Below are 56,744 nucleotides of genomic sequence, written 5' to 3' on the forward strand. Positions count from 1 at the left end.
CAATCAATAGGACAGATCCCGCCAGTTGAGCGGAAAATCCGTCGTCACGAAGTGTGGAATCGTCAGGGACGTGTGTCGTCATGAGGGACGTGGCCCAGTCCCCAGCGGGCCAGGAGACCTAGGACCAGCAATACGGGAAGGACCGTGAATGCACCCAACGAATTGAACGCCCAGACCGTAATCGCGGCGGCACAGAGAACGCTGAAGATCAACAGTGTGAAAGATGTGACAGGCATCCGACTCTCCCTTACAGCCTTAATATGGGCGTTCGAACGCGAAAGAAAAGGACTTTCGCGCTCTTACCCATACTATCGGCTGCTTTTGGCAAAGATTAACCGGAGGCCCGCTGATTATGGCGGCGTGCGACCATTTCTTTGGCTTTTTCAACAGCAACAGCTGCGTCACGGCAGTAGGCGTCTGCGCCAATGGCCTTGCCAAATTCTTCGTTCAGCGGTGCGCCACCGACCAGAACGATATAGTCGTCACGGATGCCCTGTTCCTTCATCTCGTCGATGACGGTTTTCATGTAGGGCATGGTGGTTGTCAGCAGGGCGGACATACCAAGGATATCGGCGTCAAATTCTTTGGCCGCGTCGATAAAGTTTTCGACAGGGTTGTTGATGCCGATGTTCATGACTTCAAAGCCTGCGCCTTCCATCATCATGGTCACAAGGTTCTGACCGATGTCGTGGATGTCGCCTTTAACCGTGCCGATCACCATCCGGCCCACAGTTTCTGCACCGGTTTCCGCCAGAAGCGGTTTCAGGATGGCCATGCCGCCCTTCATAGCGTTCGCAGCCAGCAGAACTTCGGGAACGAACAGGATGCCGTCACGGAAGTCACGACCAACGATGGTCATGCCGCCGACGAGAGCTTCGGTCAGAACGCGATAGGGGGCCCATCCGCGTTCCAGCAGGATGTTCACACCTTCGCAAACCTCGTCCCGCAGACCGTCGTACAGGTCGTCCATCATTTGGGAGACAAGTTCTTCATCGTCGAGTTCGGACAGGATCAGTTCGTCTTCTTCTTCCGACATGGGTTGGGTCCTTTCAGAAAGGTTCAGCGCTTATGCCTGATAAGCAGCTATGTGGCTATTTTGTAAAAAGAACTGGGCTTTTTGCGACATTTGCGATGCGGACTGCGACCAAGCGTATTCTTGACCACAGTTTCGCGACCGGTTGTGATTGCGAGTGTTCCGCTTTTGTTCTAATTTGTCGCGATGACGCGCCATCAGAACAGCATTGCAAGCGAAGCCCTTAAGGGCAGGGCCGCGACCAGCCGTGACAGCGGCCGGTTTGAGCGGTTTACGCGGGCTGATTTCAGCGATGGCTGGGACATCGCCGAAGACGTTATTGTCGAACGGACAACTGTTTCGGACGAGGTTCCACGCAAGGCGATCAACTACGTGCGGTCGCCTGATTTGCCCTTTGATCGCAGCATCAACGTCTATCGCGGTTGCGAACACGGATGCATCTACTGCTTTGCCCGTCCGACGCACGCGTATTTGGGCCTGTCGCCGGGGCTGGACTTCGAAACGCGTCTGATTGCTCGACCGGGGATCGCGCAGGTGTTGGAGCGCGAGTTGCGGGCGCGCAAATACAGCGTCGCCACGATGGCCATGGGCACGAATACCGATCCCTACCAGCCTGTCGAAAAAGACCGCCAGATTACCCGCGATGTCCTGAAAGTTCTGCAGGCTTTCAATCATCCGGTAGGTATTGTGACCAAGGGAACCCTTATTGAGCGTGACATTGATATCTTGTCGAAGATGGCGGCGGAACGCCTTGTTCGTGTTGGTATTTCTGTCACCACGCTGGATCCGCGCTTGTCCCGAAAGATGGAGCCGCGCGCCCCTGCGCCCGCACGCCGTCTGGAAACCATACGCCGTTTGACACGCGCCGGTATTCCCGTGCGCGTCATGGCGTCGCCCATTGTGCCCGCGCTGACCGACCCCGAGCTTGAGGCCATTCTCGAGGCCGCCAAAGACGCCGGAGCGGACGCCGCCAGCTACATCATGCTGCGCCTTCCGCTTGAGGTGTCGCCGCTGTGGCAGGACTGGCTGGATACCCATTATCCCAATCGCGCCACCCGCGTGATGGGGCTGTTGCGCGACATGCACGGCGGCAAGGATTACGAGGCCGCCTGGGGCAAACGCATGCGCGGCGAAGGCAGTTATGCCGATCTGATCGCCCAGCGGTTCGCCCTTGCGACCAAACGCCTTGGACTGGCTGTCAAAACGCCACCGCTGCGAACAGACCTGTTCCGCCCGCCGGCGAGGGCAGGGGACCAGTTGTCTTTGTTCTGATACGGTGACGTTCATTCCAGTGGGCCTTAGCCGCGACGGCGACGGTTGCGTTCGCGCTTGGGTGCGCCACCGTCATCTTCGGTGCCGTCGTTATCGGATGAAAACGGACCGATCTTGGTCGCGATTTCTTCCAGTGTCGGGCGGTCACCACGGGGCGTGTTTTCCAGCGCCTCGCGCATCGCGCGCAGGTGTTCCGGCATGGTGCCACAGCAGCCGCCAATGATGGTCGCGCCAGCATCACGCGCCATGACGGCGTATTCGCCCATCAGTTCCGGCGTGCCGTCATAGTGGATGTGGCCTTCGACATATTTGGGGATGCCTGCGTTGCCCTTGGCAATGATGGGAAGTTCAGGCGCCTGCGCGGAAAAGCCCATAACAGAGCGCAGCAGGTCGGACGCGCCGGTGCCGCAGTTCGCGCCGAATGCCAGCGGACGGTTTTCGATGCTTTGTGCCAGTTCGACCATGCCAGCCGATGTCAGACCCATCATTGTGCGGCCTGCGGTGTCAAAGCTCATGGTGCCACACCACGGCATATCTGCCAGTTTGAACGCCTCGGCAGCGGCGCGGAATTCTTCGGGCGCAGAAATGGTTTCCAGCCACAACACATCAGCGCCGCCTTCTTTCAGACCTTCGGCCTGTTCGTGGAACATCTCGACCGCGTCAGCGTGGGACAACGTGCCAACGGGCAACATGATATCGCCTGTCGGGCCAACGGAACCGGCAACAACGATCTTGCGGCCCGCTTTATCAGCAAGGTTACGACCCAGTTCAGCGGCGGCTTTGTTCAGCTCGCGCACGCGGTCCTGACCGTTGTGCAGTTTCAAACGCGATGCGTTGCCGCCAAATGAATTCGTCAGAAAGATATCGCTGCCCGCATCAATTGCGAATTGATACAGTTTTTCGATGCGATCGGGGTGATCCACGTTCCAGAACTCGGGGGCGTCGCCCGATGTCAGGCCCATGTTGAACAGGTTGGTGCCCGTAGCACCATCCGCCATCAGCCAGTCTCTTTCGGCCAGCAACTCGGCAAGCGCGTTTGTCATTGTCTTCTCCGGAGGGTTAACTTTGCATGCAGCGCCTCTTTGTCACGATGCCTTCCGTGAAGCAAATTCATAATCTTCAAGATGATGATGAAGGCGTTTTGCAATGAATCCGCCAAGCTTTGTACGATCTGTCCGGTTAGTGCGCTTGCGGCAACGTCAGCGTTGCACTAAGAGGGCGCCAAAGACGGACTCAGCCCGCTCTGTTCTATATGAAAGGCCCGCGCCCATGGCTCGCCGTAAAAAGATCTACGAAGGTAAAGCAAAAATTCTGTACGAAGGTCCGGAACCGGGCACGATTGTGCAGTACTTCAAGGATGACGCGACCGCCTTTAACGCCGAGAAGAAGGACGTGATCGAAGGGAAGGGCGTGTTGAACAACCGCCTGTCCGAATTCTTCATGACCGGCCTGAACAATATCGGCGTGCCGACACACTTCCTCAAGCGTCTGAACATGCGTGAACAGCTGGTCCGTTCGTGCGAGATTATTCCGCTGGAAATCATCGTACGCAACTTTGCCGCCGGTTCGCTGTCCAAGCGTCTGGGAATCGACGAAGGCACACCGCTGCCGCGTCCGATTGTCGAGTACTGCTACAAAGACGACAAACTGGGCGATCCGCTGGTCACCGAAGAACACATCGCGGCCTTCGGCTGGGCAAGCCAGCAGGACATGGAAGACATCCTGAGCCTTGCGTTGCGCGTCAACGACTTCATGTCGGGCGTGATGATGGCTGTTGGTATCCGTCTGGTGGATTTCAAAATCGAAATCGGCCGCGTCTATGACGGCGATTTCCAGCGTCTTGTTGTTGCTGACGAAATCAGCCCCGACAGCTGCCGTCTCTGGGATCTGGAAACAGGCCAGAAGCTGGACAAAGACGTGTTCCGCCGTGATCTGGGCAACCTGACAGACGCTTATGCTGAAGTCGCGCGTCGCCTTGGCGTGATGCCCAAGAACTCGCAGCCGATCACCAAGCCGACGCTGATTAACTAATCTACTACGACCACGGGCCTCGGCCCGACCGACCGGAGAATACAGATGAAAGCACGTGTCCATGTCATGCTGAAAGACGGGGTTCTTGATCCGCAGGGCGAAGCTGTGCGCCACGCCCTTGGTGGCCTTGGTTTCGGCGGCGTGTCCGGCGTGCGTCAGGGCAAAGTGATCGAGCTGGATCTGGCCGACGACGCGACAGAAGACACCGTCAAAGAGATGTGTGAAAAGCTTCTGGCGAACACCGTCATCGAAACTTACCAGATCGAATTCGTCTAAGACGTCTAACGCCGAAGGAGCCGGTGCCATGAAAGCAGCTGTTGTCGTCTTTCCGGGGTCGAACTGCGACCGTGATCTTGCTGTTGCGTTCCGCAATGCAGGGCTGGATGTGGAAATGGTCTGGCACAAGGACACCGCGCTGCCGGCAGGTGTCGATATCGTCGGCATTCCGGGCGGTTTTTCCTTTGGCGACTACCTGCGCTGTGGCGCCATCGCGGCCAATTCGCCCATCTGCAACGAAGTTAAGGCCCACGCAGACCGCGGCGGCTTTGTCTTTGGCGTCTGCAACGGCTTTCAGGTGCTGACCGAAACGGGTCTTCTGCCGGGTGCGCTTCTGCGCAATGCAGGTTTGAAATACATCTGCCGCACGGTTCCGCTGCAGGTCGAAACGACTGACAGCGTTTTCACCCAAGCCTATGAAAAAGGCGAACAAATCAACATCCCGATTGCGCACCACGACGGCAACTATATCGCCGACGATGAAACGCTGGCGATGCTGAAGGGCGAGGATCGTGTGGCGTTCACATACCGCGAGAACCCCAACGGGTCTGTCGCGGATATCGCAGGCATCCTGTCTGCCAACCGCCGCGTTCTTGGGATGATGCCGCATCCCGAGCGGGCCGCGGAATCTGAGCATGGAAACGCCGACGGTCAGCGTGTTTTCGCCCAACTGACCGAAACGCTGGCCAGCGCGTGACTTGAGACGTCGCTCGCCCATGCGTATCTTGTGTGAATGAGCGACGCACACCCTGATCAGAACAGCTCCAAACGCACAGGCCCGCTAAGCTGGCGTGTGCGCATGGCTTTGGCCTTTCTGTTCCTGATCGCTGTGGGCACGGTCTGGGTGACAAACCGCCTGCTGACAGATCGCTTTACCGAGACAACCCAGAACCGCGCGGAACTGCGACTGGCGCTTTATAGCGGCAACCTGCTGTCCGAGCTGCGCCGCAATGCCATTGTGCCCCAGCTTCTGGCCCGTGACCCGTCCTTGATCGGGGCGTTAACCAGCAACGATTATTCGCAAAGCTCTCAGCGGCTGATCTCGTACGTGGATGAAATCGGCGCGGCGTCCTTGATGCTTTTGGATAAAGACGGTCGCACCGTTGCCGCGACCGACAGGAACAAGTTGGGCGAAAATCATCGCAATGCTGCATACTTTGTAGAAGCGATCCGCTCAAACGCGACAGTCTTTACGTCGCTCGAGCGCGAGTTCGGCGGCTTCGGCTTTAGCTATTCCCGCCGGATCGAAGACCAGGGTGCCATCATCGGCGTTATTGTGGTCGAGGTTGATCTGGCCAAGTTCGAACGCGCATGGGCGGGTATCTCGGATGCGGTGATGGTTACCAGTTCCGAAGGCCGGATCATTCTAGCGACCGAGCCGCGCTGGCGGGGCAAAAGTGTGGAAGAAGCGCTGCAACAGAACCCTGCGGGCAGCGCCATCGAACGGGCCATTCAAGCCACCACCGATTGGACGACCCTGTCTGCCGATGCCTATGTGATGGGCGAGGCGGTGATGCGCGTCGATGGCCGCATCCCGTTCCGTGGCTGGTCGATGATCAACTTCACCACCTATGCCAGTGTGCGCGAACGTGTGAATGCGGTTCTAGCGTTGGAAATCATGGCCTTCGCGCTGTTGGCGGCTTTGGCGTTTTACGCGCTGTCGCGCAAAACGGCATTGCGTATGGCTCTGTTCCAGCGTGAATCTGCGGAACTGCGCGCCCTGAACGCGCGTTTGCGTCGCGAGATTGCGGAACGTGAGCGTGTGCAGGAAACATTGGCTGTGGCGGAACAGACCCTTGAGCAGAGTTCGAAACTGGCGGCCTTGGGTGAAATGTCGGCAGCGGTCAGTCACGAATTGAACCAGCCACTGGCCGCGATGAAAACCTATCTTGCGGGTGCGCGCCTACTGTTGCGCCGAAACCGTCCTGACGAGGCGCTGACGGCCTTCCACCGCATTGATGATCTGATCGAACGTATGGGCGCGATCACCAAGCAGCTGAAGTCTTATGCCCGCAAAGGTCAGACCAGCCTGTCGCCCGTGGACATGAGCGAAGCTGTGGCATCGGCGCTAAGTATGATGGAGCCGCAGTTGAAAGCGCGTCATGTACGCATCAGCCGCAATATGCCGGACCACCCTGTGCGTGTGATGGGCGACCGGATGCGCATTGAACAGGTTCTGATCAACATGCTGCGCAACGCGCTGGACGCGACCAAAACTGTGCGTTCGCCCGAGATCGAGATTTTGCTGGCCGAAGGCGACACGGTGACGCTTAGCGTGCGCGACAACGGGCACGGCATCGACGACCTCGATGCGCTGTTCGAACCCTTTTACACCACCAAGCAACCGGGCGAGGGAACGGGGCTTGGACTGGCAATTTCCTCAGGCATTGTCACCGATCTTGGTGGCCGCTTGATGGCCCGAAATGCAGAAGGTGGGGGCGCTGTTTTCGAAATGCAGCTGCCTGCGCTCAAAGAAGAAGAAACCACAGCGGCGGAGTAGTGCGCGATGGTAAAAGCAATGAAAATCGCAATCGTCGATGACGAAAAGGATATGCGGCAGTCGATCAGCCAGTGGCTGGCCCTGTCCGGATATGACACCGAAACCTTTGCCAGCGCCGAAGAGGCTTTGGGCACGCTTGGTCCCGATTATCCGGGCATCGTGATTTCCGACATCCGCATGCCGGGGATGGACGGTATCCAGTTCCTGAAAAAACTGATGGGCGCGGATTCCAGCCTGCCGGTCATCATGATCACCGGTCACGGTGACGTTCCCATGGCGGTCGAGGCGATGCGGGTCGGTGCCTATGACTTCCTTGAAAAGCCTTTCAATCCCGACCGGATGTCTGAGCTTGCGCAGAAGGCGACCAATGCGCGGCGTCTGACGCTGGATAACCGGCAACTGCGCCGCGAACTGTCGGACGGCACGCAGATCATGCAAAAGCTGATCGGCCAGTCGCCCAAGATGGAACGCTTGCGCGAAGACATTCTGGATCTTGGCCATGCGGACGGTCACGTTCTGATCGACGGTGAAACGGGCACAGGCAAAACGCTGATCGCTCATGCTCTGCACGCGGTTGGCAGCCGCGCGGGCAAGAACTTTGTCCTGCTGCCTTGCGCCGCGATGGACGAGGCCGCGTTGATGAAGCGGCTGTTCGGCCCGATGGAACCCGAAGACACCCGTTTGCCCGCGATTGAAGAGGCGCGCGGGGGCACGCTGGTTCTGGAAGATATCGAAAGCCTGTCCGATGCGGCGCAGGCCCGTCTGCTGTCGGTGATCAACGATCAGGGTACGCCGCCCGAAACGCGGATCGTGGCGATCTGTAACCTTCAGGACGAAGGTCAGACCTGTGAATCCGCGCTGCGGCCTGATCTGTTTTATCGGCTGGCCGCGTTGCGCATCACCGTACCGCCGCTGCGTCAGCGGGGCGAGGATATCCTGACCCTGTTTGCACGCCTGTCCGAGCAGTACGCCGAAGACTACGGCTGCGAACCGCCGCAGGTCAGCGCGCAAGAGGCCGCGCAACTGCTGCAGGCCCCATGGCCCGGCAACGTGCGTCAGTTGATCCATCTGGCCGAACGCGCGGTCCTGCAATCGCGCCGCGGATCTGGCACGATTTCTTCGCTGTTGATGAACGACCACGAAGACATGAAGCCGGTCATGACGACCGAGGGTAAACCGCTGAAAGAATACGTGGAAGCCTTCGAGCGCATGCTCATCGACAACACGATGCGCCGCCACAAAGGCTCGATCTCTGCGGTGATGGACGAACTCTGCCTGCCGCGCCGGACGTTGAACGAGAAGATGGCGAAGTATTCTCTTCAGCGCGCGGACTACCTGTAAAAGAGAGGCGAGTTGCCCCTCTGCGCTTTCCAGTAAATGGTGGGTGTGAAACCCTTGAAGGGCTCGAAGTACCATGGCTGCTTCGAGCCCTAAATGTTGAATGTTGCGCGATCCTCGGATGGCCGCTTCATTCCTAAACAACGTAACTTCGTTTCTTGCAGAAAGTTGATGGGATGGTGCAAGGTTCGGCAATGAAACGTCAAAAGAAACCACTTTATCGATCCGTAAATACTAAAACCCGCGGCGTTCGACATGGCTCGGGAGCGAAGTCGAAATGGGAGAGAAATACGAAGGTTTCTGAGAACAACAAATCGATGAAGCAATCGATGCATTCAGGGCAAAGGCATGGCTTTGACTATACTCCGCTCTTCAAGTTTTTGCTTTCCAGAGTTGGCGATGATTGGGCCGAAGTTCATAGCGAGGCTGTAGCAAGACTGGATCGTGAAGAGCCAATAACCTGGATGGTCGCCGCTAGCTATTCGGAAGGCAGTCCTTTCTTCCGAGCAGGCGAGAGCTCCTATTTTAGCGGGCTCTATGTGGATGAAGACAACGTTTTGGCTGTCGTTGATCCGGGGCTTACAGCAGATACAATGGAGCCTTTTTGTGCGTGCTGCACCCACACGTTAAACGGAATACGCCTTACAACACCTTACTCAGATAAGACCAACTGAGATATTTTCGGAAATAAGTTCCGGAAGATTTCTTCGGGAGTTGCTGTTCCACATTTCGTCGCGTCGACAACGCGGTAGGGCAGCCCTTTGCACTAACTATCGCTACGACTTGGAAACCGACCGCCCTTAATTTTTTATGCCGATTTCCGGTAGGCCATAATCCAGATCGCCATCAGGCCAAAGGAAATGACCGCGTTCCAGCTGGCCATGGATAGACCCATGAACTGCCACGCGATTTCATCGCAACGGATCAGCGGCGCGCCCATGATCTGGTTCAACAGATCATCTGTGGACAGGCCCTCGATAGAGCCGGATGTGCAGGTAGTCGGACCTTCCCACCAGCCTTTTTCAACGCCTGTGTGATAGATGCCGACCGCGCCCGTCGCAAAGGCGGCAACGGCGCCCAAAGCGATCAGGATACGTGCGCCGATAAAGGCGAATAGGGCGCCAATCGCGATAGCTGCAATATGCGGATAACGCTGCCAGTAGCACAGTTTGCAGGGCGGCAGTTCGCCAATGTACTGAAAGCCCAAAGCGCCCATCATCAGCGCGGCAGATCCTGCGGCAGCCAGTAGAACCAGTTGTTTTTGTGTCATAGAACTCTCAACACCATAAAGCCGCCGATCAGGACGATCAGGAAAGCGGCAAAGACCAGACCCAGTCGTTTTTCCACGAACTCGCGGATGGGCGGGCCATATGCCTTAAGCAAGGCCGCGACGATGAAAAACCGTAGGCTTCTTGCGACGATGGACGACAACAGGAAGGGGATCAACGGGAAGGAGGCCCAGCCTGACATGATCGTGATAACCTTGAACGGGAAGGGGGTCATGCCCGCGATCAGTACCGCCCAAACGCCCCATTCGCTGAACGTGGTATTGAAGGCGTCCATCTTTTCGGCTTTGCCCATAGCCTCAAGCACCGGCTGGCCGACCTGTTCGAAAAAGAAGTGGCCGATGCCGTAGCCCAAAAGCGCACCAGCAACCGAAGCGGCAGTACAAACGCCCGCAATCAGCCAAGCCCGATGCGGCGCGGCCAGAATCATCGGGATCATCATCACATCCGGCGGGATCGGAAAGACCGAGCTTTCGGCGAATGACACGATTGCCAGGATCCACAACGCCGAGGGATGTTCGGCAGCGGCCAGCATTCTATTATAAAGGCGTCTCAGCATCGGTTTCCTCGCAACCTACAGGGCGGGTTGATCACGACGGGACATTAGCGTCAAGAACCTGCATCTTTACCTCTGGACGATGTTGTTTCGGAGTTGTAGAGAGTTCGCCGTGCCCAAGTGGCGGAATGGTAGACGCAGGGGATTCAAAATCCCCCGACTTAACGGTCTTGTCGGTTCGAGTCCGACCTTGGGTACCACTTTCCGCAAAAATCAGAACGCTTATTGATTGCAGCCTTCCGCATGGTGGCCGCTTAAACAGGTTCATTTTTCACGAATTTTCAACAATCGCTCGCCTATCACTGAAATTGGCTTCGATCTTGCAGGGAATTGCTTCTGCAGGGACCGGTCATTTTCGGCCTGCCGCTGCGCAGATCGGGTTAGGGCGATCGCTTGTTATGGGTGGATTTCTGGGGCTGTCACGGTGCGCCCCATAGGCCGCCACCGCGGGTGCATCGCTTCCAACTGAAAACGGGCGCAGGGCGCGTCCTTGTGACAGGGGGGAATTTTATGGGCACGGCATCCGGTGTATTTGCAACCACCACAGGTGAACCCGGCTTGGGATATGGTCTAAACGGTATTTCCGATTGGACGACCCAACAGCCATTTCTGGACGTCATGAAAACCGCGCGGCCATGGACAGGCCACGAAGACGGCCAGTGGGGCGCCATGAGCTATGAGGATATGCAGGCGCTCGGGCTGTTGGATGTGAACGGATACCTGACGGCCATGCCCGACGGCATTACCCGCGTTGAAACCTTTGTGCTGACCGAAATCACCGAAGAGGCAACATATACAGCCGGCCGCTATCGCCTGACTTATGATGGCGAGGGCGAAGTGCAGGTGTTTGGCGGGACCAACGTCGTCGCACAGGACGGTGAAATCTGGTTCGATTACACGCCATCGTCCGAAGGGTTGGTCGCCATTTCCATCAGTTCGACCGATCCGAACGGAACAGGCGATTATCTGCGCGATTTTTCCTTGGTGAAGGAAGAACATATCGACGCGTATGACGCCGGCCAAATGTTCAATCCCTTGTTCATCGCGAACATCGAAAATGCCCATGCGCTCCGGTTCATGGACTGGATGGACACCAATAATTCGGACCTGACTGAATGGGCAGACAGACCGGACGTGGGTGATTTCACCTATGCCAACGGTGTTCCCGTCGAGGTGATGGTGGCCTTGGCCAATGAAACGGGCACCGAGCCGTGGTTCAACATTCCGCACAATGCCGATGACGATTACATCCGTGAATTCGCAAGCTATGTGGCAGAAAACCTCGATCCGGATTTGCGCGCGCATTACGAATTCTCGAACGAGGTCTGGAACTTCATGTTCGATCAGGCGCGGGACTCGGCGCTTGATGCGCAAGAGCGCTTTGGCACCGATCTGGGCGATGGCTGGATGCAGGAATATGGGGCCCGTTCAGCAGAGATGGCAAGCATTCTGGATGAGGTCTATGCAGGGCGCGATGGGGACTATGTCAAAGTCATCGCAACGCACACTGCATGGCCCGGGCTGGAACAATCTGCTCTAGAGGCACCGGCCTATCAGGCACTGTCGGTGGATAACGTCGCGCCTTACACGTTGTTCGATACCTATGCCGTGACCGGATATTTTGGCGGGACCTTGGGGGGATCCAAAGCAGAAGATGTTCTGGACTGGATCGCGGAAAGCCGCGCTTTGGCCGAGCAAGACGCAGATGCCTTGGGCCTGACAGGGCAGGCGCGGGCAGACTACATCGCATCCCATCAGTTCGACCATGCCACTGATCTGGCCCTTCAGGAATTGCGGGATGGCTCGGTGACGGGTGATCCTGAGGGCAGCCTACAAGAACTGGATGCTTTGTTCGCCTACCATAGTCAGGTCGCAGACAGTTACGGTCTGGATATGGTGATATACGAAGGTGGCACGCACATCGTGGGCCTTGGGGAATACACCTCCAATCAGGACCTGACCGCCTTCTTCGTCCATCTCAACTACTCCGAAGAAATGGGTCTTCTTTACGAAGAGCTGCTGGATTCTTGGGTGGAAAACGGTGGGACGCTGTTCAACGCGTTCGTAGACGTGGCGCGACCCTCGCAATTCGGAAGCTGGGGCACATTGCGCCACCTAGAGGACAGCACGCCAAGAGATGACGTTCTGGACACTTTCCAAGACACATATCCCCGTCTGGATCTGGTGGGTGAGCAGCCCGATGATCCGGTGGTTGATGACTTGGATCCTGTTGATCCTGTCCAGGACCCTTTGCCAGAACCAGAACCGGACCCCGAGCCTACGCCGGATCCTGAACCAACGCCCGACCCTGATCCGGTAACCGATCCTGAGCCCGAAACTCCGCCGGAGGAACCTGAAGAAGAGGTGCCGAATGTGCGCGGCATATTTCATGGCAGTGGCGTTGGGCTGTGGCGTGACAGGCTGCTTGGCCTGTTGTCCTCGGATGAAGGCAATCAGACATCGAACCGGACGACTAGTGATCAGGCCGAGAGCAGCGCGGATGAAGAAACGCCGACCGTAGAAGCGACGTCCTCTGGCAGCGGCGGCTTTCTAAGTCTTAGGTTCTTGAGTGGCGGGGCGTCGCGCCCCCGCGTGCGCGAGGTTGAACAAGAGCCGGAAGCGGCGCAAGAAACCAAAACTACGTCGCCGCAGAATGCCGAACAAGAGCAAGCCACAGCCTTTCCCAGAAGCGGGATTTTCAGCCACTTGATGTTCAAAGGCACTGGCGCGGCAAGTTTTGATACAACTGCCGACGAGGACGAGCAGGACGCTGATGACCAGCAGTCTGCAAGAAGTTCCAAGCTGGAATTCGAGGTCTTCAGCTTTTTCTAGGGCGGCAAAGCAACGTGTTTTCGGGGCGGTATCTTTGGTTAGTTGCCGCCCCAAAAGACGACTTTTTTGCGTCATATTTCGTCGAATCTAGGTTTTGATTCGGGTTCATACCTAAGATGTTGTGACCAATTTTTCGAAAATCTGCAGATTACTCATCATTTGTGAACAAACTCTGAACGCTGTTTTTAGCGCTCTCTCGAAAATGTGACGCGCAGCGCCACATTTATACTGTTTCCTAATGCTGAACAAAAAGCCGCTCAATTCTATCTGCGCGGGAAAAAACCACTCGAAACCGCATAATTTACAAACAATCGTTGAATGAATTTCGATACCTCGGACGACAATGCGCGTCTAAGTTATCTTTAGATACTAATCTTTGACACCTTTGAGACAAATTTCCCCTTTGTGTCACGCGCGCTGACACTTAAGAAGAAGTCACGCCCAACTGGGGGGCGAAGACTGCTGGCCACGGGGGCGGCCTTTTATTTCGGATGTCATCCTTTGGATGCGAAGTGTCTGTGGAACGGAATGCCGTTTTCCGCCGCCGGATTTGTGTGCCCTGAACTAGGCGCCAGCCGAACCACTCCGCGAAAAGTTTGACGAGTAAAGGTCGCGATCTTGGGGACAGGGTCCGGTGTTGGAAGTGGTCTGGGCGTGCCTGGATTGATGAGTTGAAGGATCGGTAACGATGGCTGATTTGTTTTTGGACTGGGGTGATCTGTCCACCCAAAACCAGGCACTGACTGACACAGGCGGCGTATCCGCGACGGTTGAAACAGGCGGCGTTGCTGTCGACATCTCCTTCGCAGAAACCGAAGAGGGCGCGAGCGCCAAGTACGTCGATTTCCTCGGCTACGTGGAAGAAGGCGAACCCTTTGATCCCAACTCGAACCTGAAACTGTTCGGTGACGGACAGGCGAGCGTCGACAACGGCACCAACACCTCGGTCACCACACTTGATTTCCGCGCGACAGACGATGCTTACGCAGACAGCGTACAGAACGTTTCCTTCCGTCTGAGCGATGTCGATTTCGCGTCCACAGGCGAAGATTTGAACGGTCTGGAAGGCGAAGGCTTTCAGGACATCGTCACCATTCTGGCCTATGACGCGGATGGCAACGCTGTTCCTGTGACCATCACGTCCAGCGGCGCAGGCACAGTGTCCGGCGACACAGCCACAGGCACGACAACAACCAATCTTGAAGATGCCGACGGCTCTTTCCTTGTGAACATCGCGGGCCCCGTTTCGCGCATCGAAATCCTCTACGACAACGGTGGCCTGTCCGGTCAGGCGATTATGGTCTCTGACGTCCATTTCTCGACTGTCGATCCGGTTGTGGACCTGCCGCCCGTTGCAAACGATGACCTTGGCTTTGGCGACGAAGACACCGCGATTGTTGTGAATGTTCTTGGCAACGACAGCGATCCCGAAGGTCAGCCGCTGACCGTTACATCTGTCACAGACCCGGCGAACGGCACCGTATCGTTCACACCGGAAGGTGAGCTGACATACACGCCGAACCCCGATTTCAACGGCACAGACACAGTCACTTACACAGTCACAGACCCGACCGGTCTGACTGATACAGCAACTGTGACCTTCACTGTTGATCCCATCAACGATGCGCCCGTCGCGGTTGATGACGAACTGATCACAGACGAAGACACTCCGCTGACGATCAATGTTCTGGGCAACGACAGCGATCCGGAAGGTCAGGCGATCACAGTTGTGGATGCGACCGACCCGGCAAACGGCACAATCAGCCTGTCCGCTGACGGTACCCTGACCTACACGCCGAACCCTGATTTCAATGGTACGGACGAGATGACGTACACCATCGCGGATGCAGATGGTGTGACCTCGACTGCGACCGTCTTCATCACCGTAAACCCGACGCCCGATGCGCCGGTGGCGGCAGACGATGAGGTGACCGGCGATGAAGATACGCCGATCGTGGTCAATGTTCTGGAGAACGACGTTGATCCGGATGGCGATCCGCTGACCGTGACAGATGTGACCGAGCCCACAAACGGCACCGTCACCTTCACACCGGAAGGCGAGATCACCTACACGCCCGATCCGGACTTCACCGGTACGGACACTGTGACCTACACAGTGACCGATCCCGATGGTCTGACCGACACAGCGACCGTGACCTTCACCGTCGACCCGACACCGGATGCACCGGTTGCGGCGGACGACGAGCTGGTAACAGACGAAGACACCCCGCTGACGATCAACATCCTAGACAACGACAGCGATCCGGACGGCCAGCCGCTGGAAGTCATCGACGTGACACAGCCTGCGAACGGCACCGTCACCGTGACACCGGAAGGCGAGCTGACCTACACGCCGAACCCGGACTTCAACGGCACCGAGGAAGTGACCTACACCGTCACAGACCCGGACGGCCTGACAGACACTGCGACCGTCTTCATCACCGTAAACCCGACGCCCGACGCGCCGGTGGCGGCAGACGATGAGGTGACCGGCGATGAAGATACGCCGATCGTGGTCAATGTTCTGGACAACGACGTTGATCCGGACGGCGATCCGCTGACCGTGACAGATGTGACCGAGCCCACCAACGGCACCGTCACTTTCACACCGGAAGGCGAGATCACCTACACGCCCGATCCGGACTTCACCGGTACGGACACTGTGACCTACACAGTGACCGATCCCGATGGTCTGACCGACACAGCGACCGTGACCTTCACCGTCGACCCGACACCGGATGCTCCGGTTGCGGCAGACGACGAGCTGGTAACAGACGAAGACACCCCGCTGACGATCAACGTTCTGGGCAATGACTCTGATCTGGACGGCCAGCCGCTGGAAGTCACCGACGTGACACAGCCTGCAAACGGCACCGTCACCGTGACTCCGGAAGGCGAACTGACCTACACGCCGAACCCCGACTTCAACGGCACCGAGGAAGTGACCTACACCGTCACAGACCCCGATGGCCTGACAGACACAGCCACCGTCTTCATCACCGTAAACCCGACGCCGGATGCGCCGGTGGCGGAAGATGACAGCGACACGACCGATTTCAACACTCCGATCACAATCGAAGTGCTGGGCAACGATAGCGATCCGGATGGTGACACGCTGACCGTGACAGGTATCACGCAGCCGACCAACGGTACTGCGACCTTCACACCGGAAGGTGAGATCACCTACACACCGGATATCGGTTTCACAGGTACAGACACGCTGACCTATGACATCACCGACGGCAACGGCGGGACTGACACAGCGACTGTGACCATCTTTGTTGATCCTGCGGATGCTGGTCGTATCGACGTTGACGTGTTCCCAGTCGACCCCGCCGATCAGGCGCTGGATCCGCTGGACGGCTTTGACCAGGATCCGGATGCAACGGACGATCTGGACAGCGTTGTCGGCACAGACGGCAATGATGCGATCTCGACCGGTGATGATGCGGATACCATCATTGCAGGCGACGGCGCTGACACGCTGGAAGGCGGCATCGATGACGACCTGATCGATGGTGGCGCAGGCGATGACCTGATCAACGATGTTCAGGGTTCGGACACCATTCTGGGCGGCGACGGCAACGACACCATCACAGCTGGTATCGATACGTTCTCGGATTACGAAAACGACGATCCGACGTTCCCGCTGACCTTTGGCGGCACCACATTCACAAGCGATCCGAACACAGATGACGGTCGTGACTCGGTTGATGGTGGCGCGGGCGATGATGTGATCTCGACCGGCGACGATGCGGATACGATCGTTGGTGGTCTGGGCAATGACACCGTTGATGGCGGCATTGACGATGACATTATCCAGGGTGGAGCAGGCGCAGACAGCCTGATCGGTGGTCACGGCTCTGACACGATCTTTGGTGAAGCCGGTGATGACATTATCGACGGTTCCAACGTTCCTTCGCTGGAGCTGACCGACGACGTCGATCCGCAGACACAGAACGACCGTGACCTGCTGGATGGCGGCGACGGCAACGACTCGATCACTGGTGGCGATGACGATGACACGCTGCTGGGCGGCGCTGGCAATGACACACTGGACGGTGGCATCGATGACGATGACCTGTTCGGTGGCGACGATGCCGACACACTGATCGGTGGCGAAGGCAACGATACGCTGGATGGCGGTGCCGGTGCGGACAGCATCGAAGGCGGCGCGGATCGTGACGTGTTCCTGGTCAATTCGGCGGAAGAGGGCGCAGGCGACACCATTCAGGGTGGCTTCGAAGGCGATGACTTCGACGTTCTGAACCTGTCCGGCGCGGGCGACCGTGGCGTTGACTGGCGCATCGTCAACCAGACACCGGATGATGATGGCCCGGGCAACCCGTCGAACGGTATCGATGGTACGGTTGAGTTCCTTGATGCGACGACAGGTGCGGTCACAGGTTCGCTGGACTTCTTCAACATCGAACAGATCGTTCCGTGCTTTACGCCGGGTACGCTGATCGCGACACCGCAGGGCGAACGTCTTGTCGAAGAACTTCGTGAAGGCGACCGGATCATCACACGTGACAACGGCATTCAGGAAATTCGCTGGGCGGGTCGCAAAGATCTGACAGGCCACGATCTTGCGCGCAAACCGCACATGCGTCCGATCCTGATCCAGGCGGGTAGCCTTGGCAACAATCTGCCCGAGCACGATCTGTTGGTCAGCCCGAACCACCGTATTCTGGTGAACAACGACAAGACCGCTCTGTATTTTGAGGAAACCGAAGTTCTGGCAGCGGCCAAGCACCTTGTCGGTCTGCCGGGCGTCACTGAAGTGGGCACATTGGGCGTCAGCTACATCCACTTCATGTTCGACCGCCACGAGGTTGTTCTGTCCAATGGCGCATGGAGCGAAAGCTTCCAGCCGGGTGACTACAGCCTCAAGGGCATCGGCAATGCGCAGCGCAATGAAATCCTCGAACTGTTCCCCGAACTGGAACATGCAGATGGTTTGGAAAACTACGCAGCGGCGCGTCGTTCGCTGAAGAAACACGAAGCGCGTCTTCTTGTGAAATAAGGTTATGCAGCAAGTTTGCTTGCTTCCTGGCGGGCAAACGGAAAGGAGCAGCGATCAGCTGCTCCTTTTTTTATTTGTAGGGTGCGGTTAGTTGCTGTGATTTTTGGACAGCCAGTCATCCCACGCTTCGGGGGTGTCCAGATCGGTCAGGGCGTGATTGTCAGGTAGCGCCACCAGCTGAACGTTGGCAGCGGATTTCACGACCGACCGCGCGCCTTCGTCGCCTGACAGGTTCATCAGTGCAGCAAAGCAATCGGGCGGGAAAATGACAGGATGGCCGGGAGTGCCATCCGCTGTTGTCGCGCGCATGATGTGTTGGCCGCCTAACGCCGCAAACCGGTCAATCAGCGCGGTCATGTCGTGGCTATCAATTTCGGGCATATCGGCAGGCATGATCAGAATGCCGCTGGATTGGTCTTTCAGTGCGCCAACGCCGTGAACGATAGACCGCGACATGCCTTTGTCCGCGTCGTGGATTTGGACGGTTTCGATGTCCAATCCGTGTAGGGCCGCAGCACGGTCGGCATTATCCGCCGGAAGAGACACGCAGACCGCGCATCCGGTGGACAAGGCGCGCTCAGCAGTCCGCCTTAATAGCGGAACGCCAGCGATTTCACGCAGCAATTTGTCCTGCCCGCGCATTCGTCGTCCAAAGCCGGCGGCGGGGATCAGGATCGAAACACGTTTTGCCATACGGAATCTAAAACCTTTCAGGCGGGGGTATTTTGTCTTTCAGATAAATATCAGGAATTTCATCTTCTTGCGTTGTCTACATTCGTCGAATTTGGCAACTTCTCATTCTCGATTATGTATATCACGATAGTCGTGTCACGCCGGAGCCTACCGGCCGTCTTTTAGTAAGTTGAGGGTACTATGCGGGCTCCAACCCCTGCCAACCAGTCTGAACGCCTTGCTGCCCTGGCAGGCTACCGTATTCTCGAGACAGAGCGGGAAAAGGATTTCGATGATCTGGTCGAAATTGCCCAGCTGATCTGTGATGTCCCGATTGCTCTGGTCAGTTTGGTCAGCCACGACCAGCAATGGTTCAAGGCGGAAATCGGTTTGTGCGCGTCTTCTACCTCTTTGGATGAAGCCATTTGTGGCTACACCATTCTGGGTACCGATGTTCTGGAAATTCCGGATACGCGACTTGATCCAAGAACGGCGGATAACCCCCTGTGTTCCCGTGAAAAAGAACCGTTACTGTTCTATGCTGGGGCGCCCTTAATTACGCCCGACGGCCACGCATTGGGTGCGTTTTGTGTACTGGATTATAGGCCGCGGAAATTGGACGACGTTCAAAAGGCGACACTGACAAAACTGGCGTCGCAGGCTATGGCGCAGATGGAATTGCGTCGCGCGATGCATGACCAGAATGTCTTGCGCAGTGAAATGGATCATCGCGTTAAGAACTCACTGCAAACTGTTGAAAGCTTTATTCGAATCTATCAGTCTCGAGCGTCTTCTGATGAGGCGAAGGATGCACTGGCAGCCATCGGACGGCGTGTATCCTCGATCTCGCAATTGCATGCGGAGCTGTATAAATCGGACACCGGCGACATTGTTCGGTTGGACGATTATCTGAACCGCGTGGCTGCACATGCCTCTGACGCTGTGCGTAGAGGGATCACGGTGCAGACCGAGTTGCAGGCTGTGAAAGCGGACTCTCGCAAAGCGGCATGCTACGCGATGATCGTGTCCGAGTTTGTGGCCAACGCGAATAAGTATGCGTTCCCCGACGGGCGCGATGGCGTCGTCACCGTGTCTTTGACCGAAACCGACGATGGGGTCATCACGCTGACGTGCCGCGACAACGGTGTGGGCAACGCTGGGCGTACGGAGAGCGCAACGTCAGAAAAATCGAAATCACTGCCGTCGATTGGTTTGCGCCTGATGGAAAGCGCCGCCAGCCAGACGGGCAGCTCATTCGAGGTTCATGCCGACGAAAACGGTTACCGGATCGACGTGGTTAGCCTTTCTGGGCAGCCTCAGGGCTAACGTCCAGCGGGCGCACTTTCAGGTGCGTAATGCGGTTGTTTTCGCGTCCTGCGACCTCGAACCGGAAGCCGTGGAACAGGAACACCTGACCCACGGTCGGAATCATCTGGGCTTCGTGGATAACGACACCGGCCACAGTGTTTGCCTCGTCATCAGGCAGGTTCAAATCCGTCGCGCGGTTAAAGTCGCGCACTGTCATCTGGCCTTCGATCCAGTAGTTGCCGTCATCGGCGACCTGAATGGTGTGGTCGGCATCAGGGTCGAATTCGTCAGTAATTTCGCCAACGATTTCTTCCAGAATATCTTCGAGCGTGATCAGCCCCTGCAGCGCGCCGTATTCATCCACAACCAGCGCAAAGTGCGTGCGGCGGCGCAGGAACTGGCGCATCTGGTCATCCAGCGATGTGGTGTCGGGGATGAAGTACGGCTTCATCGCTACGTCAGTGATCTTAAAGCTTTTCAAGGCTTTCAGGGACGCATCCGCGCCTTCCATCAGATTGTACATCGCACGAAGAAGGTCTTTGGCGTGAATGACACCGATGATGTTTTCCGGATCGTCGCGATAGATCGGCAGGCGCGTATAGCGGCTGGCCAGACACTGTTGAAGGATGTCTGTGGGTTCACTGTCGACGTTGATCATCTCAATCGATGAACGGTGAAGCATGATTTCCTCGACCGTCCGATCGGACAAATCAAGCGCGCCAAGAATACGGTCGCGGTCTTCTTTTTCGACGATGCCTTCGGAATGGCCTAGGTTCAGAGCGCCGGCGATTTCTTCACGCACGGCCAGAATGTGACTGTCAGGGTCGGTTTTCACGCCGAACAGGCTAAGAACGAAGCGGACAAAAACACGCACGGCGCTGACGACGGGCGAAAAGACAAGGATTACGATCTGAATGATCGGCGACACGCGCGCGGCGGCGACTTCGGGGTTGGTGATGGCGTAGGTCTTGGGCAGGACCTCGGCAAAGATCAGAACTAGGAAGGTCATGATCAGGGTCGCAAGGGCCACGCCGCTTTCGCCGAACAGGCGCGTGAAAAGGGCGGTCGCCAAAGACGTGGCCAGAATGTTCACAAGGTTGTTGCCCAAAAGGACCGAGCCGATCAGACGTTCGTTGTCTTCTGTGATGTTCAGCGCGCGTTCGGCACCTTTCGATCCTTTGTCGACAGCAGCACGCAGTTTCCCGCGCGACGCAGCGGTCAGCGCGGTTTCCGAACCTGAAAAGAAGCCCGACAAAACAAGCAGGGCAAAGATGGATGCAGCCGAAATCCAGAAGGCGGTGTCGATCATTGGGTCAACCCGAAGAAAGTAAATGATGTGATCGGTTATGTGGTGCAACGCGCCCCCATTCAAGGGCTGTGCTTAATCCCGTGCCAAAGGGTGATGGTCCAGCACCAGATCGCGCAGGCGTTCTTCAAGCACGTGGGTGTAGATTTCCGTCGTGGCCACATCAGCATGCCCCAGAAATGTCTGGATGGCCCGCAGATCGGCGCCATTGGCCAGAAGATGCGTGGCAAAGGCGTGCCGCAGCGTGTGCGGTGTGACCTTGGACGGGCTGACGCCAGCCTGTAGCGCAAGATCTTTGATCAGCGCGTAGAATCGGTGGCGGGTAAGGTGGCCTTCTTTGCTGCGCGACGCGAATAGAAAACCAGAGGTCGGCTTGCCGTCGGCCCGATTGTCCGCTTCCTGCCGTTCACGGATGGCCAACCATTCCGCCAGCGCGTCGCGTGACGGTGGGCTGAGCGGCACCATACGTTCTTTGCCGCCTTTGCCCTTGATCAACAGCATACGCGGATCGCCCTTGGCCGAAGACAGGGGCAGGGTGACCAGTTCGGTTACTCGCATCCCTGTCGCATATAGAAGCTGCATCAAACAGGTGTTGCGAATGCGGTCCTCTTGGGAACGGCCATATTCCTCGGCCATGTCCAGAAGGCGGTCGACCTCTTCAACACTCAGGGTTTTCGGCAGGCGTTTGTCACGCCCCGGACCCGTGATCTGGATGGCCGGATTTTCCTGACGGAGCCCTTCTTCGAACGCAAAGCGGTACAGCTGTTTGATTGCCGACAAACGGCGCGCCCGCGTTGATTTGGCAAATCCTTGGGTGTCCAGATGGATCAGGTAATTTTCGATGTCCTGACGTGTGGCTGTGTCCAGATCTCGCGCAGTACCTGTCAGAAACTCGGTGAAATCCCCGAGATCGCGGGCATAGGCCATCTGCGTGTTCTGGGATGCATCGCGTTCGGCGACCTGAGCATCAAGAAAGGCGGATATCCAGCGCGTGGACAGGTTCATGACTGGGACGGCCCTGCGATCAGCAGTTGCAGCGCAGCACGGCGTGCGGTGTCTTCCAACCCCAGCGTACGCAATGCGGCCAAACCTTCGGTCAGGTCAGGTCCGTTGCCATCGACGCCGCTTTGGAACAGGGCAATGGCCTGCAAGATGGCTTCGCCAAGCTTGCCTTGTTTAAGCAGGGAAGACACCCGCTCGGATGGTTCCTGCCCGGCAAAGCCCGCGGCGATTTCTGCGGCAAAGCGCCGGTCTGATACTTGCGTTGGTGCGATTCCACGGGCGATCTGAGCTTCGAATGCAAAGGTCGGATCGTTTTCCAAAGCCAAGGCGTATTCTTCGTAAAGCGGTGACAACAGCGCCGCTTGCGCGGAGACCTCGCGGGCTGTGGCCGACATGGGCAGACCCTGCAGCTTGTCCGCATAAAGTTCTGCAAAGGACACGAGCAGACCCGCTTCCTTCATTTTGGGCCAGACATTTACCAGTGCGGTGCCAACCGATTTTGGATCGCGCGTGGTGATCGCACGGTCAAAGCGTTGTAGGGCTTCGACCCGATCCCAAATACCGCCCGAGGCGGCTGGCCTGCGCATGGTGTAGATACCCAACAGCCGGTTCGATGACAGTGTGCCAGCACGGGCCAGACGTTCCGCGGCAACAATCTGCGCGCGCCACCCTTGATCGCCGGACAGTTCCGTCACCGCAAATTTGCGTGGTAGCCGGTAGCTGGGAAGCGGTTCGCCAATCGATTCGTACAGCCGGAACTGCAGAACAGAGGGCTTGGAAGGCGGCGGCATCATGGGCGTGTCTTCACCCATCTCCGGATCTAGAAAGCGTGTCAGCAAATCAGCGTCGCGCTGGTTGATCTGGCCCAATGCCTCTGCGCTGCTTAACGTCAGGCTGGCCTGATGCCATTGTCCTGCACGCGCAAGGCAGAAAATCCTTTGCGATAGGTCCTGTGCCAAAGACGGGTCATTCAGCAGCGTTGTGCAGACCTCGGGCATATCACCCAAAAGCAAGGTAACATCGAACCACAATGGAAACAGTGACTTGGTGTTCGGATCGGCCCGTTCCAGAAGGGCGGCCGCCGCATCGACGGCGCCGTCTTCTATCAACCGTTCAATGCGGGCGACCAGTAGCGCGTCATCCACTTCGGATACAGCGGGCGGGTCGGCCTCGGCCAGCAATAGCGTGCTGACTAATGTGCTGATCGCGGGCACGGTGGCCTCGATGTCCGCCAGCGCGGAAATGACATCCCGTGCGTCTGATGCGGACCAAAGATTTGAGGGCAGGCCGGTTTTGGAACTGGGCAACAACCCGACAGCATCGCGTGTGGTGCTGCTGTCCAGTGTCATCACCTCGACATCTGGCGTTGTCGCAGTGTCGGCGGTGGGGGCTTCTGTCTTGGCCTGTTCGGGGGTGCCGGTGCTGGTGGCGTTCGACCCCGTAACAGCGATGCGCGTCGGCGCGTCGTCTAACCAATCGATGGCGGATAAAGGCTGCTGTGCCGCCAAGGGGGCGGCAGACAAAATCAATGCTGTCAGCGCCTTAACGTGCATCCAATTCTACCGGTTGCCGAATCTCGGTTTGCGGCGGGGCAAAGTCCGCGCCGAAATATTCGCCCACATACGCGTACGCCACCAGGCCAATAAAGCCGATAAGTGCCAAGTAGATCAGCCACTTGATGATACGCCCCATGAGTTCCCCTATGCCTGCCGAGATATTTTTTTCCGTTTATAACTGGCATTTTTGGCAAGTTCACGTCATTCACGCAAGAAATCTTGTAATGAGCAACCGATGGCCGAAATCAGCGTAAATTCGAACCTTCGTCTGAAGAAGACCGTTGTGCTTGTTGGAATGATGGGGGCAGGCAAAACTGCTGTGGGCAAGGCGCTCGCGTCTTTGCTGCACGTGCCGTTCCGTGATTCCGACGCCGAGATCGAAAGCGCGGCCAACATGACCATCGCCGAAATCTTTGAACGCGATGGCGAACCCTTTTTCCGCCAGAAGGAAGGGCAGATCATCGAACGTCTGCTGGAAGGCCCGCCTTGTATCCTGTCGACCGGGGGCGGCGCGTTTCTGAAGCCGGAGAACCGCGCGGCGATTTCGAACAAGGGCGTGGCTGTCTGTCTGAACGCGGATATCGAACTTTTGTGGTCCCGCGTCCGTCACAAGGATTCGCGTCCTTTGCTGCGCACAGAAAACCCGAAACAGACTTTGGCCGCGCTTTTCGAAGCCCGCGTGCCGATCTATCAAATGGCCGATCTTCAGGTGACAACCAACCCGCGCAATTCCATCGAGGATACGGCACGGTCGGTTATCGAAGCACTGAAGACCCGCGAAGACGTTCTTGAGGACAACTGATTATGGTCCAGACTGTTCATGTACCCCTTGCTGGGCGCGAATACGATGTGCGTATCGGGCAGGGCTTGCTGACAAATGCAGGTGCGGAAATCGCCCCTTTGTTGCGCCGTAAACGCGTAGCGATTGTCACCGACGAAAACGTGGCTGCCAAGCATTTGGATGACCTTCAAAGCGCTCTGGAAGTATCTGGGATAACGTCCGTTTTTCATGTTTTGCCTGCGGGCGAGGCGACCAAAAGCTGGCCGCATTTTTCCAACTGTGTCGACTGGCTTCTTGAGGCCAAGGTTGAACGCAATGACGTTGTCGTCGCATTGGGTGGCGGCGTTGTTGGCGATCTTGTTGGCTTCGCCGCGGCGGTTCTGCGTCGTGGTGTGCGCTTTGTACAAATGCCCACGTCGCTTCTGGCGCAAGTGGACAGTTCGGTCGGCGGTAAGACCGGAATCAACTCGACCCACGGCAAAAACCTGATCGGTGCGTTTCATCAGCCGTCTCTGGTTCTGGCGGATATAGACGTTCTGGGCACCCTTCAGCCGCGCGATTTTCTCGCAGGCTATGGCGAAGTTGTGAAATACGGCCTGCTGGGCGACGCGGATTTCTACGACTGGCTAGAAACCAACGGCCCTGCGCTGGCGTCTGGCGACACAGAGGCGCGTACTTATGCAGTCAAACGGTCGGTCGAAATGAAGGCCGAGATTGTGGTGCGTGATGAAACCGAACAAGGCGACCGCGCGCTTCTGAACCTTGGCCATACGTTCTGCCACGCACTTGAAAAAGCCACAGGCTATTCGGACCGTCTGCTGCACGGCGAAGGCGTGGCGATTGGCTGTGCTTTGGCGTTTGATCTGTCCCAGCGTCTGGGCCTGTGTTCTCAGGAACTGCCCAGCCGCATTCACGCGCATCTGAAAGCGATGGGAATGAAGGCTGATCTGGCGGATATTCCCGGCGATTTGCCCGACGCGGATACATTGCTGGACCTGATGGGGCAGGACAAAAAGGTGATCGACGGTCAATTGCGCTTTATCCTTGCGCGCGGGATCGGTCAGGCTTTCGTGACATCGGACGTGCCAAAGGACGTGGTGCGCGGCCTTTTGTCTGATGCCTTGGCCAGCCGGTAATCGGCTAGGCATCCCGCCCATGAAAAAAGTGGTGTTTGATAAAGGCCCGCTGGGGGCGGACAGCTGTTTTTCGCAGCCGTCAAAAGTGATCCGTGCGGATACGCCGGACGATGTGCCGGCGGCCTTCGCGGCGATGGAAAATGCGCGGAGTGAGGGCAAATGGCTGGCCGGTTTTGCCAGCTACGAACTTGGGTACCTGTTTTCCCATAAGCTGCGCGATCTGATGCCTGCGGATCGCCGCGTGCCTTTCATGTGCTTTGGCGTGTTTGAAGAACCCGTTCAACGCCCGATATCGGATACATCGCAATCGACCTTGTCTGATTTGATGCCCGAGTGGGCAGAGGCGCAATATGAACATGCTTTCAAAGGGTTGCGCGATTATATTGCAGCGGGCGATTGCTATCAGGCGAACCTGACCTTTCCGATTGCGGCCAAGGCCACAGGGACGCCAGAGGCACTGTATCACGCCCTGCGCGACAGGCAGGCGGTGCAGTTCGGGGCCTATCTAGAGCTAGAGGATTTCAACATCCTGTCGCGTTCGCCCGAGCTGTTTTTCAAGATCAACGAACACGGCCAGCTGACAACGCGCCCGATGAAGGGCACGGCCCCGCGCGGTGCGACGCCGGAAGAAGATGCTGCACTGGCGCGTGATTTGGCAGCGTCGGAAAAGAACCGCGCCGAGAATCTGATGATCGTGGATCTGCTGCGCAACGATGTGTCACGCATTTCCGAGGTCGGCAGCGTGAAGGTGCCGCGCCTGTTCCATGTCGAGACCTATGAAACCGTTCATCAGATGGTGTCTGATGTGACGGCCCAACTTCTGCCTGATCTGACGGTTTTCGATATCTTCCAAGCGCTGTTTCCCTGTGGGTCGATCACCGGCGCGCCGAAGATCAGGGCGATGCAGATTTTGGCCGAACTCGAAGACACAGCGCGTGATGTATATTGCGGGGCCATCGGTTGGATCGCGCCGGATGCACGTATGGAATTTTCCGTGGCGATCCGGTCATTGATCCACTGGCCTGACGGCCGTGTTCGGTTCAATGTGGGCGGAGGCGTCGTGTACGACAGCACCGCCGGCGGAGAATATGAGGAAGCCCTGTGGAAAGCGCGTTTCGCGGAACTTGCCCCGACGACTTGAACGTCATCGAGACCTGCCTGAGTGCCGCTGACGCAGGGATTGTACTGTGGCCGTTTCACAAGCAGCGGCTGCTGTCGACCTGTGACCGGTTGGGTATTCCGTTGGATATGGGGGCGGTCGAAAGTGCGATTGCAAAGGTTCCCACGGACGTGGACCGTCGCGTCAGGCTGACTGTGGATTTGCAGGGAACGATCGCTGTTGCCTGTCCCGAGGCCGCACCAATTGCCGATAGCTGGACGTTGACGTGGGCGGATGAAACGCTGATGTCGGATGATCCGTGGCGCGGTGTGAAAACCACGGAACGCGGGATTTATGACCGTGCACGGGCCTCTCTGCCCGACGGCATCGACGAAGTTCTTTTCCTCAATGAACGTGGCGAAGTCGTAGAAGGGACGATCACCAATGTCTTTGTGGAACGTGGCGGGATGCTGCTGACGCCACCGCTGTCGTCAGGCGCCTTGCCGGGTGTTTTGCGCGCATCGCTGATTGATGGAGGCAGGGCGCGAGAAAATGTTCTGACACCCGCTGATCTGGAAGGCGCGCAGCTTTTTGTGGGCAACGCCCTGCGTGGATTGATCCCGGCGCACCTGCGCAAATGAAAAACGGGCCCGAAGGCCCGTCGTTCTTAGAATGGAATTTCGTCGTCGATGTCGCGGGCCGGTGCGCGGGCCGGGCCGGAACCCGATCCCATATCGTTGCCGCCGCCATAGCCCATGTCGCGGTCATCTTGGTAACCGCCACCGCTGCCACCGCCGTAGCCGCCACCACCGCCGCCGCCATCACGACCGTCCAGCAGCGTCAGCTGACCGCTGTAGGGGCGCAGAACGACCTCGGTCGAGTAACGATCCTGACCGGACTGGTCCTGCCATTTGCGGGTTTCCAGCTGGCCTTCGATATAGACCTTCGAACCTTTGCGCAGATATTGCTCTGCAATGCGGGCAACAGGCTCCGAGAAGATGGCAACGCTGTGCCATTCGGTGCGCTCACGGCGTTCGCCCGTGTTGCGGTCTTTCCAGTTTTCAGATGTAGCGATGCGCAGGTTACAGACCTTGCCGCCGTTCTGGAATGTCCGCACTTCTGGGTCACGCCCCAGATTGCCGACCAGAATGACCTTGTTTACGGAACCGGCCATAGTGCCCCCTTTGTTTTTATATCCGAATCTGCGGTCGCCCGCCTTTCGCAGAAAGATATACCAGCGGTGCGCCAAGCTAAACCGATTAAGGTAAGCAAACTATTACCAACGCTTTGGACGGGATTTTGTTCAAGGGTTTTCATATGGTCAGGATCGGGTATAGTCGCGCCTGTTGAAACTTGGGTGACACAGATCCATGAATACATCTTTGCAATTATCCTGTATTGTCAGTGCATTATTGATTTGTATGCCGGTTGGCGGCGGTGCCGACGTATTATCGACCAAAGGCTCGACCAATCTGTTTTCCAGCAAGACCCGCGTTTTGGATACGCGGGCTGCCCAGCAGTATAACAATTCGGTTCGCTTGCAGCCTCCGAAGGTCGTGACGCCCACCAAATGGGACACAGGCGCAGATGGCATCAGCCCAAAGTATCGCGGTCGCTATAAGGGCGTCTATCTTGAGATGGCCAAGTCTGCGGCCCGCCGTCACGGCATTCCCGAAGATCTGTTCCTGCGTTTGGTGCAGCAGGAAAGCAACTGGAACCCGAACGCCAAATCGCATGCGGGCGCAATCGGTTTGGCCCAGTTGATGCCGCAGACTGCGCGCAGTCTGGGTGTGAACCCAAAGGATCCGGCGCAGAACCTTGAAGGTGGCGCGCGCTATCTGAAACAGCAGTTCCTGACGTTCAAATCCTGGCGTCTTGCGCTGGCCGCGTACAACGCTGGCCCTGGCGCTGTGATCAAGCACGGTGGTGTGCCGCCGTACCGTGAGACGAAGAACTACGTAAAAGTGATCTGGGGCAGCTAAAAAGCTGTCCTAGCCGGCAAAACCCAACCGATACAGCGGAATGGCGAAATCGGGGTACATTTCGGCCCCGACGACATTCGGTCGTGTGTGCCGGAATAGCGACCGCCAGTAGGGCTGAACGATCACAGCATCGTCCCGCAGCATTTTCTCCAGTTTCTCCATCACGCCCTGACGTGTGGCCGCGTCGGGTAGCGATAGCGCCTCGTCCAGAAGCGCGTCGAACTTAGGATTGCTGTATCCGGATTCATTCCAAGCGGCGGTGCTTCGGTAGGCAAGGTTAAGGGTCTGGATGCCTAATGGGCGGTGGTTCCATTCGGTGATGGACAGGGGAAAGGTTTTCCAGTCTGCCCAGAACCGCGAACCGGGAACATGTGTCAGACGCGCCTTGATGCCCGCGTCGGTCAGTAATGCAACAACAGCTTCGCCCGTGCGTCGTGTCAGGCCGTCGTCGACGGTAAAGACCTCATGCTCGAAATCCGCAAATCCTGCGGAGTCCATCAGTTCCTTGGATTTGGCGGGATCATAGATCACCGGTCCTATGTCGGCATAATCCGGCTGTATTGGCGCGACATGGTGATTGGCCGCGACTTTTCCACGGTTGCCATAGCCGAGCTCAAGGCAGATCGCGTTGTCGATCGCCAATTGCAGCGCGCGGCGGACATCGGCATTGGCATAGGGCATGTCATCGCCGATCTTCGCGGTCTGACTGCCACGCAGGACAACTGTGGCGGCGGTTTCCACCTCGGATCTGGTCCAGCCCAAGGCGTCTGCCTCGGCTATAAAAGGCCCGACGTTTTCATAGAGGATATCAACGCGGTCTTCGCGGATGGCGTCGATCCAGTTTGCGGGGTCGGTGCCCAGATCATGGAATTCGATCGCATCCAGCGTGACAGGTCCCCAGTCGTCCAAATCCTGCCCCCACCATGTGTGGTCCGCATGGCGTTCCAGTCGCGCCATATGCCCGACCTCGATCTGAACGGGGCGAAACGGACCTGTGCCAACGGGATTGTCGATCATTGTCGTGGGGTCAAAGTCTTGCGGGACGACCGCGGCGGGGTAGTCGGCCAAAGACACCATAAGCGCGACATCAGGTTTCGGCAGCGTGATCCGGACCGTCAGATCATCCAAGGCTTGCACCGCGCCTTTTTTCAGTTGGCCACTGTCTGGGTCAACTAGCACCGATAGGCTGGCGGCCATGACATTCCCGGGCACAGAACGATCACACCAGTAAGCGAAGTTGTTCAGGACATCGGCGCTGTTGAACGCATCGCCGTTGTTCCAGGTGACGTTCGGGCGAATGTGTAGGGTGTATTCGGTCGCGGTGTCGTTCACATCCCAATGGCTGAGCAGCATGCCACGTAGCGTTCCGTCGCGCTGATATTCGACCAGATACTCAAGCCAGCCCCGGGTCAGGTTTGCGATTTCCGACCAGTCCGCGGTGCGCGGGTCTTTGGGGGCGCGTACCTCTTGCTGGATGCGAAGCGTGCCACCCATCCGTCGGGCCTGTGACGCCGGAACGGGCAAGCCGGTAGCGGCAAGCGCGGCGGCAGAGGACACACCCAAAGCCGTGGCGCGCGTCAGGAATTCACGGCGATCCATAGACCCGTTTCGGAAATCGGCCTGACAGGCACGGGCAAGGGGATGCCGCATCGTCATGACAACGCAGTCACATTTGCCGGCTTCTTAAGCGCGGCCTTGCGATAGGCGGTGGGCGACATTCGAAGGTGCGACTGGATAAAGCGTGTGAAATAGGCGGCGCTGCCGAAACCCAGTGATTTGGCAATTTCCTGCACTTCGATCTTGGGCTGGGCCAGCATGCGGCGGGCTTCGTACAGCTTCCGTTCGACCAACATATCGGCGGCGGTCTTGCCACAGGTTGACCGGCACACCCGCGTCAGATGGGTCGGGGTGACATCCAATGCCTCGGCATAATCCGCCATGACCATGTCTGTGGTGTAGTTCTGAACCACCTTCGTCGCGTAGCGTTTCACAAGGCGCTGGGCTGCGGTTTCCTTTGGGGCATCCAGTGCGCCATTCGCCTCTTGCCGTGCAATCCAGACCGAGATCAGACGCATGTGGGCTTCCAGAGCTTTATAGAGGAAGGGACGCGCCAAAGAGATTTCGCGCTGCATGGCCTCGATCTCTCCGGTGAGTTCCGCTTGGCCCAGAGAATCCCGAATGCGCAAATGTTTCGCGCCTTTGTTATTTGGATCCAGCAAACCGGTCGGGCATTGCACCACCTGAGCAAGAGACTGGGGGCCAAGTTCCAGCGACATCAATGTGCCAGAGGGTAGAACCATAGCGTTGTGCGCCCCGATGCCGCGACGCACGCCATTCACGGTGACGCGGCCTTGCCCACGGGTGATCCAGATTAGCAAATCGTCCTTGCGGTCATGCAGGTCGGACAACCGCCAAGCCTCGCCGCCGGTGAATTGCGCCAAGTTCTGGCAGCGAATGTCCCGTTCTGTCGGGGGCGCATCGTTTATGCGTGACGGTTTGCGCAGGAAAGCAGGACCAGTCATGCCGCCTCCTTCCGCGTAGCCGAGATATGGCGCCAGTCGCCCATATTGGCGCGGAACCACGTACGTTGCCGTTTGGCGTATTGGCGGGTCTGGATAATGGATGCCTCGCGCGCGTCCTCAAGCGATATCTCGCCATTCACGTAGGCAATCACTTCCGCCGCGCCGATTGTCTTCGCCGACGGCAAATCGCGCGAGAACGTGGGCGCATTTGCCCGGGCTTCTTCCAGTGCGCCTTGTTCCAGCATCAGGTCAAAGCGTTGTTCGATCCGTGGTGTCAGCCATTCCTTGGGGGCGTCCAGACACAGCGCAGTGGTCTCCGCCAAAGGAAGGAGAGGGGGCTTGGTATTCTTTTGCCACTCGACCAGCGGTGTGCCGGTGGCTTGCAACACTTCCCACGCGCGCTGAACCCGCATCGGGTTTTGCGCGTCGATTTTCGAGCGTGTGGCATCATCCAGTTCGGCCAGCAATGCGTCCGAGCCTTCTTCGGCAATCCTACGCATGGCGGTTTCGCGGATATGGTCAGGCGTTTGCGGAATGTCAGCCAAGCCGACAGTCAAAGCTTTGAAGTACAGCCCTGTGCCCCCGACGATAATGGGCCGGATATCTTGCTGCAGCAGTTCCGTGACCTCGCGTAGCCAGTCGCCCACGGAATAAGCCTGATCGCCGGGGATATGGCCATACAGCTTGTGGGGCGCGAGGGCTTCTTCCTCAGGCGCTGGGCGTGCAGTCAGGATGCGCCAGTTGGCATAGACCTGTAAGGCATCCGCATTGATCACAACGCCGCCCTGCGCCTGCGCGATGCGTAACGCCAGTCCGGATTTGCCACTCGCTGTCGGCCCCGCGATCAGCACGGGTTTTGCCGGATCAATTGTGCTAAGATCTATCACAGGGTCGGGCCTTTCAGCGGGGAAACCGCCAAGTTGCTGAACAAAGCTGCGAAACCTCCGTCGCGGCCATTGTCAGAAGCCGGAAATTCCGTCATGTACGCCATGATCCTAGACTGCCTATCCAATGGAGCGCAACATGGCCGACAGCGACAGCAAACAGACCACCTTTAAACGCGTCATGCTGAAGATTTCCGGTGAGGCGCTGATGGGGGACCAAGGGTACGGTTTGCATCCGCCAACGGTTGAGCGCATCGCCCGCGAAGTGAAATCGGTTCACGATATGGGCGTTGAAATCTGTATGGTGATCGGTGGGGGTAACATCTTCCGCGGTCTTCAGGGCTCGGCCCAAGGGATGGAGCGGACCACAGCCGACTATATGGGCATGCTCGCCACAGTGATGAACGCGCTGGCGATGCAGGCCGCGCTGGAAAGCCTTGGCGTCTTTACCCGCGTGATCAGCGCGATCCCGATGGATCAGGTGTGTGAACCCTACATCCGTCGCCGTGCCGTGCGTCACCTTGAAAAGGCCCGCGTCTGCATCTTTGCGGCCGGTACAGGTAACCCCTATTTCACAACCGACACTGCCGCGACCCTGCGCGCCAACGAAATGGCCTGCGAGGCGATCTTCAAAGGCACCAAGGTTGACGGCGTCTATGACAAAGACCCGATGAAGCATGACGATGCCGTGCGCTATGACACGATCAGCTATGACGACTGTCTGGCCAAGCATCTGAAGGTCATGGATGCCTCAGCCATTGCGCTGGCACGGGATAACAGTTTGCCCATCATCGTCTTCAGCCTTGATGAACCCGGCGGGTTCAAGGGGATTTTGGCGGGTGAAGGCACCTATACAATCGTACGCTGATACGGATAGAGTGCCCTGCAACGGGGCGATATCCGAGCATGAGGAAAGAAGATGTCCGAAGATTTTGAACTGGATACAGACGATCTGAAACGCCGTATGGACGGCGCTATGGCAAACCTGCGCACAGAATTCGCTTCGCTGCGGACGGGTCGCGGCTCTGCGTCTATGCTGGATCCGATCATGGTCGACGCTTACGGCACAATGACACCGATCAACCAGGTAGGCACCGTGAACGTCCCCGAACCTCGTATGGTGACGGTCAACGTTTGGGACAAATCCATGGTTGGCAAGGTTGAAAAGGCCATTCGTGAAAGCGGCCTTGGCATCAACCCGCAGCTGAACGGCACAATCATCATGTTGCCGATCCCCGAGTTGAACGAAGAACGCCGTCGCGAACTGGGCAAGGTTGCCGGTCAATATGCCGAACACGCCCGCGTCTCGATCCGCAACGTGCGCCGTGACGGCATGGATCAGGTGAAAAAGGCCAAATCTGACGGTCTGTCCGAGGACGATCAGAAGTTCTGGGAATCCGAAGTGCAGGACCTGACCGACACCTACATCAAGAAGGTGGACGAAGCGCTGGACGCCAAACAAACAGAGATCATGCAAGTCTGAGCATGATCCCTCGGCGGACCACAGAAAGGACCAGCCATGGGTAAGCCTAATTCGGAAGCAGGCGCACCACGCCATGTGGCCATCATCATGGATGGCAATGGGCGCTGGGCGACGCTTCGGGGCCGCCCGCGGCTGTTCGGCCACCAAGAAGGGGCCCGCCGTGTTCGTGAAATCGTCGAAGCTTGTCCCGAGTGCGGGGTCGAGTATCTGACGATCTTTGCCTTCTCGACCGAGAACTGGAAGCGTACCCAGACCGAAGTGGCCGGTCTGATGACGCTGTTCCGCCGCTACATCACCAAAGAAGCCCGCAACCTTCGCGCTGAAAACGTACGCGTGCGGTTCATTGGTGACCGTCTGCGGTTGGATAAAAAACTGCGGTCCTTGATGGATGAGCTGGAAGAACTGACAGCCCATTGCACAGGTGTGAACCTGACCATCGCGTTGAACTACGGTGGCCGTGACGAAGTGGCCCGCGCGACCCAGCGTCTGGCTCAGGACGTGGCGGATGGCAAACTGTGCCCCTCTGACGTGAACGAAGAAACGCTGCCCCGTTATCTGGACACTTGCGTTCTTCCCGATCCCGATCTGGTGATCCGCACCTCGGGCGAAGCGCGCATTTCCAACTTCCTTCTATGGCAGTCGGCCTATTCGGAATACGAATTCATCGAAACCCTGTGGCCGGATTTCTCTGCCAAGGAGTTCGCAGAGCTGACAAGCAACTTCGGCACCCGTGAGCGCCGGTTTGGTGCGGTGCCTGCATGACCGAGCCCAGCAAGAAATGGAATGATCTGGGGCCGCGGTTTGTGTCGGCTGTTGTGATGATTGCCGTTGGCTTGCTGTCGGTCTGGATCGGTGGATATCTGTTTCATGTTTTGATCGCCGCTGTCTGTGGCATCATGGTTTGGGAACTGGTGTCGATGCTGGACAGCAACCGGAGCAAGTCGCCCTTGTTGCTGGGTGGTGTTGCCGCGGTCTGCACGCTTGCTGTTGTCGAAATTCCCAGTGCACTGGCAATGCCCTTGGTTCTTGCGCCTTCGATGTTGGGCCTTGGACGGATGGAAAAGGGTGGGGTGACCTACGCTGTCTTTGCAGCGCTGATCATTCTGGCAGGTTTCGGCATGGTCGAACTGCGTGATGATTTCGGCATGTTGTGGATGCTGTGGCTGGTTATGGTTGTCGTCGTCACCGATATTGCGGGCTACTTTGCGGGGCGTCTTATCGGCGGTCCGAAGTTCTGGCCCAAGGTCAGCCCCAAGAAAACATGGTCCGGCACAATTGCCGGATGGGGCGGCGCCGCCGTTGTAGGGGGCGTTTTCGCTATGCTGACGCAGGCCCATGTTGGCCTGATCGGCCTGTCTGTTGCTGTGTCCATGGCCAGCCAGTTGGGCGATATCGCAGAAAGCGCCATCAAACGTCGGGCAGGGGTGAAAGACAGTTCGAACCTGATCCCCGGACATGGCGGACTGTTCGACCGGTTTGATGGAATGCTGGGCGCGGCCCTGTTTATTCTGATCGCCGGTCAGATCGTGGGCTTCCCGCCGGGATCGTGAAAGAGGCTTTGCAATGACGAATCCGCGCAAAGTGTCCATCTTTGGCGCCACGGGATCTATCGGTCAGAACACCATCGATCTGATCCAGCGTGACCGCGAGGCCTATGATGTTGTGGCCCTGTCCGGAGGCCGGAATATCGCGCAGCTTGCGGGCGATGCGATTGATCTGGGGGCAGAAGTCGCCGTCACGGCCTTTGACGACTGCCTGCCGGATTTGCAGGCCGCACTTGAAGGGACAGGAATTCAGGCCGCTGCAGGGCAGGCGGCCTTGATCGAGGCAGCTGATCGCCCTGCGGATTGGGTGATGTCGGCCATCGTTGGCGCGGCTGGTCTGGCACCGGGTCTAAAGGCGCTTGAAGGTGGCGCGACTTTGGCGCTGGCCAACAAGGAAAGTATGGTTTGTGCTGGCCCGTTGGTGATGGCGACTGCCAAGGCAAATGGTGGATCGGTCCTACCGGTGGATAGCGAACATTCCGCGGTGTTTCAGGCCCTGATTGGCGAGGATATCAGCGCAGTCGAGCGTGTGATTATCACAGCATCGGGCGGGGCATTCCGCGACTGGCCGCTTGAAAAGCTCGCGACGGCCACGCCGGAACAGGCCGCCACGCATCCCAATTGGGATATGGGGCAGCGCATTACAATCGACTCGGCCTCTATGTTTAATAAGGCGTTAGAGCTGATTGAAACTAAAGAGTTTTTCGACTTTTCGCCTAGTCAGATCGAAACCTTGGTCCATCCTGAATCGATGATCCATGCGTTGGTTGGCTTCAACGATGGTGCGCTTATGGCGCATGTGGGGCCGCCGGATATGCGCCATGCTATCGGCTTTGCACTGCATTACCCTGATCGCCGCATGTTGCCCGTGGAACGGCTTGATCTGGCGCAGATTGCCCAGCTGACCTTCCGACCCGCAGATGAAACCCGCTGGCCTGCGCTGCGCCTTGCGCGAGAAGTGATGGAAACCGGTGGTATGGCAGGCGCGATCTTTAATGCGGCCAAGGAACGCGCGCTGGACGCGTTCATCGATAAACGCATCGGATTTCTTGATATGGCGGTGGTTGTCGAGCGCGTTCTTGAACAGCTTTCGTCAACGACCGGCCATATTGATGCCGAGTTTACCCTTGATAACATCCTCGACTCTGACCATCTGGCACGTACACGCGCCGATGAGATCATAGCAAAACTATAGGGACGTTTGGTTTGGATATTGTATCGCTGTTGCCCCAATTCGGTGGCTTCATTTACACGATTATCGCTTTTGTTGTGGCTCTTTCCGTGATCGTCGCGATCCATGAATACGGCCATTATATTGTAGGGCGCTGGTCGGGCATCCATGCAGACGTGTTTTCCCTTGGCTTTGGTCCCATCCTGTATTCGCGCGTCGACAAACACGGTACGCGCTGGCAGATCGCGGCATTCCCATTGGGTGGCTACGTCAAGTTCAAAGGCGATGCCAACGCTTCTGGCGGCAAAGATGAAGGCACCTACAGCACTTTGTCTGAACAGGAACGCCGCGCAACTATGAACGGCGCGCCGCTTTGGGCCCGTTCGGCGACTGTGGCGGCTGGGCCAGTGTTCAACTTTGCCCTGTCGATCATCGTCTTTACGCTGATTTTCATGTCGCGCGGCGTGGTGTCAGAACCGATCACCGTGGGCGAGTTGCGGCCTTTGCCGGATATGCAGGAACTGCAAGCCGGTGACGTGATCCTTGAAATCTCGGGCATGGAAACACCCAGTTTTGACGACGCTGAAGGTTTCGATACGTTCCTGAACAACCTGCCGGAAGAGCCGACGCTTGACTATACGGTCGAGCGTGACGGTTCCGAACTGGTTGTCGAAGGCCCCTATATCTACCCTCCGCTGGTGACACAGGTGATCCCGCGCTCTGCTGCGAATGATGCAGGCATCGAGCCCGAAGATGTGATCCTGTCGATCAACGGCGATCCGATCTTTGCGTTTGAGCAATTGCGCGAGACCGTCGAAGGGTCCGAAGGCGCGCCGTTGGAACTGCAACTTTGGCGGGGTGGGGACATCGTGGATGTCACGCTTGAACCCCGTCGTACGGATGAACCGCAGGCGGACAACACTTTTAAAACCGTCTATCGCATCGGTATCGCGGGCGGCATGTTCTTTGATCCAGCGACCGAGTCGCAAAGCCCGCTGGACGCGCTCTCGAATGGAATATCCCAAACAGGCCGCATCATCACAGGATCGTTGTCCGGTCTCTGGCACATGATCACTGGTGCGATTTCGACCTGTAACTTGTCCGGTCCCATCGGGATCGCGGAAACCTCGGGTGCAATGGCAAGCCAGGGCACACAAAGCTTTATCTGGTTCATTGCGGTTCTTTCGACGGCTGTTGGTCTTCTGAACCTGTTCCCGATCCCCGTTCTGGATGGGGGGCACCTTTGCTTCCATGCGTATGAAGCCGTAACCGGCAAACCGCCTAGTGACCGCGCATTGCGCATTTTGATGTCGATTGGACTTTTCGTCGTGCTCAGCGTGATGGTGCTCGGGCTTACAAACGATCTGTTTTGCCCCTGATTTTGGGGCAAACGTCAAAATATCGCCTCAATCATTAGTTACCAAAGTCCTATCGAACGATAGGTATGGTGTTGAAATGGAAGCGATTCACAGCGGTTACAAAGGCCTGAGCCTGATTTGGAGCCTGAACTGGGACCGAATCCTGTATGTTGCGACAATTCTGCTCGCGCTGTCCTTTGGTGCATTCATCGGGTCGATGTGACCGGATAGCGGCAATTTTCCGCCCGAAAAATCCTAGGCATTCTGACTTTTGACAAGCCTGAACAATCCCGATACTCACTTTCCAAGGGATGTTTGAAGGATTGGCGGGATGTCCGATTATACGACTGCGCGACGTGTTGGAATTAAGCGTTTTAAACCGGGGCTGAAATCAGGGGTAGCTGCGCTTTCCCTTTGTATTCTAACAGGTTTTACGGCTTTGCCGACAACCGCAGCGGCCCAGACATACGTCTTTAACGACGTATCCATCGAAGGCAGCCAGCGGATCGAGGCGGGGACTGTCCTGTCTTACGCCGGAATCGCCCGAGGTCAGTCGATTTCGGCAGGTGAATTGAACGAAGCGTTCCAGCGCCTGCAGGCATCTGGCCTGTTCGAAAGCGTCGAGCTTGTTCCGCAAGGCAGCACTCTGGTCATCAAGGTCGTTGAATACCCGACGATCAACCTTGTCGCCATCGAGGGCAACAACCGGATCAAAGACGATGATCTGAAGCCGATCCTGAAATCCCAATCCCGTCGTGTCTTCAATCCGTCGCAAGCCGAAGAAGATGCCAACGCTATCGTTCAGGCCTACGTACAGCAGGGCCGTATCGCTGCACGCGTTCAGCCGCGTATCATCCGCCGCAGCGACAACCGCGTCGATCTGATCTTTGAGGTTTTCGAAGGTGGTGTCGCCGAAGTTGAGCGCATCTCCTTCGTTGGTAACCAGCAGTATTCGGACCGTCGTCTGCGCCGCGTTCTGGGAACAAAACAAGCCGGCCTTCTGCGCGCCTTTGTGACGCGCGATACCTTTATCGAAGACCGCGTTCAGTTCGACCGTCAGCTGCTGCAGGATTTCTACGCTTCCCGTGGCTACGTTGATTTCCGCATCACGGGTGTAAACGCAGAACTCAGCCAGGAACGTGACGGATATTTCGTGACGTTCAACGTGGAAGAAGGTCAGCAATTCCAGTTCGGTCAACTGACAGTAACGTCTGATCTGGATACAGTTGATCCGGAAGTATTCGAAGAAGCGATCGCAACACGTTCAGGCAAGACCTATAACCCTTCGGCGGTTGACCGCGACATCGCACGCCTTGAACGCAAAGCACTTCGCGAAGGTCTGGACTTTATCCGCGTTGAACCGCGTGTAACGCGCAATGACCGCGATCTGACGCTGGATGTTGAATACGTTTTGACACGTGGTCCGCGAATTTTTGTCGAGCGCATCGATATCGAAGGCAACACAACCACGCTTGATCGCGTCGTACGTCGTCAGTTCAACACTGTGGAAGGCGATCCCTTCAATCCGCGCGAAATCCGCGAAGCCGCAGAACGCATCCGCGCGCTTGGTTTCTTCGCGACTGCCGACGTCGAAGCCCGTGAAGGATCCACCCCTCAGCAGGTGATTGTTGACGTCGATGTTGAAGAAGCGCCCACAGGCTCGATCAGTTTTGGTGGCGCATATTCGACGAACCAGGGTTTTGGTCTGGCACTGTCATTCTCCGAGCGGAATTTCCTTGGTCGTGGCCAGCGCCTGAACCTCGGCCTGAATACAACACAGAACAACCGTCAGTATTTCTTGAACTTCCTTGAACCTTCTTTGCTTGGCCGCGACTTGGCGTTCGGCTTGAATCTGAACTACAAAGAGACCGATCAGGACAACGCTCGCTACAACACGACAATCGGAAACTTCACGCCCACACTTGGCTTCCCGATTTCCGACAATGGCCGCCTTCAATTGCGCTACAGCTTCGGATCGACTGAGTTGACGGTTCCCGAGGATTCGACCGTCGGTCAGATCATCACGGCAGAAGCAACCGAAGAACGTGTGCTTGATAGCTCTGTTGGCTACACCTTCAGCTATGACACACGCCGGAACGGGCTTGATCCCGACAATGGTTTCCTTGTGTCGTTCAGCCAGGATTTTGGTGGCTTGGGCGGGGACACGAAGTTTGTCAAAACCACTGCACGTGCTGTTGCACAGCGTCTGGCGTTCTCGGACGAAGTGACATTGCGCGCCACATTTGAAGCCGGTGCTTTGCACTATTCCCAAGGCCAAAGCCGAGTAACGGATCGATTTTTCTTGGGCTCTTCCAAACTGCGTGGTTTTGAAACCGGTGGTGTCGGTCCGCGCGAATACAACGAAGCGAACGATGTGAACGATGCGCTTGGTGGTAACTACTATGCGGTTGCATCGCTTGAGGCGGAGTTCCCTCTGGGCCTTCCGGAAGAATATGGCGTGTCCGGCGGTATCTTCTATGACGTTGGCAACCTCTGGGGCTTGGATGAAACAAACGGTGACGTTCTCTACGATGAGGGCTCGTACCGCCATGTCGTCGGTGTGTCGCTGTTCTGGACGACACCGCTCGGCCCGCTGCGTTTCAACTTCTCCGAAGCTTTGAAGAAAGAAGAGTTTGACCGCGATCAGGCCTTCGAACTGACGGTATCGACCAGCTTCTAATGATTGGATTTCGGCAACTTGCGGCATCTGTCCTGGTGTCCGTGGCAACGGCGGGGTCCCCTGTCGTTGCTCAAGTGCTGGATCAGGGGACAGTTGCGTTACCTCGTAGCGTTATCCTGACTTTGGAATCGGACAGGATGTTCGAGGAAAGCGATTACGGCATCCGTATCGCGTCTGAAATCGAAGCCGAAGGTATCGAGCTTGCTGCCGAAAACCGGAAGATTGAAGCCGAACTTATCGCAGAAGAAAGCAAACTGACCGAATTGCGCGCCACGACTGATCCGGCCGAATTCACCAAGCTTGCCGAAGCCTTTGATGAAAAGGTCCAGAAATTACGTCAGCAGCAGAATGCAAAGGCAAGGGCGCTCGGCGCTAAGTCGGAAGAAACCCGTCAGACTTTTCTACAGGTCGCACAACCGGTTTTGCTGCAGATCATGCAGCAGGCCAATGCCGCGATTATCGTTGAGCGTCGGAGCACCATTATTTCGTTGGATGCCGTCGATATCACTGACGTAGCGATTGACAGGATCAACGAAACACTTGGCGATGGTTCGGATATTCCCGATAAACCCGCCGAGTAGGGCCTGCGACTTGCCCAGAGGGCGCGACGTTGCTAGGCAGTTTGCCAAAGAACACCAAAGGACCGTCCATGACTGAGACATTGAAAACCGCAGATATCGATATGATCACGCGTATCCTGCCGCACCGTTATCCGTTCTTGCTGGTGGACCGCGTTGAGGAAATCGATGGCACGCAGTCTGCTGTGGGTATCAAGAACGTGACCATGAACGAACCGCATTTTCAGGGCCACTTTCCTGGAGCGCCGATCATGCCGGGTGTGACCATTGTCGAGGCGATGGCTCAGACTGCTGGTGTGATGGTTGGTGTTGGTCTGGAACTGATGGACAAGAACATGCTGATCTACTTCATGGCGATCGACGGCTGCAAATTTCGGCGCAAAGTGGTGCCGGGTGATCAGCTGAAGATGCGCCTGACGACTGTGCGCGGCAAGCCCGGCGGCAAGGTCTGGAAGTTTAAAGGCGTGGCCGAAGTTGATGGCGAAATGGCCGCTGAAGCCGAGTTCACCGCCATGATGGATATGCCCGCGTGAGCGCCGCTGTCATTCATCCAAGCGCGGTCATCGAAGAAGGTGCGCAGATTGCTGACGGGTGTACCGTCGGCCCGTTTTGCCACATCGGCCCCGAAGTGGTGCTTGAAAAAGGCGTGACTTTGAAAAGCCATGTCGTCGTCACCGGCGACACGGTGATCGGTGAAGACACGCTGATCCACTCTTTCGCTGTGATCGGTGAAATTCCGCAGGACAAAAAGTTCGGCGGCGAAAAGACCAAGCTGGTCGTTGGCAAGCGTAACCGCATTCGTGAACACGTCACGATGAACGCCGGTACAGCTGGCGGCGGTGGTCTTACCAAGGTAGGTGATGACGGTCTGTTTATGGCCGGTTGCCATGTCGCGCATGACTGCATTATCGGCAACAACGTTATTCTGGTGAACAACAGCGCTGTGGCCGGTCACTGCATTATCGAAGACGATGTCATCGTCGGCGGCCTGTGTGGCGTACACCAGTTTGTTCGCATCGGCCGTGGCGCGATCATTGGCGCGGTAACCATGGTGACCAACGATGTGATCCCCTATGGCCTTGTTCAGGCGCAGCGCGGCAAGCTGGATGGATTGAACCTGGTCGGTCTGAAGCGGCGCGGCGTCAGCCGGTCTGACATCACTGCACTGCGGGCGGCCTTCCAGATGTTGGCGCAGGGCGAAGGGGCGTTTCAAGAGCGGGCCAAGCGCCTTTCGGATGAAACAACGTCGGACTACGTCAAGGAAATCACCGATTTCGTTCTGGCCGAAACCGATCGTCACTTCCTGACACCGGGCTAAGCTGTGCTTGCCCTGATCGCCGGACGCGGAGATTTGCCAAAGGCAGTTGCATTGGCGCAAAGCGTTCGGCCCTTGGTCTGCGCAGTCGATGGATTTGCGCCCAATGATCTGGTTGTCGACTTCCGCTTTCCCATTGAAAAGCTTGGCGGTTTGCTGCGATTTTTGAAGGCGCAGGGTGTTACCCAGGTCTGCCTTTGCGGTGGGATCGACCGACCAAGTTTTGCAATCACCCGCATGGACTTTTGGACGGTGCCTTTGGTTCCGATCTTGCTCAGGGCGCTGAAGCTTGGGGATGATGGTGCGTTGCGGGCGGTTATCGAGGTGTTTGAAAGTCGCGGTATCACGGTTCGCGCCGCTCATGATTTGGCGCCAGGGCTTTTGCCGAAGGCAGGGATTCTGACCAGAACACAACCCGATCCGCAAACCATGAGCGATGTTGCGGCTGGAGATCAGGAAATTCGGGAAATGGGCCGCAAGGATCTGGGGCAGGCGTGTCTGATCCGCGACGGCAAGATTTTGCAGCGCGAGGTCGAGAGCGGAACAGACGCCATGATGGCGATGGACGCAGACGCGGCGCTTGGGGCTGTGTTCTATAAAGCGCCCAAGCCACAACAGGACCGTCGCGTGGATTTGCCGACAATCGGTTTGGACACGGCGAAACGTGCGGTCCAGATGGGGCTGCGCGGGCTAGTGATTGAAGCGGGTGGTGTTATCGTGCTGGATCAGGACAAGGTGATCGAAACACTGGATCAGAACGGCCTGTTCCTTTGGGTGCGCGAAAAGGGGGCGGCATGAAGGTTTTTGTCATTGCGGGGGAACCGTCTGGCGACAAACTTGGCGCGGCCTTGATGCGTGGACTGAAGTCCCAATCGCAGGAACCTGTTTCATTTCAGGGCGTTGGTGGCGAAGATATGATTGCCGAGGGCCTGAATAGTCTTTTCCCTATGTCCGAAATCGCGATCATGGGCATCGGCGCAATCCTGAGGGAATACCGCAATCTGAAACGCCGTATTCGCGAGACGGCAAATACGATCATTGCGGAAAAGCCCGACGTTCTGGTGACCATCGATCTACCCGAATTCTGCCTGCGCGTCGCAGAGCTGGTCAAAGCCGAAAGCGACATTCGTGTCGTCCATTACGTGGCGCCAACCGTGTGGGCGTGGCGCCCCAAACGTGCGCAGAAAATGGCGCGGCATGTGGATCAGGTTCTGGCGCTATTCCCATTCGAGCCGCCCTATATGGAAGCGGCAGGCATGCGGTGCGACTTTGTCGGGCACCCTGTGGTGACCGAGCAGGTGGCAACAGAAGAAGAGATCGCGGCCTTCAGAACTGTGCAAGGGTTCGGCGATGCGCCCGTTGTCTTGGTCTTGCCCGGATCGCGTCGCTCCGAAATCGGGCGATTGGCTGATACGTTCGGTGAAACTCTGGGCCGGATTGCGGAAAGCCGCCCAGACATTCGGTTTGTCCTTCCCGCTGCTGGCAATGTGGCAGGTCTGGTGGAAGAGGCGGTTCAGAACTGGCCTGTGAACGTCACCGTTCTTGATCCTCGCGGTGTTGATGCAGAAAGGTTCGCAGCGACCAAACGTGCGGCCTTTGGCGCTGCAGATGTTGCATTGGCCGCTTCGGGCACGGTGGCGCTGGAGCTTGCGGCAGCGCAGACACCGATGGTGATCGCCTATGATATGCCGTGGTTGTCGCGTCAGATTATTGGCAGGATGCTGTTGGTGGATACGGTTAATCTGGTCAGTCTGGTGTCAGACACGCGCGAGATACCGGAATTTATCGGAAAAGACTGTCAGGCCAATCTGATCGCCCCGGCTGTTTTGTCGGTTTTGAATGATCCGTCACGCCAGACCGAGGCAATGGCTGTCACGATGGAACGTCTGGGGCAGGGCGGACCACCGCCCGGTGAACGGGCTGCTTTGGCGGTTCTGGATGGTTTGAAATGAAAAACGCCGGGGACAGCCCCGGCGTTTTCATTTTCGGTGTAAGCAGTGCTTACTTGTTCAGCGAGTCATACGCCGCCGTAAAGCCGGTCAGCGACATCGGTACGGTCACTTTCTGATCCGGTGCGGCAGCAGGAACGATTGTGACGTTGGCCACGTTGCCTGCTTTGAACGATGCAATGTCCTGCGGCAAGAAGCCGACACGCGCGACGCAACCCATCTGCGCGCAGAAGGCAAAATCATAGCGCTTGGCTTGGCCGCCATCGACTTGCACGGTGATTTTCTGTGTCAGAAGCGTTTCCAGCGGAACGATAAAGTTCGCACCGGCCACGGCCTGACCCTGATTGCTGACTTGGAACAGGCTAACCTCTGCAACGGCACCGCCATCAGCGCCCTTCAGAACCTGGTACAGCTGGCAGGGATCTTCGCCATTGGGGGTGGACAGACACTGGATTGTCCAATCGCCAATGGTTTCTTTCACGTAGCTGGAATTTTCCGGTGTGACGGCTTCGCCTGTATCCAGAACACTGTCGCTACCTTCTTCAGCTGCCTGCGCCGGCGCGTCGGCCGGTGCTTCGGTTGCTGCGGGCTGTTCTGTCTCTGTCGCGTCTGCGGGAGCAGCGGCTTCCTGTGCAAAGGAAGGCGCGCCTGCCATAAGGGCAATCAGCGACAGGGAGATCAGTGACGGTTTCATAAAAGCTCCTCCGAGCGAAAATTTAAACGTAATGCGCTTAACATGACTGTACGTGGGTGTCAGGGGGGGAATATCCACCTGACGGCGGTGTTTTGCCGATTTTGTGTAGGCCAAGTCTTGGAAAGAATGAAGAAAAAAGAAAAGGAACCCAAAAGGGTCCCTTCTCAATTTTTTCTCCCCGTCGGACTGGCCGACCTTTTATGGACCTGACGCTACGCCGCGAAAACAGACCGGTCAACAGTCAAATAATAGGTACTCGGTAGTTTTTTTGACGTTTGCACAAAAAAAGACCGTACCTTGTGAAAGGCACGGTCAGTCCGACAGGGAGGAAGTGACCCAAACCAGAAGAGGACATGTGGTTCGGGTCAATTTCACCCTAGCGACAATTGGTTAACTTAGTATGGTGTCGTCCGCACGGTACCGAAGTGGGGGCATGTTATGGACGACGGAATTTTTGTTGGTGGCGGTGGTGAAGGCTACGGCGAAAAGCAATGGCTGAACCTGAAATACGCAAACCGGCATGGGTTAATTGCAGGTGCGACAGGCACCGGTAAGACCGTCACCCTGCAAATTCTGGCCGAAGGATTTTCGGCATCCGGCGTGCCGGTTTTCATGTCCGACGTCAAAGGCGATCTGTCCGGTCTGGCTAAGGCAGGCACAGAAACCCACAAGTTGCACACGCCGTTTATGGAACGCGCCACGAAGATCGGGTTTGACGATTTCGGCTACGATTCATTTCCGGTCACGTTCTGGGATTTGTTCGGTGAACAGGGGCATCCCGTTCGCACGACAGTTGCCGAAATGGGGCCTTTGCTGATTTCTCGCCTGATGGAGCTGTCCGAGGCGCAGGAAGGTATCCTGAACATCGCGTTCCGCGTAGCCGATGAAGAAGGCCTGCCGCTTCTGGACCTGCGCGATTTACAGTCGCTTCTGGTCTGGGTTGGTGAAAACCGTCAGGAATTGTCCCTGCGTTATGGGAATATCTCGGTCCAGTCGGTGGGCGCGATCCAACGCCGTCTTCTGGTTCTGGAAAACCAAGGGGGCACACAGTTCTTTGGCGAACCCGCGCTTGATCTGAGCGATATTATGCGGGTCGGTGCCGATGGCCGTGGTCAGGTCAACATCCTTGCCGCTGACAAACTGATGGGCTCGCCGCGCCTTTATGCGACGTTCCTGTTGTGGCTGCTGTCGGAACTGTTCGAAGAACTGCCCGAAGTCGGCGATCCGGACAAACCCAAGCTGGTTTTCTTCTTTGACGAAGCACACCTTCTGTTTGATGACGCGCCTAAGGCTCTGGTCGATAAGGTTGAGCAGGTCGCCCGCCTGATCCGTTCCAAAGGTGTCGGCGTCTATTTCATTACGCAGAACCCAGACGACGTTCCCGAAGATATTCTTGGACAGCTGGGCAACCGCGTACAGCACGCACTGCGCGCCTTTACGGCACGTGATAAGAAGGCGTTGCGTATGGCAGCCGAAACCTACCGCGAAAACCCGCGCTTCGACACGGAAGAGGCCATTCGTGAGGTTGGCGTCGGCGAGGCGGTTACATCCATGCTGCAGAAAAAGGGTGTGCCGGGCATTGTCGAGCGTACATTGATCCGTCCGCCGTCTTCCCAGCTTGGGCCGATTGGTGCCGCGGAACGGGCGGCGATCATGTCCGCATCTGATTTGGGACTGAAATACAAAGACACCGTGGATCGGGAATCCGCCTATGAAATGCTGAAAGGTCGCGCGGAAAAGGCGGCCGCAGAGGCTGAGGCGCTTGAAAAACGCGAACAGGAAATGGCTGCTGCAGAACGCGAATACAACGCGGGCCGCCGTTACAGCGGTACGCGCGTCGGACGCTCGACCTCGGAACCCGTGCGCCGGTCGCGAAAAAAGGAAGAAGAAGGCTTTGGCGCGGCTATTGCCAAGGTCGTTGTGAGGGAACTCAAAGGCACCACAGGACGCCGCATTGTCCGTGGCATCTTGGGCGGTTTGTTCAAGGCGCGGTAATGCTGGTTCTGGATCACCTCGCTGTTCTTGGTGCCGATCTAAAATCGGCGGTCGAGCATGTCGAAGGTGTGTTTGATTGCGCGATTGGCGCAGGCGGGCAGCATGCTCGCTTTGGAACCCACAATCGCCTATTGGGGCTTCGCGATGATCTCTATCTTGAGGCCATCGCGACAGATCCCGATGCCCCGCCGCCTCAAGATGCGCGCTGGTTCGGTCTGGATCACTTCAGCGGTCCGCCGCGTCTGGATAAATGGGTGTGTCGGGTGGCCAATATCGAAGCCGCCGTCGTGCAGTTGCCAGTCGAGCCGCGCATCGTTGATGTAGAGCGCGGAGATCTGAAATGGCGCATGCTTGTGCCAACTGACGGCTTTCTACCGTTCGACGGACTTTTCCCAGCACTGATTGAATGGCAGACGCCGGTGTTGCCGGGGGTCTCGCTTGCTGGACAGGACTGGGCACTGACCGCTCTAACCATCACGCATCCAGAGGCATCAAAGCTGCAAAGCATTCTTGCGCCGTTCCTGAATGATGATCGCATCCGGTTCGAAACCGGAGACACTCCGCACCTTTGCGCGGATTTTAACGGACCCTTTAAATGCCAACTGACCTGATTATCCGCGCGGCCACCTCGGACGATGCACCTGCAATTGCTGCGATCTGGAACCATTACATCAGGCACACAGCCGTTACGTTCAATTCGCAAGAAAAAACCGACCAAGATGTTGCTGCCGATATCGAATCCAAATCCGGCGCGTTTTGGGTTGCCTCAGACGGTGACACCATCGGCGGTTTTGCCACTTATGGCGCGTTTCGGGGTGGGGTTGGCTATGCACGTACCAAAGAGCACACCATCCAGCTGGATCCTGATTTCTCGGGACGCGGCGCGGGCAGGGCGCTGATGGACGTTTTGTGCGCACATGCCAAAGCGCAAGGCATCCATTCCCTTTGGGCTGGAATCAGCGAAGAGAACCCCGCAGGTGTCGCGTTTCACAGGGCGATAGGCTTTGAACATGTCGCCATCCTTCCCGAGGTCGGGTTCAAATTCGACCGCTGGATGGATCTTGTGCTGATGCAGAAATTCTTGTGACTTCCGACTGACAACCGTGGGCTGATGGCGTAAAGAATGGGCATGTCGATCTGGTCTCGCATATCCGATGCTCTGTCCGCGCTTGCCAAAGGCGAAGGGCTGTCTCAGGTGTTCGAACGCCTGAAAACCCCGCCTGAAAAGTCGGTGGCCTTTACGATTGCGGTGATTGCCCTGTCAGCGAAGATGGCCAAAGCCGACGGCCTCGTGACCCGATCCGAAGTCATGGCCTTCCGCGAGGTGTTCCACATCGCACCCGAGGATGAGGCCGGTGCAGCACGGGTGTTCAACCTTGCCCGTCAGGACGTGGCTGGCTTCGAAGAGTATGCCAAACGTATCCGCGCCATGTTCCAGACCGACCAAAGCGTGCTGATCGACTTGATGGAGGGGCTGTTCCACATCGCGATGGCGGACGGCACCTATCATCCGAACGAGGACAGTTTCCTTGAACGCGTCGCCGAAATTTTCGATCTGACCGAACGCCAGTTCGCGGGGCTGCGCTGCCGATTTGTGCCTGATGCCAAGCCTGATCCCTTCAATGTGCTGGGCGTTACACCGGACACCCCGATTGATGAGATCAAACAGAAATGGCGGCGGTTGGTTGTAGAAAGCCACCCTGACCAGATGATCGCCCGGGGCGTTCCGGAAGAGGCGATCAAGATGTCGGAAAAGCGCCTGATCGCGATCAATAATGCGTGGGAAGAAATCTCGTCCCGCCACGCGGCCTAAGGAATGAAACATGCGGTTGGTCACCTATAACGTCGAATGGTTTGATGCGCTTTTCGACGATGATGGCAATCTGCTGGAAGATCAGGAATGGAGCGCGCGGCGCAATATCACGCGGCGCGAACAGTTGGATGCGTTGGGTTTGGTGTTCCAACGGTTGGATGCCGACGCGATCATGATCATCGAAGCACCGGATACGAACCGGCGTCGGTCTACGGAAAAGGCCTTGGTGAATTTCGCGGACCGTTATGGGCTGCGGGCGACATCGGCGATTACGGGCTTTCCGAACACCACCCAGCAGGAAATCGCGCTGCTTTATAACCCGGACGTTGTGACGCCCGTGCATGCCCCACAAGAAAGCGAAGATGCGCCGCGCTTTGATCAGACCTTTGGGATCGATCTGGATATCGACGCAACCAAGGACGAGGTGACCTTTTCAAAACCGCCTTTGGAATTGTCGGTGCGGCACGTGTCCGGGCCCGAATTCTACATGCTGGGCATCCACATGAAGTCAAAGGCTCCACACGGGGCCCGCGGCCGTGACGAGGTGATGCGCATGTCCATTGCCAACCGTCGTAAACAATTGGCGCAGGCGATCTGGCTTCGGCGCAGGATCGAAAGCCTGTTGGCTACAGGGCAGGATGTGATTGCGCTTGGTGATTTGAACGATGGTCCGGGGCTGGATGAGTTCGAGGAACTGTTTGGACGATCGTCGCTGGAAATTATCCAAGGCAACGGTGGGACCGAACTTTATGATCCGCACGCTGCGCAAATTCTGCAATCACCCGTAAACGCCCGCCCGTCGACCGCGCGTTTCTTTATAGCGCCGCAGAAACGGTATCTGTCGGCCTTGCTGGATTACATTCTGGTCAGCCCTAACCTGAGGGCCAAAGCACAAGACTGGCGTATCTGGCATCCGTTTGATGACACCGATTGCTACTATGACGAAGTGCTGCGCGACGCCCTCTTAACCGCGTCTGACCATTTCCCCGTATCGGTCGATTTGCAACTTTGACCCTTTGGGAATGGCGCTGGCCTACCTATATTCCTGTCATGAAACAGACAGCCACAGCCCTTCTGATCGCTCTTAGCCTCTCGTCTCCGGTTGCCGCCGAGGAAGAGAACGACGGTTTTTCGTTGATGGAGCGGGGGATGGAATTGTTTTTTCGCGGGATGATTTCGGAAATCGATCCAGCTCTGGAAGAGCTTAAGAAGTTCATGGATGACGCGGGCCCCGCCGTTCACAACTTCATGCTGGAGATGGGGCCGCGATTGGGGGCCATTCTGGACGAGGTCGAAGACTGGTCCGTCTATGAAGCACCCGAGATGCTTCCGAACGGCGATATCATTATCCGTCGCAAACCGGATGCGCCCAAACCGCTCGAGGATGGCGAGATCGAGCTTTAGATGATCTTGACGTCGTAGGTTGCTTCCAACGCACTCGCCAATGATTTGAACCGCGCCTCGGCCACCTCACCAAACAGCGCTTCGGCGTCTTTGCTGAGCTTCAGCAGCAAATGCTTTTTACGCGGCTGCCAGACCAGCGATGCGCCTTTGGTCATGTCTTCGGACATCCAGAGCATGGCGCCGAACCGCATGGCTTTGCCGAGGATTTCAGCCTGACGCACACCCTGTTCGTCAATCAGTTGAAGTAGCTCGTCAAAGCGGGTGTTGTCGCGTTTGTTCTTATATCGATGAAGCAACGCTAGCCCAAGGAACAGACGTTCGCGGTGCTTTAGTCCACCAAGGTTCGCGCGGGTTGCGTTGTCAAAACAGATATCGGCCCGATAGTCAGGGTGGGCGCGCCAGCTGACGTCATGCATCAGGCAGGCGGCTTTGACCAACCGCAGGATGGTGATGTCTGATTTCGCAAATAGTGGGCGCACAAAGTCATACAGGTTTTTGCCAAAACCGGGCATGCGCGCGTCTTTGGCTTCTGCGAACCGCGCCGCCTCGATCAGCGGATCACGTTCGCGCAGCATGTCGGGCATTTGTTCGTACAGAAGACCTTCACGGATACCATAGCTGGACAGGGCGATGTCTTCGGGTTGGAACGTCTGGATCAGACGTTTTAGAACTTCAGCGGCCAAAGGAACAAGCGCCATACGCGTCGAGGATATGCCGCATTTGGCGCGAAGCTCTTCCAGATCGGAATTCGCGATAAACTTCAGGGTTTCGCGCACCTGCTTTTTCGACATGCGGTATTCATGCAGAACGTGAAGCGGATAGCCGCGCCGTTCCATATCAATGCGGGCGATTGCGCGCCAGCTGCCGCCCACAAGGAAAAGACGGTCGCGTTGTTCACCCAGTTCCTGGGCAAGGCCTTCGACGACCTCTTTGATATAGGCCTCGCGGGCCTTTTTACCGCCCTGGATATCTTTCAGTTTCAGCGGGCCAAGCGCGGACGTCCGGCATTTGCCGACCTTACCATCGGCCAGTTCGGCCAGCTCCATCGACGATCCGCCGATGTCACAGATCATGCCATAGCAACCGGGCCATCCCAGCAGAACGCCCTGCGCCGAAAGGCGGGCTTCTTCTTCGCCGTCGATGACCCAGATTTTGATGCCTGTGGCTTTCAGAACGTCGTCGCAAAAATCGGGGCCGTCAGTGGCCTCACGCACGGCCGCAGTGGCGACAGCGGTCAGCGGCGCGGCGCCCATGCTTTCGGCCAGTTTGTGGAACCGTTTCATCGCCGACAGGGCGCGCTTGCGTCCTTCCGGGTTCAGGCGCCCGCTTTCGGACATGCCCGCGCCAAGGCCGCACATGATTTTTTCGTTGTAGAAATACGCAGGTGATCGCGCCGCGCCATCAAACACCACCAAACGAACCGAGTTCGATCCGATGTCCACAACTCCCACACGCGACAGGGCGCGTACTTTGGGGTCTTCGAACAAGGGACGCCCGAAGGGGCCATAGTCATGGGCTTCGGGGGAGGTGTCATGTGCCATAAAGTGCTCCGGCGTGACGACGTCTGTATACCGGTGTGAACCAGTCATCCCCATAGGTCAAGCAAGTGAGCCATGCTTATGCGTCATGTGTGTGCGTCAGTTTAGGAACATCAGCAGCACCCGCCGATCCGCGCCCGGATAGGGACGGGTTTTCCATAAAGAACCTATGGCAACTGAACGCGAATTCGCCCTCGGGGATTGGATCGCGGGTGAACTTTCCGTCGGCATCCATGACCCAGCTTTGGGCCACATCGGCAAGGTTTGCGGCCATGATCTGGCTAACGATCTGCGCCTTGACCGTGTCATTCTTGATCTCGATCAGCGTTTCCACGCGACGGTTTAGGTTGCGTCCCATCCAGTCTGCCGAGGAAATGAACACTTTGGCCTTGCTATGAGGCAGGCCGTGACCGTTACCGAAGCAAGCGATCCGGCTGTGTTCAAGGAAGCGGCCCACGATGGATTTCACGCGAATGTTTTCAGACAAGCCTTTGACACCCGGGCGAATTCCGCAAATGCCACGAATGACCAGATCAATCTGAACGCCGGCCTGGCTGGCCTCGTATAGCGCGTCGATCATATCCGGTTCGATCAAGGAATTCAGTTTGGCCCAAATCTTTGCAGGACGACCGGCGCGGGCGTGTTCGGCTTCGGCGCGGATCATATCCAGCAGTTTGGGTTTCAACGTGTGCGGTGACAGCGACAGGTTTTCCAACCCTTCGGGTAACGCATAGCCCGAGATGTAGTTGAACAGCTTCGACCCGTCGCGGCCCAACTGGGCGTCGCAGGTAAAAAAGCTAAGGTCGGTGTAAATCTTGGCGGTAATCGGATGGTAGTTGCCGGTGCCGAAGTGGGAATAGGTCACCAGTTTGTCGCCTTCACGGCGGACGACCGTTGCGATCTTGGCGTGGGTTTTCCAATCGACAAACCCGTAGACGACATGCGCGCCAGAGCGTTCCAGACGTCGCGACTGACGGATGTTCGCGGCCTCATCAAACCGCGCCTTCAACTCGACCAGTGCAGTGACCGATTTGCCTTCCTCTGCGGCCTCACACAGCGCCTCGACGATCGGGGAATTGCGCGAGGTGCGATAAAGCATGTTCTTGATCGCCACCACGTTCGGGTCGACAGCCGCCTGTTTCAGGAAGCGGACCACCATATCGAATGTCTCGTAGGGGTGGTGCAGCAGCATGTCTTTCTGGCGGATCGCGGCGAACATATCGCCGTCATGGTCCTGCACACGTTCAGGCACGCGCGGCGTGAATGTGGGCCACAGCAGGTCAGGGCGTTCGTCCAGCACCAGTTCTTTGGTGTCGACGATGCCGATCATGCCATCCAGTTCGATCACCTCATCGTCACGCACGCCCAGTTCGTCCATGACGATGGATTTCAGCGCTTCGGGTGCACCGGCAGAAACCGTTAGACGCACGACCTCACCACGGCGACGGCGCTTTAGCGCGACTTCGAATTCGCGCACCAGATCTTCGGCTTCTTCTTCGACTTCAAGGTCGCTGTCACGCAGGACCCGGAAGGAGAAGTGGTCTTTGACCTGATAGCCCGGGAACAGGCTGTCGATATGCAACAACAGCAGTTCTTCAAGAAACAGAACACGATGGCCGTCGCCTTCGGTCGGTAGTTTCACAAAGCGGTCGATCTGCGCGGGAATAGGCAGAACCGCCTGCAGCGATTTCTTGTTCTTTCCGCGCTCCAGTTGCAGGGCAAGGCAGTAGCCAAGGTTCGCAATGAACGGGAAGGGGTGCGCGGGGTCGATGGCCAAAGGCGAAAGGACCGGAAACACCTGATCCAGAAATGCCTCTTTCAGATAGGCGCGGTCTGCATCGGTGATATCGTGGCGCGATAGGATCTGAATGCCTTCGCGGGCCATTTCCTCTTTCAAAGTCGCGAAAATGCGCTGTTGGCTTTGCATCAATTCACGCGCGTTTTCGTTGATCTTGACCAACTGCTGCGCTGGCGTCAGCCCGTCGGCGGCGGCCGTGGTGTTGCCAGCCATTGCGAGTTCGCGCAGACCGGCCACGCGGACGTTGTAGAATTCGTCAAGATTGGACGCCGAAATAGACAGGAACCGCACGCGCTCAAGCAGGGGAACCTTCTGGTTCTCGGCCTCTTCCAAAACACGCCAGTTGAAACTCAGCCAGCTGAGTTCGCGGTTCAGAAAACGGTCCGGACCGGTCAGGTCCAATTCGGGACGTTTCACCGGCTTCGGGCGCGGGGCTTCTAGAAAATCTGCTTTGTACATAAGCACGTTATCCTTATGCACCGTAACGGTTCTATGAAGAAGCGCTAGGGATGCTCTTCGCTAATGTCTAGGCCCTTCAACACCTTGCTGGCAAGGGCGCGTGTGACTCCGCGGGGCGTGCCAAGTGCCGCACTATCCAGCAATTCGACAATCCGATCGGCGGCATCGAACGAGCGGTCCATATAGCGAACCAGATAGGGAATGACATCAGGCATGGGGACAATCTGGCGATCTGTAAACAGCTTATTCAAAACGGCCGCCAGCAGTTGATCATCCGGCTTTTCAAGCTGCGCCACGTCCGTGCCCATCATGCGGCTTTTCAGATCGGGAATGCGCAAATCCCAATGCATCGGCGGCTTCTGGGCCGACAGCAGCAGCGAATGGCCTTCGCTTAGGACCATGTTGTGCAGATGAAATAGCGCTTCTTCCGCGTCGCGGTTGCCTGCGATCTGATCCACATCTTCAACGCAGACAGAGGTCTGTGCCAAGGCAGGAATAGGCAGATGGGGCAGGGCCTCGGCAGGCACGATCTCGGCCTGTGCTTCGTTTTTCCAGACATGACACAGGTGCGTCTTGCCGGATTTCGCCGGACCGGTCAGGATCATTTTCCGCGATGGCCAATCCCGCCAACGGTCCACTTGGGCCACGGCCAGCGCATTGGCATCACTGACAAAAAAGTCGCGTCGGCCCAGTGCGGTACGCACGGGCAGGTCAAGCCGGAGTTGTGTGCTCATTAGTCCGTCTCGGTGTCAGGGGATTTGCCGGTATAAAGGCGGCTGTGTTTGTATTTCTGCACAAGGAAGCGTGCGATCACACCCAAAGCCGCCGCAATCGGAACGGCAACCAGAAGGCCGACAAAGCCGAAGGTCGTGCCGAAAACCGACATGCCCAGCAGCAGCCAGACAGGGTGCAGCCCAACGCTATCCCCCACCAGTTTGGGCGTCAGGAAGTTGCCTTCGATGAATTGACCGGACTGGAAGATCGCCCAAACCGCGATGATCCAGATCCATTCGCCCCAGAACTGGAACATGGCAAGACCGACGGCAAGGATGCCGCCGACAATGGCGCCGACATAGGGAATGAATGTCAGAATGCCGGCGATAACGCCCACGACCAAGCCGAACTGCAGCCCGACCAGCATCAGCGCAGCAGCGTAGTAGACGCCAAGGATCAGACAGACCGTTCCCATCCCGCGCACAAATGCCGACATGGTTTTGTCGATCTCACGCGCCAGTTGGCGGATCACGGGGGCATGTTCGCGCGGCAAAAGTTCATCCACGCGCTCAACCATGTTGTCCCAATCGACCAACAGATAGACGGCCACAACAGGCACGATCACAAACAGCAGGATGATGTTCAAAAGCGACGCAGCCGAGGTCAGCGCGGTTTGCACCAGCTCGCCACCGCGATCCTTGATCGTGTCTCCGATGCTGGTCAGCGTTTCGCGGACAACACCGTCTTCAGCCATGATGTTGGGGAAACGGAACGACAGGAATGTTTGCAGATCGCGTAACAGGTCGGGCGCCACGTTGATCAACTGGCCGGTTTGTTTGATCAGCGTCGGGATCACCAGCAGAGCCAGCAATACGAAAATCAGAAGCGCGGCAATGGTGATGATGCCGGTGGCTAACCCACGGGAAAAGCCCATTGCTTCAAGCCGGTCTGCAATCGGGTCCAGACAGTAGGCAATGGCAGCGCCAACCAGAAAGGGCAGAAGCACGTCACCAAGATACCAAAGGGTCACGGCGAAAATGATCGCGGCGATCCCCCAATATTTCAGCTGTTCGCGGACTGTCAGAGCCATGAAATAATCCTGTAAGTTTCTTGATTTATCGCCCAACCTCGCCGCGTACGCAAGTTACGGCTGGCGGTAAATGGCTGATGTAATGAACTCTTCAAATGCTTCGCACCAGATCAGGACACCAACGTAATCTTCCGTGGCGATGCCGGCGGGGATGTCCAATGCAAATCCGTTAAAGCTATCGACCTGTCCAATCATGGCCGATGCCCCTTTGATGGCCTGAAATTCCGCTTCGTTCTCGGCGCGCTCAGGGATCAGATACAGGCGGTAATCCGGCCCGGGTGCCAGTTTGCCGTCATGGACAATTTGCGTATCGGTCACGCGGATTGCGCCTTCGCCCCAATGCAGAAAGTCGCTTCCTTTCAGATCGCGGCTGAACCGGCCTGAAAAACGCGCGTTTTCTGCAGAGCTTTGCAAGACGTCCTGTGCAGGAGCAGGCGGCTGGGTCAAAATCGGAAGCGTGTAAAGGCCAAGCGCAAATCCGATCAACAGCGTCAAACCATGTGTGATCAGCCGGAATACTGCCTTCATCATTAATCTGTCCCCGAATTGCGCCGCTCAGGGGTGCGACGCGTTTGAAATATAGGTCTTTGGCATACGAATACGTTTCAACAATATGAATCCATTCGCGGTCTCTTGCCAAGACCTCTGACTTGTCCCATGAACGCTAGCAACACCAGTCACAGGAGGCCCACCATGCGCCTTAGCCGCTATTTTCTTCCGGTTCTGAAAGAGAACCCCGCCGAAGCTCAGATCGTCAGCCACC

55 protein-coding genes and 1 tRNA gene (2 of these 56 cut by a window edge) are annotated in these 56,744 nt (G+C 57.1%); 36 read left to right on the forward strand and 20 right to left on the reverse strand.

Going from position 1 to position 56,744, the window contains the following annotated elements; all coding sequences use genetic code 11:
- Together C4S59_RS05860 and C4S59_RS05865 are read right to left on the reverse strand one after the other, a co-directional pair.
- Positions 1-82, reverse strand: partial view of a DUF1638 domain-containing protein gene (locus C4S59_RS05860; RefSeq protein WP_103909561.1) — the 5' end (the start) only. It extends 557 nt beyond the left edge of the window; 82 of the gene's 639 nt are visible here — the first part of the coding sequence; its start codon is at positions 80-82; the stop codon falls past the left edge of the window.
- Positions 83-331: 249 nt separating this feature from the next.
- The gene (locus C4S59_RS05865) at positions 332-1,036 is read right to left on the reverse strand and encodes a corrinoid protein (protein ID WP_103909562.1); all 705 of its coding nucleotides are present in this window, start codon (positions 1,034-1,036) and stop codon (positions 332-334) included.
- Between the two features lie 183 nt (positions 1,037-1,219).
- On the opposite strand from C4S59_RS05865, the gene C4S59_RS05870 reads away from it, so the two are divergent.
- The gene (locus C4S59_RS05870; protein ID WP_103909563.1) at positions 1,220-2,305 is read left to right on the forward strand and encodes a PA0069 family radical SAM protein; all 1,086 of its coding nucleotides are present in this window, start codon (positions 1,220-1,222) and stop codon (positions 2,303-2,305) included.
- A gap of 26 nt (positions 2,306-2,331) precedes the next feature.
- Here the strand turns inward: C4S59_RS05870 and bmt are convergent, their stop codons facing one another.
- Positions 2,332-3,348, reverse strand: coding sequence for a betaine--homocysteine S-methyltransferase (bmt, locus tag C4S59_RS05875; RefSeq protein ID WP_103909564.1), 1,017 nt, complete (start codon positions 3,346-3,348; stop codon positions 2,332-2,334).
- Between the two features lie 226 nt (positions 3,349-3,574).
- Between bmt and purC the strand changes: the two genes are divergently transcribed.
- The 6 genes from purC to C4S59_RS05905 all read left to right on the forward strand — a co-directional run bounded on the left by purC (position 3,575) and on the right by C4S59_RS05905 (position 9,124).
- Complete coding sequence (purC, locus tag C4S59_RS05880; protein ID WP_103909565.1) at positions 3,575-4,336, forward strand: phosphoribosylaminoimidazolesuccinocarboxamide synthase; 762 nt, start codon at positions 3,575-3,577, stop codon at positions 4,334-4,336.
- Between the two features lie 45 nt (positions 4,337-4,381).
- Positions 4,382-4,612 (forward strand): phosphoribosylformylglycinamidine synthase subunit PurS, encoded by a 231-nt coding sequence (gene purS, locus C4S59_RS05885; RefSeq protein WP_103909566.1) that lies wholly within the window; start codon positions 4,382-4,384, stop codon positions 4,610-4,612.
- Between the two features lie 28 nt (positions 4,613-4,640).
- Positions 4,641-5,309 carry a phosphoribosylformylglycinamidine synthase subunit PurQ gene (gene purQ / locus C4S59_RS05890; RefSeq protein WP_103909567.1) on the forward strand — a complete coding sequence of 223 codons (669 nt, stop codon included), beginning with the start codon at positions 4,641-4,643 and terminating at the stop codon, positions 5,307-5,309.
- Positions 5,310-5,345: 36 nt separating this feature from the next.
- Positions 5,346-7,112: a sensor histidine kinase gene (locus C4S59_RS05895; protein WP_103909568.1), complete on the forward strand. Its 1,767-nt coding sequence runs from the start codon at positions 5,346-5,348 to the stop codon at positions 7,110-7,112.
- 6 nt (positions 7,113-7,118) lie between these two features.
- Complete coding sequence (locus tag C4S59_RS05900; RefSeq protein WP_103909569.1) at positions 7,119-8,453, forward strand: sigma-54-dependent transcriptional regulator; 1,335 nt, start codon at positions 7,119-7,121, stop codon at positions 8,451-8,453.
- 191 nt (positions 8,454-8,644) lie between these two features.
- On the forward strand, positions 8,645-9,124 hold the full coding sequence (locus C4S59_RS05905; protein ID WP_103910287.1) for a hypothetical protein: 480 nt from the start codon (positions 8,645-8,647) through the stop codon (positions 9,122-9,124).
- Positions 9,125-9,258: 134 nt separating this feature from the next.
- Here the strand turns inward: C4S59_RS05905 and C4S59_RS05910 are convergent, their stop codons facing one another.
- Both C4S59_RS05910 and C4S59_RS05915 read right to left on the reverse strand, forming a co-directional pair.
- Complete coding sequence (locus C4S59_RS05910; RefSeq protein ID WP_103909570.1) at positions 9,259-9,720, reverse strand: disulfide bond formation protein B; 462 nt, start codon at positions 9,718-9,720, stop codon at positions 9,259-9,261.
- Complete coding sequence (locus C4S59_RS05915; RefSeq protein WP_103909571.1) at positions 9,717-10,295, reverse strand: YqaA family protein; 579 nt, start codon at positions 10,293-10,295, stop codon at positions 9,717-9,719. Before C4S59_RS05915 ends, C4S59_RS05910 begins: the two co-directional genes overlap by 4 nt.
- 111 nt (positions 10,296-10,406) lie before the next feature.
- Between C4S59_RS05915 and C4S59_RS05920 the strand changes: the two genes are divergently transcribed.
- From C4S59_RS05920 to C4S59_RS05930, 3 genes are all read left to right on the forward strand, one after another.
- Positions 10,407-10,492: transfer RNA gene (locus C4S59_RS05920), tRNA-Leu, on the forward strand.
- A 310-nt stretch (positions 10,493-10,802) separates the two neighbouring features.
- The gene (locus C4S59_RS19570) at positions 10,803-13,124 is read left to right on the forward strand and encodes a hypothetical protein (RefSeq protein WP_160006766.1); all 2,322 of its coding nucleotides are present in this window, start codon (positions 10,803-10,805) and stop codon (positions 13,122-13,124) included.
- 688 nt (positions 13,125-13,812) lie between these two features.
- On the forward strand, positions 13,813-18,150 hold the full coding sequence (locus C4S59_RS05930) for an Ig-like domain-containing protein (protein WP_103909572.1): 4,338 nt from the start codon (positions 13,813-13,815) through the stop codon (positions 18,148-18,150).
- Positions 18,151-18,237: 87 nt separating this feature from the next.
- Here C4S59_RS05930 and C4S59_RS05935 read toward each other — a convergent pair whose 3' ends face one another.
- Complete coding sequence (locus tag C4S59_RS05935; RefSeq protein ID WP_103909573.1) at positions 18,238-18,843, reverse strand: nucleotidyltransferase family protein; 606 nt, start codon at positions 18,841-18,843, stop codon at positions 18,238-18,240.
- A 180-nt stretch (positions 18,844-19,023) separates the two neighbouring features.
- Between C4S59_RS05935 and C4S59_RS05940 the strand changes: the two genes are divergently transcribed.
- Positions 19,024-20,148 carry a histidine kinase dimerization/phosphoacceptor domain -containing protein gene (locus C4S59_RS05940; protein ID WP_103909574.1) on the forward strand — a complete coding sequence of 375 codons (1,125 nt, stop codon included), beginning with the start codon at positions 19,024-19,026 and terminating at the stop codon, positions 20,146-20,148.
- Here the strand turns inward: C4S59_RS05940 and C4S59_RS05945 are convergent.
- The 4 genes from C4S59_RS05945 to C4S59_RS19640 all read right to left on the reverse strand — a co-directional run bounded on the left by C4S59_RS05945 (position 20,120) and on the right by C4S59_RS19640 (position 24,130).
- A complete protein-coding gene (locus C4S59_RS05945) occupies positions 20,120-21,439 on the reverse strand; it encodes an HlyC/CorC family transporter (RefSeq protein WP_103909575.1) in 1,320 nt (439 codons plus the stop codon). The two genes, C4S59_RS05940 and C4S59_RS05945, sit on opposite strands and share 29 nt — an antisense overlap.
- Before the next feature lie 72 nt (positions 21,440-21,511).
- A complete protein-coding gene (locus C4S59_RS05950; protein WP_103909576.1) occupies positions 21,512-22,441 on the reverse strand; it encodes a site-specific tyrosine recombinase XerD in 930 nt (309 codons plus the stop codon).
- Positions 22,438-23,991 (reverse strand): hypothetical protein, encoded by a 1,554-nt coding sequence (locus C4S59_RS05955; protein WP_103909577.1) that lies wholly within the window; start codon positions 23,989-23,991, stop codon positions 22,438-22,440. Before C4S59_RS05955 ends, C4S59_RS05950 begins: the two co-directional genes overlap by 4 nt.
- Positions 23,981-24,130: a hypothetical protein gene (locus tag C4S59_RS19640; RefSeq protein ID WP_200813173.1), complete on the reverse strand. Its 150-nt coding sequence runs from the start codon at positions 24,128-24,130 to the stop codon at positions 23,981-23,983. Before C4S59_RS19640 ends, C4S59_RS05955 begins: the two co-directional genes overlap by 11 nt.
- A gap of 99 nt (positions 24,131-24,229) precedes the next feature.
- On the opposite strand from C4S59_RS19640, the gene C4S59_RS05960 reads away from it, so the two are divergent.
- From C4S59_RS05960 to C4S59_RS05975, 4 genes are read left to right on the forward strand one after another with little or no spacing between them, the layout of a single operon-like run.
- Complete coding sequence (locus tag C4S59_RS05960) at positions 24,230-24,796, forward strand: shikimate kinase (protein WP_103909578.1); 567 nt, start codon at positions 24,230-24,232, stop codon at positions 24,794-24,796.
- Between the two features lie 2 nt (positions 24,797-24,798).
- Entirely contained in the window at positions 24,799-25,911 is a 1,113-nt protein-coding gene (gene aroB / locus C4S59_RS05965) for a 3-dehydroquinate synthase (RefSeq protein WP_103909579.1), read from the forward strand.
- 19 nt (positions 25,912-25,930) lie between these two features.
- A complete protein-coding gene (locus tag C4S59_RS05970) occupies positions 25,931-27,052 on the forward strand; it encodes an aminodeoxychorismate synthase component I (RefSeq protein ID WP_103910288.1) in 1,122 nt (373 codons plus the stop codon).
- Positions 27,013-27,651, forward strand: coding sequence for an aminotransferase class IV family protein (locus C4S59_RS05975; RefSeq protein WP_234994694.1), 639 nt, complete (start codon positions 27,013-27,015; stop codon positions 27,649-27,651). The genes C4S59_RS05970 and C4S59_RS05975 overlap by 40 nt, the downstream gene beginning before the upstream one ends.
- A gap of 26 nt (positions 27,652-27,677) precedes the next feature.
- Here the strand turns inward: C4S59_RS05975 and ssb are convergent, their stop codons facing one another.
- A complete protein-coding gene (ssb, locus tag C4S59_RS05980) occupies positions 27,678-28,184 on the reverse strand; it encodes a single-stranded DNA-binding protein (RefSeq protein WP_103909580.1) in 507 nt (168 codons plus the stop codon).
- A gap of 196 nt (positions 28,185-28,380) precedes the next feature.
- On the opposite strand from ssb, the gene C4S59_RS05985 reads away from it, so the two are divergent.
- A complete protein-coding gene (locus tag C4S59_RS05985) occupies positions 28,381-28,992 on the forward strand; it encodes a lytic transglycosylase domain-containing protein (RefSeq protein ID WP_160006768.1) in 612 nt (203 codons plus the stop codon).
- A 9-nt stretch (positions 28,993-29,001) separates the two neighbouring features.
- Here the strand turns inward: C4S59_RS05985 and C4S59_RS05990 are convergent, their stop codons facing one another.
- Genes C4S59_RS05990 through miaA form a run of 3 tightly spaced genes read right to left on the reverse strand, consistent with a single transcriptional unit; the run spans position 29,002 to position 32,401 of the window.
- Complete coding sequence (locus tag C4S59_RS05990; protein ID WP_234994695.1) at positions 29,002-30,642, reverse strand: ABC transporter substrate-binding protein; 1,641 nt, start codon at positions 30,640-30,642, stop codon at positions 29,002-29,004.
- Positions 30,643-30,644: 2 nt separating this feature from the next.
- A complete protein-coding gene (locus C4S59_RS05995; RefSeq protein WP_103909582.1) occupies positions 30,645-31,514 on the reverse strand; it encodes a helix-turn-helix domain-containing protein in 870 nt (289 codons plus the stop codon).
- Positions 31,511-32,401, reverse strand: coding sequence for a tRNA (adenosine(37)-N6)-dimethylallyltransferase MiaA (gene miaA / locus C4S59_RS06000; RefSeq protein ID WP_103909583.1), 891 nt, complete (start codon positions 32,399-32,401; stop codon positions 31,511-31,513). Before miaA ends, C4S59_RS05995 begins: the two co-directional genes overlap by 4 nt.
- Before the next feature lie 136 nt (positions 32,402-32,537).
- Here miaA and pyrH point away from each other — a divergent pair, with 136 nt between their 5' ends.
- From pyrH to lpxB, 13 genes are all read left to right on the forward strand, one after another.
- On the forward strand, positions 32,538-33,266 hold the full coding sequence (gene pyrH / locus C4S59_RS06005; protein WP_103909584.1) for a UMP kinase: 729 nt from the start codon (positions 32,538-32,540) through the stop codon (positions 33,264-33,266).
- Positions 33,267-33,317: 51 nt separating this feature from the next.
- Positions 33,318-33,881, forward strand: a complete 564-nt coding sequence (gene frr / locus C4S59_RS06010) for a ribosome recycling factor (RefSeq protein ID WP_103909585.1) — start codon at positions 33,318-33,320, stop codon at positions 33,879-33,881.
- Between the two features lie 36 nt (positions 33,882-33,917).
- Positions 33,918-34,643 carry an isoprenyl transferase gene (locus tag C4S59_RS06015; RefSeq protein ID WP_103909586.1) on the forward strand — a complete coding sequence of 242 codons (726 nt, stop codon included), beginning with the start codon at positions 33,918-33,920 and terminating at the stop codon, positions 34,641-34,643.
- Positions 34,640-35,431 carry a phosphatidate cytidylyltransferase gene (locus tag C4S59_RS06020; RefSeq protein ID WP_103909587.1) on the forward strand — a complete coding sequence of 264 codons (792 nt, stop codon included), beginning with the start codon at positions 34,640-34,642 and terminating at the stop codon, positions 35,429-35,431. The genes C4S59_RS06015 and C4S59_RS06020 overlap by 4 nt, the downstream gene beginning before the upstream one ends.
- Before the next feature lie 13 nt (positions 35,432-35,444).
- Positions 35,445-36,620, forward strand: coding sequence for a 1-deoxy-D-xylulose-5-phosphate reductoisomerase (gene dxr / locus C4S59_RS06025; RefSeq protein ID WP_103909588.1), 1,176 nt, complete (start codon positions 35,445-35,447; stop codon positions 36,618-36,620).
- A gap of 11 nt (positions 36,621-36,631) precedes the next feature.
- A complete protein-coding gene (gene rseP / locus C4S59_RS06030) occupies positions 36,632-37,975 on the forward strand; it encodes an RIP metalloprotease RseP (protein WP_103909589.1) in 1,344 nt (447 codons plus the stop codon).
- Positions 37,976-38,051: 76 nt separating this feature from the next.
- The gene (locus C4S59_RS19855) at positions 38,052-38,177 is read left to right on the forward strand and encodes a hypothetical protein (RefSeq protein ID WP_268810620.1); all 126 of its coding nucleotides are present in this window, start codon (positions 38,052-38,054) and stop codon (positions 38,175-38,177) included.
- Positions 38,178-38,285: 108 nt separating this feature from the next.
- Positions 38,286-40,634 carry an outer membrane protein assembly factor BamA gene (gene bamA / locus C4S59_RS06035; protein ID WP_103909590.1) on the forward strand — a complete coding sequence of 783 codons (2,349 nt, stop codon included), beginning with the start codon at positions 38,286-38,288 and terminating at the stop codon, positions 40,632-40,634.
- A complete protein-coding gene (locus C4S59_RS06040) occupies positions 40,634-41,215 on the forward strand; it encodes an OmpH family outer membrane protein (RefSeq protein WP_103909591.1) in 582 nt (193 codons plus the stop codon). Before bamA ends, C4S59_RS06040 begins: the two co-directional genes overlap by 1 nt.
- A gap of 68 nt (positions 41,216-41,283) precedes the next feature.
- Positions 41,284-41,745, forward strand: a complete 462-nt coding sequence (fabZ, locus tag C4S59_RS06045; protein WP_103909592.1) for a 3-hydroxyacyl-ACP dehydratase FabZ — start codon at positions 41,284-41,286, stop codon at positions 41,743-41,745.
- Positions 41,742-42,530: an acyl-ACP--UDP-N-acetylglucosamine O-acyltransferase gene (gene lpxA / locus C4S59_RS06050; protein ID WP_103909593.1), complete on the forward strand. Its 789-nt coding sequence runs from the start codon at positions 41,742-41,744 to the stop codon at positions 42,528-42,530. Before fabZ ends, lpxA begins: the two co-directional genes overlap by 4 nt.
- Before the next feature lie 3 nt (positions 42,531-42,533).
- The gene (locus C4S59_RS06055; RefSeq protein ID WP_103909594.1) at positions 42,534-43,325 is read left to right on the forward strand and encodes an LpxI family protein; all 792 of its coding nucleotides are present in this window, start codon (positions 42,534-42,536) and stop codon (positions 43,323-43,325) included.
- Positions 43,322-44,479 carry a lipid-A-disaccharide synthase gene (lpxB, locus tag C4S59_RS06060; RefSeq protein ID WP_103909595.1) on the forward strand — a complete coding sequence of 386 codons (1,158 nt, stop codon included), beginning with the start codon at positions 43,322-43,324 and terminating at the stop codon, positions 44,477-44,479. Before C4S59_RS06055 ends, lpxB begins: the two co-directional genes overlap by 4 nt.
- Positions 44,480-44,528: 49 nt before the next feature.
- Here lpxB and C4S59_RS06065 read toward each other — a convergent pair whose 3' ends face one another.
- Positions 44,529-45,170: an invasion associated locus B family protein gene (locus C4S59_RS06065; RefSeq protein WP_103909596.1), complete on the reverse strand. Its 642-nt coding sequence runs from the start codon at positions 45,168-45,170 to the stop codon at positions 44,529-44,531.
- Between the two features lie 438 nt (positions 45,171-45,608).
- Between C4S59_RS06065 and C4S59_RS06070 the strand changes: the two genes are divergently transcribed.
- From C4S59_RS06070 to C4S59_RS06095, 6 genes are read left to right on the forward strand one after another with little or no spacing between them, the layout of a single operon-like run.
- Positions 45,609-47,165 carry a helicase HerA-like domain-containing protein gene (locus C4S59_RS06070; protein ID WP_103909597.1) on the forward strand — a complete coding sequence of 519 codons (1,557 nt, stop codon included), beginning with the start codon at positions 45,609-45,611 and terminating at the stop codon, positions 47,163-47,165.
- On the forward strand, positions 47,165-47,776 hold the full coding sequence (locus C4S59_RS06075; protein WP_103910291.1) for a VOC family protein: 612 nt from the start codon (positions 47,165-47,167) through the stop codon (positions 47,774-47,776). The genes C4S59_RS06070 and C4S59_RS06075 overlap by 1 nt, the downstream gene beginning before the upstream one ends.
- Positions 47,761-48,252, forward strand: coding sequence for a GNAT family N-acetyltransferase (locus C4S59_RS06080; protein WP_234994696.1), 492 nt, complete (start codon positions 47,761-47,763; stop codon positions 48,250-48,252). Before C4S59_RS06075 ends, C4S59_RS06080 begins: the two co-directional genes overlap by 16 nt.
- 42 nt (positions 48,253-48,294) lie before the next feature.
- Entirely contained in the window at positions 48,295-48,978 is a 684-nt protein-coding gene (locus C4S59_RS06085; RefSeq protein ID WP_103909598.1) for a molecular chaperone DjiA, read from the forward strand.
- A gap of 10 nt (positions 48,979-48,988) precedes the next feature.
- Positions 48,989-49,990, forward strand: coding sequence for an endonuclease/exonuclease/phosphatase family protein (locus C4S59_RS06090; protein ID WP_103909599.1), 1,002 nt, complete (start codon positions 48,989-48,991; stop codon positions 49,988-49,990).
- A 38-nt stretch (positions 49,991-50,028) separates the two neighbouring features.
- Positions 50,029-50,382, forward strand: coding sequence for a hypothetical protein (locus tag C4S59_RS06095; protein ID WP_103909600.1), 354 nt, complete (start codon positions 50,029-50,031; stop codon positions 50,380-50,382).
- Here the strand turns inward: C4S59_RS06095 and C4S59_RS06100 are convergent.
- The 5 genes from C4S59_RS06100 to C4S59_RS06120 form a co-directional block, all read right to left on the reverse strand.
- Entirely contained in the window at positions 50,379-51,923 is a 1,545-nt protein-coding gene (locus C4S59_RS06100) for a Ppx/GppA family phosphatase (RefSeq protein WP_103909601.1), read from the reverse strand. The genes C4S59_RS06095 and C4S59_RS06100 overlap by 4 nt on opposite strands.
- 76 nt (positions 51,924-51,999) lie before the next feature.
- Positions 52,000-54,177, reverse strand: coding sequence for an RNA degradosome polyphosphate kinase (locus C4S59_RS06105; RefSeq protein ID WP_103909602.1), 2,178 nt, complete (start codon positions 54,175-54,177; stop codon positions 52,000-52,002).
- A gap of 44 nt (positions 54,178-54,221) precedes the next feature.
- Positions 54,222-54,911, reverse strand: coding sequence for a P-loop NTPase family protein (locus C4S59_RS06110; protein WP_103909603.1), 690 nt, complete (start codon positions 54,909-54,911; stop codon positions 54,222-54,224).
- Complete coding sequence (locus C4S59_RS06115) at positions 54,911-55,981, reverse strand: AI-2E family transporter (RefSeq protein ID WP_103909604.1); 1,071 nt, start codon at positions 55,979-55,981, stop codon at positions 54,911-54,913. The genes C4S59_RS06110 and C4S59_RS06115 overlap by 1 nt, the downstream gene beginning before the upstream one ends.
- 54 nt (positions 55,982-56,035) lie before the next feature.
- Complete coding sequence (locus C4S59_RS06120; RefSeq protein WP_234994697.1) at positions 56,036-56,512, reverse strand: DM13 domain-containing protein; 477 nt, start codon at positions 56,510-56,512, stop codon at positions 56,036-56,038.
- Between the two features lie 162 nt (positions 56,513-56,674).
- Between C4S59_RS06120 and proS the strand changes: the two genes are divergently transcribed.
- Positions 56,675-56,744, forward strand: the 5' portion of a protein-coding gene (gene proS, locus C4S59_RS06125; protein WP_103909606.1) for a proline--tRNA ligase. The gene runs 1,268 nt beyond the window's last position; only the first 70 of its 1,338 coding nucleotides appear in the window; its start codon is at positions 56,675-56,677; its stop codon lies beyond the right edge, outside the window.

This window comes from Thalassococcus halodurans, from assembly GCF_900108225.1.
GTDB classification, from domain to species: domain Bacteria; phylum Pseudomonadota; class Alphaproteobacteria; order Rhodobacterales; family Rhodobacteraceae; genus Thalassococcus; species Thalassococcus halodurans.

What these genes read in the sequence shown, in the direction of transcription:
- C4S59_RS05865 (WP_103909562.1), bottom strand. Translation starts at nt 1,036, where the DNA reads ATGTCGGAAGAAGAAGACGAACTGATCCTGTCCGAACTCGACGATGAA.
- C4S59_RS05870 (WP_103909563.1), top strand. Translation starts at nt 1,220, where the DNA reads ATGACGCGCCATCAGAACAGCATTGCAAGCGAAGCCCTTAAGGGCAGG.
- bmt (WP_103909564.1), bottom strand. Translation starts at nt 3,348, where the DNA reads ATGACAAACGCGCTTGCCGAGTTGCTGGCCGAAAGAGACTGGCTGATG.
- purC (WP_103909565.1), top strand. Translation starts at nt 3,575, where the DNA reads ATGGCTCGCCGTAAAAAGATCTACGAAGGTAAAGCAAAAATTCTGTAC.
- purS (WP_103909566.1), top strand. Translation starts at nt 4,382, where the DNA reads ATGAAAGCACGTGTCCATGTCATGCTGAAAGACGGGGTTCTTGATCCG.
- purQ (WP_103909567.1), top strand. Translation starts at nt 4,641, where the DNA reads ATGAAAGCAGCTGTTGTCGTCTTTCCGGGGTCGAACTGCGACCGTGAT.
- C4S59_RS05895 (WP_103909568.1), top strand. Translation starts at nt 5,346, where the DNA reads ATGAGCGACGCACACCCTGATCAGAACAGCTCCAAACGCACAGGCCCG.
- C4S59_RS05900 (WP_103909569.1), top strand. Translation starts at nt 7,119, where the DNA reads ATGGTAAAAGCAATGAAAATCGCAATCGTCGATGACGAAAAGGATATG.
- C4S59_RS05905 (WP_103910287.1), top strand. Translation starts at nt 8,645, where the DNA reads ATGAAACGTCAAAAGAAACCACTTTATCGATCCGTAAATACTAAAACC.
- C4S59_RS05910 (WP_103909570.1), bottom strand. Translation starts at nt 9,720, where the DNA reads ATGACACAAAAACAACTGGTTCTACTGGCTGCCGCAGGATCTGCCGCG.
- C4S59_RS05915 (WP_103909571.1), bottom strand. Translation starts at nt 10,295, where the DNA reads ATGCTGAGACGCCTTTATAATAGAATGCTGGCCGCTGCCGAACATCCC.
- C4S59_RS19570 (WP_160006766.1), top strand. Translation starts at nt 10,803, where the DNA reads ATGGGCACGGCATCCGGTGTATTTGCAACCACCACAGGTGAACCCGGC.
- C4S59_RS05930 (WP_103909572.1), top strand. Translation starts at nt 13,813, where the DNA reads ATGGCTGATTTGTTTTTGGACTGGGGTGATCTGTCCACCCAAAACCAG.
- C4S59_RS05935 (WP_103909573.1), bottom strand. Translation starts at nt 18,843, where the DNA reads ATGGCAAAACGTGTTTCGATCCTGATCCCCGCCGCCGGCTTTGGACGA.
- C4S59_RS05940 (WP_103909574.1), top strand. Translation starts at nt 19,024, where the DNA reads ATGCGGGCTCCAACCCCTGCCAACCAGTCTGAACGCCTTGCTGCCCTG.
- C4S59_RS05945 (WP_103909575.1), bottom strand. Translation starts at nt 21,439, where the DNA reads ATGATCGACACCGCCTTCTGGATTTCGGCTGCATCCATCTTTGCCCTG.
- C4S59_RS05950 (WP_103909576.1), bottom strand. Translation starts at nt 22,441, where the DNA reads ATGAACCTGTCCACGCGCTGGATATCCGCCTTTCTTGATGCTCAGGTC.
- C4S59_RS05955 (WP_103909577.1), bottom strand. Translation starts at nt 23,991, where the DNA reads ATGCACGTTAAGGCGCTGACAGCATTGATTTTGTCTGCCGCCCCCTTG.
- C4S59_RS19640 (WP_200813173.1), bottom strand. Translation starts at nt 24,130, where the DNA reads ATGGGGCGTATCATCAAGTGGCTGATCTACTTGGCACTTATCGGCTTT.
- C4S59_RS05960 (WP_103909578.1), top strand. Translation starts at nt 24,230, where the DNA reads ATGGCCGAAATCAGCGTAAATTCGAACCTTCGTCTGAAGAAGACCGTT.
- aroB (WP_103909579.1), top strand. Translation starts at nt 24,799, where the DNA reads ATGGTCCAGACTGTTCATGTACCCCTTGCTGGGCGCGAATACGATGTG.
- C4S59_RS05970 (WP_103910288.1), top strand. Translation starts at nt 25,931, where the DNA reads ATGAAAAAAGTGGTGTTTGATAAAGGCCCGCTGGGGGCGGACAGCTGT.
- ssb (WP_103909580.1), bottom strand. Translation starts at nt 28,184, where the DNA reads ATGGCCGGTTCCGTAAACAAGGTCATTCTGGTCGGCAATCTGGGGCGT.
- C4S59_RS05985 (WP_160006768.1), top strand. Translation starts at nt 28,381, where the DNA reads ATGAATACATCTTTGCAATTATCCTGTATTGTCAGTGCATTATTGATT.
- C4S59_RS05990 (WP_234994695.1), bottom strand. Translation starts at nt 30,642, where the DNA reads ATGCGGCATCCCCTTGCCCGTGCCTGTCAGGCCGATTTCCGAAACGGG.
- C4S59_RS05995 (WP_103909582.1), bottom strand. Translation starts at nt 31,514, where the DNA reads ATGACTGGTCCTGCTTTCCTGCGCAAACCGTCACGCATAAACGATGCG.
- pyrH (WP_103909584.1), top strand. Translation starts at nt 32,538, where the DNA reads ATGGCCGACAGCGACAGCAAACAGACCACCTTTAAACGCGTCATGCTG.
- frr (WP_103909585.1), top strand. Translation starts at nt 33,318, where the DNA reads ATGTCCGAAGATTTTGAACTGGATACAGACGATCTGAAACGCCGTATG.
- C4S59_RS06015 (WP_103909586.1), top strand. Translation starts at nt 33,918, where the DNA reads ATGGGTAAGCCTAATTCGGAAGCAGGCGCACCACGCCATGTGGCCATC.
- C4S59_RS06020 (WP_103909587.1), top strand. Translation starts at nt 34,640, where the DNA reads ATGACCGAGCCCAGCAAGAAATGGAATGATCTGGGGCCGCGGTTTGTG.
- dxr (WP_103909588.1), top strand. Translation starts at nt 35,445, where the DNA reads ATGACGAATCCGCGCAAAGTGTCCATCTTTGGCGCCACGGGATCTATC.
- C4S59_RS19855 (WP_268810620.1), top strand. Translation starts at nt 38,052, where the DNA reads ATGGAAGCGATTCACAGCGGTTACAAAGGCCTGAGCCTGATTTGGAGC.
- bamA (WP_103909590.1), top strand. Translation starts at nt 38,286, where the DNA reads ATGTCCGATTATACGACTGCGCGACGTGTTGGAATTAAGCGTTTTAAA.
- C4S59_RS06040 (WP_103909591.1), top strand. Translation starts at nt 40,634, where the DNA reads ATGATTGGATTTCGGCAACTTGCGGCATCTGTCCTGGTGTCCGTGGCA.
- fabZ (WP_103909592.1), top strand. Translation starts at nt 41,284, where the DNA reads ATGACTGAGACATTGAAAACCGCAGATATCGATATGATCACGCGTATC.
- lpxB (WP_103909595.1), top strand. Translation starts at nt 43,322, where the DNA reads ATGAAGGTTTTTGTCATTGCGGGGGAACCGTCTGGCGACAAACTTGGC.
- C4S59_RS06065 (WP_103909596.1), bottom strand. Translation starts at nt 45,170, where the DNA reads ATGAAACCGTCACTGATCTCCCTGTCGCTGATTGCCCTTATGGCAGGC.
- C4S59_RS06070 (WP_103909597.1), top strand. Translation starts at nt 45,609, where the DNA reads ATGGACGACGGAATTTTTGTTGGTGGCGGTGGTGAAGGCTACGGCGAA.
- C4S59_RS06075 (WP_103910291.1), top strand. Translation starts at nt 47,165, where the DNA reads ATGCTGGTTCTGGATCACCTCGCTGTTCTTGGTGCCGATCTAAAATCG.
- C4S59_RS06080 (WP_234994696.1), top strand. Translation starts at nt 47,761, where the DNA reads ATGCCAACTGACCTGATTATCCGCGCGGCCACCTCGGACGATGCACCT.
- C4S59_RS06085 (WP_103909598.1), top strand. Translation starts at nt 48,295, where the DNA reads ATGTCGATCTGGTCTCGCATATCCGATGCTCTGTCCGCGCTTGCCAAA.
- C4S59_RS06090 (WP_103909599.1), top strand. Translation starts at nt 48,989, where the DNA reads ATGCGGTTGGTCACCTATAACGTCGAATGGTTTGATGCGCTTTTCGAC.
- C4S59_RS06095 (WP_103909600.1), top strand. Translation starts at nt 50,029, where the DNA reads ATGAAACAGACAGCCACAGCCCTTCTGATCGCTCTTAGCCTCTCGTCT.
- C4S59_RS06100 (WP_103909601.1), bottom strand. Translation starts at nt 51,923, where the DNA reads ATGGCACATGACACCTCCCCCGAAGCCCATGACTATGGCCCCTTCGGG.
- C4S59_RS06105 (WP_103909602.1), bottom strand. Translation starts at nt 54,177, where the DNA reads ATGTACAAAGCAGATTTTCTAGAAGCCCCGCGCCCGAAGCCGGTGAAA.
- C4S59_RS06110 (WP_103909603.1), bottom strand. Translation starts at nt 54,911, where the DNA reads ATGAGCACACAACTCCGGCTTGACCTGCCCGTGCGTACCGCACTGGGC.
- C4S59_RS06115 (WP_103909604.1), bottom strand. Translation starts at nt 55,981, where the DNA reads ATGGCTCTGACAGTCCGCGAACAGCTGAAATATTGGGGGATCGCCGCG.
- C4S59_RS06120 (WP_234994697.1), bottom strand. Translation starts at nt 56,512, where the DNA reads ATGATGAAGGCAGTATTCCGGCTGATCACACATGGTTTGACGCTGTTG.